General features: G+C 73.0%; 49 protein-coding genes (1 of these 49 running past the window's edge). 22 read left to right on the forward strand and 27 right to left on the reverse strand.

All coding sequences use genetic code 11. From position 1 onward, the window contains the following. Window positions 1–210: 210 nt before the first annotated feature. From typA to ACFUJY_RS07820, 5 genes are all read right to left on the reverse strand, one after another. Window positions 211–2,118 (reverse strand): translational GTPase TypA, encoded by a 1,908-nt coding sequence (typA, locus tag ACFUJY_RS07800; protein ID WP_383296019.1) that lies wholly within the window; start codon window positions 2,116–2,118, stop codon window positions 211–213. A gap of 213 nt (window positions 2,119–2,331) precedes the next feature. Further along, window positions 2,332–4,668, reverse strand: a complete 2,337-nt coding sequence (locus ACFUJY_RS07805) for an ABC transporter family substrate-binding protein (RefSeq protein WP_383296022.1) — start codon at window positions 4,666–4,668, stop codon at window positions 2,332–2,334. A 220-nt stretch (window positions 4,669–4,888) separates the two neighbouring features. Then, window positions 4,889–5,440 (reverse strand): isochorismatase family protein, encoded by a 552-nt coding sequence (locus tag ACFUJY_RS07810; protein ID WP_383296024.1) that lies wholly within the window; start codon window positions 5,438–5,440, stop codon window positions 4,889–4,891. Window positions 5,441–5,472: 32 nt separating this feature from the next. Further along, window positions 5,473–6,894 carry an MFS transporter gene (locus ACFUJY_RS07815; protein WP_383296026.1) on the reverse strand — a complete coding sequence of 474 codons (1,422 nt, stop codon included), beginning with the start codon at window positions 6,892–6,894 and terminating at the stop codon, window positions 5,473–5,475. Then, complete coding sequence (locus ACFUJY_RS07820; RefSeq protein ID WP_383296029.1) at window positions 6,891–7,343, reverse strand: MarR family winged helix-turn-helix transcriptional regulator; 453 nt, start codon at window positions 7,341–7,343, stop codon at window positions 6,891–6,893. Before ACFUJY_RS07820 ends, ACFUJY_RS07815 begins: the two co-directional genes overlap by 4 nt. 140 nt (window positions 7,344–7,483) lie before the next feature. On the opposite strand from ACFUJY_RS07820, the gene ACFUJY_RS07825 reads away from it, so the two are divergent. Both ACFUJY_RS07825 and ACFUJY_RS07830 read left to right on the forward strand, forming a co-directional pair. Next, window positions 7,484–9,592, forward strand: coding sequence for a TPM domain-containing protein (locus tag ACFUJY_RS07825; protein ID WP_383296487.1), 2,109 nt, complete (start codon window positions 7,484–7,486; stop codon window positions 9,590–9,592). A gap of 79 nt (window positions 9,593–9,671) precedes the next feature. Further along, window positions 9,672–10,385 (forward strand): PspA/IM30 family protein, encoded by a 714-nt coding sequence (locus ACFUJY_RS07830; protein ID WP_383296032.1) that lies wholly within the window; start codon window positions 9,672–9,674, stop codon window positions 10,383–10,385. Window positions 10,386–10,404: 19 nt separating this feature from the next. Here the strand turns inward: ACFUJY_RS07830 and ACFUJY_RS07835 are convergent, their stop codons facing one another. The 5 genes from ACFUJY_RS07835 to ACFUJY_RS07855 form a co-directional block, all read right to left on the reverse strand. Next, window positions 10,405–12,969: a SpoIIE family protein phosphatase gene (locus ACFUJY_RS07835; RefSeq protein WP_383296489.1), complete on the reverse strand. Its 2,565-nt coding sequence runs from the start codon at window positions 12,967–12,969 to the stop codon at window positions 10,405–10,407. 194 nt (window positions 12,970–13,163) lie between these two features. Next, complete coding sequence (locus ACFUJY_RS07840; protein WP_383296492.1) at window positions 13,164–13,592, reverse strand: ATP-binding protein; 429 nt, start codon at window positions 13,590–13,592, stop codon at window positions 13,164–13,166. 216 nt (window positions 13,593–13,808) lie between these two features. After that, the gene (locus ACFUJY_RS07845) at window positions 13,809–14,210 is read right to left on the reverse strand and encodes an NUDIX domain-containing protein (protein ID WP_383296035.1); all 402 of its coding nucleotides are present in this window, start codon (window positions 14,208–14,210) and stop codon (window positions 13,809–13,811) included. Between the two features lie 56 nt (window positions 14,211–14,266). Further along, window positions 14,267–14,467, reverse strand: coding sequence for an SPOR domain-containing protein (locus ACFUJY_RS07850; protein WP_164403001.1), 201 nt, complete (start codon window positions 14,465–14,467; stop codon window positions 14,267–14,269). A 234-nt stretch (window positions 14,468–14,701) separates the two neighbouring features. After that, entirely contained in the window at window positions 14,702–15,454 is a 753-nt protein-coding gene (locus tag ACFUJY_RS07855; protein WP_383296039.1) for a GntR family transcriptional regulator, read from the reverse strand. A 202-nt stretch (window positions 15,455–15,656) separates the two neighbouring features. Between ACFUJY_RS07855 and ACFUJY_RS07860 the strand changes: the two genes are divergently transcribed. Beyond that, window positions 15,657–17,054: a glycoside hydrolase family 18 protein gene (locus ACFUJY_RS07860; protein WP_383296042.1), complete on the forward strand. Its 1,398-nt coding sequence runs from the start codon at window positions 15,657–15,659 to the stop codon at window positions 17,052–17,054. A 55-nt stretch (window positions 17,055–17,109) separates the two neighbouring features. Here the strand turns inward: ACFUJY_RS07860 and ACFUJY_RS07865 are convergent, their stop codons facing one another. After that, complete coding sequence (locus ACFUJY_RS07865) at window positions 17,110–17,436, reverse strand: hypothetical protein (protein WP_383296045.1); 327 nt, start codon at window positions 17,434–17,436, stop codon at window positions 17,110–17,112. Between the two features lie 249 nt (window positions 17,437–17,685). Here ACFUJY_RS07865 and ACFUJY_RS07870 point away from each other — a divergent pair, with 249 nt between their 5' ends. The 3 genes from ACFUJY_RS07870 (at window position 17,686) to ACFUJY_RS07880 (ending at window position 23,851) form a co-directional block, all read left to right on the forward strand. After that, the gene (locus tag ACFUJY_RS07870) at window positions 17,686–19,866 is read left to right on the forward strand and encodes a M4 family metallopeptidase (protein WP_383296047.1); all 2,181 of its coding nucleotides are present in this window, start codon (window positions 17,686–17,688) and stop codon (window positions 19,864–19,866) included. A 169-nt stretch (window positions 19,867–20,035) separates the two neighbouring features. After that, on the forward strand, window positions 20,036–22,879 hold the full coding sequence (locus tag ACFUJY_RS07875) for an AAA family ATPase (RefSeq protein WP_383296050.1): 2,844 nt from the start codon (window positions 20,036–20,038) through the stop codon (window positions 22,877–22,879). Between the two features lie 252 nt (window positions 22,880–23,131). Beyond that, window positions 23,132–23,851 (forward strand): lytic polysaccharide monooxygenase, encoded by a 720-nt coding sequence (locus tag ACFUJY_RS07880; protein WP_383296053.1) that lies wholly within the window; start codon window positions 23,132–23,134, stop codon window positions 23,849–23,851. Between the two features lie 55 nt (window positions 23,852–23,906). On the opposite strand, the gene ACFUJY_RS07885 is transcribed toward ACFUJY_RS07880, so the two are convergent. Further along, window positions 23,907–24,722, reverse strand: coding sequence for an SDR family NAD(P)-dependent oxidoreductase (locus ACFUJY_RS07885; protein WP_383296056.1), 816 nt, complete (start codon window positions 24,720–24,722; stop codon window positions 23,907–23,909). A gap of 161 nt (window positions 24,723–24,883) precedes the next feature. Here ACFUJY_RS07885 and ACFUJY_RS07890 point away from each other — a divergent pair, with 161 nt between their 5' ends. The 5 genes from ACFUJY_RS07890 (at window position 24,884) to ACFUJY_RS07910 (ending at window position 28,018) form a co-directional block, all read left to right on the forward strand. Further along, on the forward strand, window positions 24,884–25,468 hold the full coding sequence (locus ACFUJY_RS07890) for a TetR/AcrR family transcriptional regulator (protein WP_383296495.1): 585 nt from the start codon (window positions 24,884–24,886) through the stop codon (window positions 25,466–25,468). Between the two features lie 56 nt (window positions 25,469–25,524). Further along, entirely contained in the window at window positions 25,525–26,706 is a 1,182-nt protein-coding gene (locus ACFUJY_RS07895) for a hypothetical protein (RefSeq protein WP_383296060.1), read from the forward strand. 75 nt (window positions 26,707–26,781) lie between these two features. Further along, window positions 26,782–27,363 (forward strand): Uma2 family endonuclease, encoded by a 582-nt coding sequence (locus ACFUJY_RS07900; RefSeq protein WP_383296063.1) that lies wholly within the window; start codon window positions 26,782–26,784, stop codon window positions 27,361–27,363. Window positions 27,364–27,492: 129 nt separating this feature from the next. Continuing rightward, window positions 27,493–27,762, forward strand: a complete 270-nt coding sequence (locus ACFUJY_RS07905; RefSeq protein WP_383296066.1) for a type II toxin-antitoxin system Phd/YefM family antitoxin — start codon at window positions 27,493–27,495, stop codon at window positions 27,760–27,762. Next, entirely contained in the window at window positions 27,755–28,018 is a 264-nt protein-coding gene (locus ACFUJY_RS07910) for a type II toxin-antitoxin system RelE/ParE family toxin (RefSeq protein ID WP_147970689.1), read from the forward strand. The genes ACFUJY_RS07905 and ACFUJY_RS07910 overlap by 8 nt, the downstream gene beginning before the upstream one ends. Window positions 28,019–28,385: 367 nt before the next feature. On the opposite strand, the gene ACFUJY_RS07915 is transcribed toward ACFUJY_RS07910, so the two are convergent. After that, window positions 28,386–29,096 (reverse strand): TetR/AcrR family transcriptional regulator, encoded by a 711-nt coding sequence (locus tag ACFUJY_RS07915; RefSeq protein ID WP_383296069.1) that lies wholly within the window; start codon window positions 29,094–29,096, stop codon window positions 28,386–28,388. A 134-nt stretch (window positions 29,097–29,230) separates the two neighbouring features. Between ACFUJY_RS07915 and ACFUJY_RS07920 the strand changes: the two genes are divergently transcribed. Further along, window positions 29,231–29,932, forward strand: coding sequence for an NAD(P)-dependent oxidoreductase (locus tag ACFUJY_RS07920; RefSeq protein WP_383296072.1), 702 nt, complete (start codon window positions 29,231–29,233; stop codon window positions 29,930–29,932). Here ACFUJY_RS07920 and ACFUJY_RS07925 read toward each other — a convergent pair. The 8 genes from ACFUJY_RS07925 to ACFUJY_RS07960 form a co-directional block, all read right to left on the reverse strand. Further along, window positions 29,926–30,093 carry a hypothetical protein gene (locus tag ACFUJY_RS07925; RefSeq protein ID WP_383296075.1) on the reverse strand — a complete coding sequence of 56 codons (168 nt, stop codon included), beginning with the start codon at window positions 30,091–30,093 and terminating at the stop codon, window positions 29,926–29,928. The genes ACFUJY_RS07920 and ACFUJY_RS07925 overlap by 7 nt on opposite strands. A gap of 96 nt (window positions 30,094–30,189) precedes the next feature. Continuing rightward, complete coding sequence (gene ychF / locus ACFUJY_RS07930; RefSeq protein WP_383296078.1) at window positions 30,190–31,278, reverse strand: redox-regulated ATPase YchF; 1,089 nt, start codon at window positions 31,276–31,278, stop codon at window positions 30,190–30,192. A gap of 119 nt (window positions 31,279–31,397) precedes the next feature. Next, window positions 31,398–32,609, reverse strand: coding sequence for a GNAT family N-acetyltransferase (locus ACFUJY_RS07935; RefSeq protein WP_383296080.1), 1,212 nt, complete (start codon window positions 32,607–32,609; stop codon window positions 31,398–31,400). Window positions 32,610–32,677: 68 nt separating this feature from the next. Then, on the reverse strand, window positions 32,678–33,754 hold the full coding sequence (locus ACFUJY_RS07940) for a peptidase C39 family protein (RefSeq protein ID WP_383296083.1): 1,077 nt from the start codon (window positions 33,752–33,754) through the stop codon (window positions 32,678–32,680). A gap of 19 nt (window positions 33,755–33,773) precedes the next feature. Beyond that, a complete protein-coding gene (locus ACFUJY_RS07945) occupies window positions 33,774–35,870 on the reverse strand; it encodes an iron ABC transporter permease (protein ID WP_383296086.1) in 2,097 nt (698 codons plus the stop codon). Beyond that, entirely contained in the window at window positions 35,867–36,931 is a 1,065-nt protein-coding gene (locus ACFUJY_RS07950) for an iron-siderophore ABC transporter substrate-binding protein (protein ID WP_383296089.1), read from the reverse strand. Before ACFUJY_RS07950 ends, ACFUJY_RS07945 begins: the two co-directional genes overlap by 4 nt. Window positions 36,932–37,010: 79 nt before the next feature. Continuing rightward, on the reverse strand, window positions 37,011–37,874 hold the full coding sequence (locus ACFUJY_RS07955; protein ID WP_383296092.1) for an ABC transporter ATP-binding protein: 864 nt from the start codon (window positions 37,872–37,874) through the stop codon (window positions 37,011–37,013). Window positions 37,875–38,054: 180 nt separating this feature from the next. Continuing rightward, complete coding sequence (locus ACFUJY_RS07960; RefSeq protein WP_383296095.1) at window positions 38,055–38,954, reverse strand: helix-turn-helix domain-containing protein; 900 nt, start codon at window positions 38,952–38,954, stop codon at window positions 38,055–38,057. A 253-nt stretch (window positions 38,955–39,207) separates the two neighbouring features. On the opposite strand from ACFUJY_RS07960, the gene ACFUJY_RS07965 reads away from it, so the two are divergent. Beyond that, window positions 39,208–39,735 carry a DUF6542 domain-containing protein gene (locus ACFUJY_RS07965; RefSeq protein WP_383296498.1) on the forward strand — a complete coding sequence of 176 codons (528 nt, stop codon included), beginning with the start codon at window positions 39,208–39,210 and terminating at the stop codon, window positions 39,733–39,735. 4 nt (window positions 39,736–39,739) lie between these two features. Here ACFUJY_RS07965 and ppgK read toward each other — a convergent pair whose 3' ends face one another. Together ppgK and ACFUJY_RS07975 are read right to left on the reverse strand one after the other, a co-directional pair. Further along, window positions 39,740–40,486, reverse strand: coding sequence for a polyphosphate--glucose phosphotransferase (gene ppgK / locus ACFUJY_RS07970; RefSeq protein ID WP_383296098.1), 747 nt, complete (start codon window positions 40,484–40,486; stop codon window positions 39,740–39,742). A gap of 61 nt (window positions 40,487–40,547) precedes the next feature. Next, window positions 40,548–41,537 carry a 4-hydroxy-3-methylbut-2-enyl diphosphate reductase gene (locus tag ACFUJY_RS07975; RefSeq protein WP_383296101.1) on the reverse strand — a complete coding sequence of 330 codons (990 nt, stop codon included), beginning with the start codon at window positions 41,535–41,537 and terminating at the stop codon, window positions 40,548–40,550. 74 nt (window positions 41,538–41,611) lie between these two features. On the opposite strand from ACFUJY_RS07975, the gene ACFUJY_RS07980 reads away from it, so the two are divergent. From ACFUJY_RS07980 to ACFUJY_RS07995, 4 genes are all read left to right on the forward strand, one after another. Continuing rightward, entirely contained in the window at window positions 41,612–42,976 is a 1,365-nt protein-coding gene (locus ACFUJY_RS07980) for an APC family permease (RefSeq protein WP_383296104.1), read from the forward strand. A gap of 45 nt (window positions 42,977–43,021) precedes the next feature. Beyond that, window positions 43,022–44,233, forward strand: coding sequence for an exodeoxyribonuclease VII large subunit (xseA, locus tag ACFUJY_RS07985; RefSeq protein WP_383296107.1), 1,212 nt, complete (start codon window positions 43,022–43,024; stop codon window positions 44,231–44,233). 84 nt (window positions 44,234–44,317) lie between these two features. Further along, window positions 44,318–44,554: an exodeoxyribonuclease VII small subunit gene (locus ACFUJY_RS07990; protein WP_383296109.1), complete on the forward strand. Its 237-nt coding sequence runs from the start codon at window positions 44,318–44,320 to the stop codon at window positions 44,552–44,554. A gap of 152 nt (window positions 44,555–44,706) precedes the next feature. After that, window positions 44,707–45,297, forward strand: coding sequence for a malonic semialdehyde reductase (locus ACFUJY_RS07995; protein WP_365678058.1), 591 nt, complete (start codon window positions 44,707–44,709; stop codon window positions 45,295–45,297). Between the two features lie 87 nt (window positions 45,298–45,384). Here ACFUJY_RS07995 and ACFUJY_RS08000 read toward each other — a convergent pair whose 3' ends face one another. Next, window positions 45,385–45,903, reverse strand: a complete 519-nt coding sequence (locus ACFUJY_RS08000) for a DUF4245 domain-containing protein (protein ID WP_383296112.1) — start codon at window positions 45,901–45,903, stop codon at window positions 45,385–45,387. A 143-nt stretch (window positions 45,904–46,046) separates the two neighbouring features. Between ACFUJY_RS08000 and glpX the strand changes: the two genes are divergently transcribed. After that, window positions 46,047–47,078: a class II fructose-bisphosphatase gene (gene glpX / locus ACFUJY_RS08005; RefSeq protein ID WP_073862819.1), complete on the forward strand. Its 1,032-nt coding sequence runs from the start codon at window positions 46,047–46,049 to the stop codon at window positions 47,076–47,078. A gap of 84 nt (window positions 47,079–47,162) precedes the next feature. Here the strand turns inward: glpX and ACFUJY_RS08010 are convergent, their stop codons facing one another. Then, the gene (locus tag ACFUJY_RS08010) at window positions 47,163–47,525 is read right to left on the reverse strand and encodes a WhiB family transcriptional regulator (protein ID WP_383296116.1); all 363 of its coding nucleotides are present in this window, start codon (window positions 47,523–47,525) and stop codon (window positions 47,163–47,165) included. Between the two features lie 166 nt (window positions 47,526–47,691). Next, window positions 47,692–48,360 carry a DUF1707 domain-containing protein gene (locus ACFUJY_RS08015; protein WP_383296119.1) on the reverse strand — a complete coding sequence of 223 codons (669 nt, stop codon included), beginning with the start codon at window positions 48,358–48,360 and terminating at the stop codon, window positions 47,692–47,694. A gap of 136 nt (window positions 48,361–48,496) precedes the next feature. Here ACFUJY_RS08015 and ACFUJY_RS08020 point away from each other — a divergent pair, with 136 nt between their 5' ends. The 3 genes from ACFUJY_RS08020 to ACFUJY_RS08030 all read left to right on the forward strand — a co-directional run bounded on the left by ACFUJY_RS08020 (window position 48,497) and on the right by ACFUJY_RS08030 (window position 53,293). Further along, window positions 48,497–50,173 carry a fumarate hydratase gene (locus tag ACFUJY_RS08020; protein WP_383296122.1) on the forward strand — a complete coding sequence of 559 codons (1,677 nt, stop codon included), beginning with the start codon at window positions 48,497–48,499 and terminating at the stop codon, window positions 50,171–50,173. An 80-nt stretch (window positions 50,174–50,253) separates the two neighbouring features. Further along, window positions 50,254–51,456 carry an MFS transporter gene (locus ACFUJY_RS08025; RefSeq protein ID WP_383296125.1) on the forward strand — a complete coding sequence of 401 codons (1,203 nt, stop codon included), beginning with the start codon at window positions 50,254–50,256 and terminating at the stop codon, window positions 51,454–51,456. A 535-nt stretch (window positions 51,457–51,991) separates the two neighbouring features. Next, the gene (locus ACFUJY_RS08030) at window positions 51,992–53,293 is read left to right on the forward strand and encodes a M18 family aminopeptidase (protein WP_383296128.1); all 1,302 of its coding nucleotides are present in this window, start codon (window positions 51,992–51,994) and stop codon (window positions 53,291–53,293) included. A gap of 61 nt (window positions 53,294–53,354) precedes the next feature. Here ACFUJY_RS08030 and ACFUJY_RS08035 read toward each other — a convergent pair whose 3' ends face one another. Then, a complete protein-coding gene (locus ACFUJY_RS08035) occupies window positions 53,355–54,878 on the reverse strand; it encodes a ricin-type beta-trefoil lectin domain protein (RefSeq protein WP_383296131.1) in 1,524 nt (507 codons plus the stop codon). Window positions 54,879–54,992: 114 nt separating this feature from the next. Between ACFUJY_RS08035 and ACFUJY_RS08040 the strand changes: the two genes are divergently transcribed. Then, a protein-coding gene (locus tag ACFUJY_RS08040) for a class II fumarate hydratase (protein ID WP_383296134.1) crosses the window boundary here: on the forward strand, window positions 54,993–56,087 show its 5' portion. 309 nt of this gene lie beyond the right edge of the window; 1,095 of the gene's 1,404 nt are visible here — the first part of the coding sequence; the start codon lies at window positions 54,993–54,995; its stop codon lies off the right edge, out of view.

Raw genomic sequence — 56,087 nt, forward strand, 5'->3', positions numbered from 1 at the left:
CCCAGACAGACACCCCCGAAACGGACTGTTAACACACGTTTCGGAGAGCAACCTCCGATAATCGGACGTTTTTGTCTCAGATGCTGGACGCGCAAGCCTAAAACCGGTTGACCAAGGCCCAGGGCCCCCACAGTGTCTGTGAGGGCCCTGGGCTTCGGCAATGCCTGGTGCTGACGGATCGTCGGCCGAAAACGGCCTACCGGATGCGGCTCAGCCGTGCTTGGCGCGCGAGGCGGTGCGGCTGCGCTCCCGCTGGTCGAGAACGACCTTGCGGATGCGGACGGCCTCCGGGGTGACCTCGACGCACTCGTCGTCGCGGCAGAACTCCAGGGACTGCTCCAGCGAGAGCTTGCGCGGCGGGACGATCGCCTCGAACGAGTCGGCCGACGAGGACCGCATGTTCGTGAGCTTCTTCTCCTTGGTGATGTTCACGTCCATGTCGTCGGAGCGCGAGTTCTCGCCGACGATCATGCCCTCGTACACCTCGGTGCCGGGGTCGGTGAACAGCACGCCGCGCTCCTGAAGGTTCGTCATCGCGAAGGCGGTGACGGCACCGGCGCGGTCGGCGACCAGCGAGCCGTTGTTACGGGTCGTCAGGGTGCCGAACCACGGCTCGTGGCCCTCGTGGATGGAGTGCGCGATACCCGTACCGCGGGTGTTCGTCAGGAACTCCGTACGGAAGCCGATGAGGCCGCGGGACGGGACGACGAACTCCATGCGGACCCAGCCGGAGCCGTGGTTCGACATGTTGTCCATGCGGCCCTTGCGGACGCCCATGAGCTGCGTGACGGCGCCCATGTGCTCCTCGGGCACGTCGATCGTCATGCGCTCGACGGGCTCGTACGTCTTGCCCTCGACGTCCTTGGTGACCACCTGGGGCTTGCCGATGGTCATCTCGAAGCCCTCGCGGCGCATCTGCTCGACCAGGATGGCCAGCGCCAGCTCACCGCGGCCCTGCACCTCCCAGGCGTCGGGGCGCTCGGTGTCCAGGACGCGGAGCGAGACGTTGCCGATCAGCTCGCGGTCCAGGCGGTCCTTGACCTGGCGGGCGGTGACCTTGCGGTCCTTGACCGCGGCCTTGGCGTCCGCGCCCTTGCCGGTGCCGCCCCGGCCGACCAGCGGCGAGGTGTTGGTGCCGATGGTCATGGAGATCGCGGGCTCGTCGACCGTGATCAGGGGCAGCGCGACCGGGTTCTCCGGGTCGGCCAGCGTCTCGCCGATCATGATCTCCGGGATACCGGCGACGGCGCAGATGTCACCGGGGCCGGCCACCTCGGCGGGCTTGCGGGTGAGCGCCTCGGTCATCATCAGCTCGGTGATGCGCACGTTCTGGATGGAGCCGTCGCGCTTGATCCAGGCGACCGTCTGGCCCTTGCGCAGCTCGCCCTGCTCGACGCGGAGGAGCGCGATGCGGCCGAGGAAGTTGTCGGCGTCGAGGTTGGTGACGTGGGCCTGGAGCGGCGCGCCCTCCTCGTACGTCGGGGCCGGGACGTGCTCCAGGATCGCAGAGAAGAACGGCTCCAGGTTGGTGGAGTCCGCCGGGACCGTGCCGTCCTCCGGCTTGGTCAGCGAGGCGATGCCGTCACGGCCGCACGCGTAGACGATCGGGAACTCGATCTGCTCCTCGTCCGCGTCCAGGTCGAGGAAGAGGTCGTAGGTCTCGTTGACGACCTCGTCGATGCGGGAGTCCGGGCGGTCCGTCTTGTTGATGCACAGGATGACGGGCAGGCGCTGCTGGAGCGCCTTGCGCAGCACGAAGCGGGTCTGCGGAAGCGGGCCCTCGGAGGCGTCGACCAGGAGCACGACCGCGTCCACCATCGACAGGCCGCGCTCGACCTCGCCACCGAAGTCGGCGTGGCCGGGGGTGTCGATGATGTTGATGGTGATGACGTCGCCGCCATCCTTGGGGTGGTACTTCACGGCCGTGTTCTTGGCCAGGATCGTGATGCCCTTCTCACGCTCCAGGTCGTTCGAGTCCATCATGCGGTCGTCGAGCGACTCTGCGGCGTGCGCGGCGAACGAGCCGGCCTGCTTGAGCATGGCGTCGACGATGGTCGTCTTGCCGTGGTCGACGTGGGCGACGATGGCTACGTTACGGATGTCGTGGCGCGTGGGCATGTGTGGCTTGCGCTTCTCTCGGATCGGGGATTCAGGCGCCTGGGTCGGTCTTGAGTCCTCGTACGCCCGCCGGGCGGACGCGCCACGGCTACTCCCCATGGTACGGGGCGGGCGCTGCTGCGGCTTCCCCGGCAAGTTTCCGGGGCCGCCGGCGGACATGCCCGTGCCCGCCGGCGGACCGGCGGGCAACGGTTCCGAGCTGGTCGGCGGGCCCTAGTTGCGCTTCTCAGCCGGAGCACCCGCCGCCCGCGGGGCCTTGTAGCCGATGTCCTGGTAGTGCGGCACCCCGAGGCCGAAGGCGCCGACGTTCACGAGTTGCTTGCCGGTGGCGACGAGCTGGGGGCGCTGGAAGAGGGGGATCGATCCGGCGGCGGCCCAGATCCGGGCGTCGGCCTGCCGTACGAGGTCCCGGGCGGCCTTCTCGTCCAGCTCCGAGGCCGCCTGGTCGAAGAGCTGGTCGATGTGGTCCGTGCCGACGCGGGTGTAGTTCTGCTCGACGAGCAGCGAGCCGTCGGACGCGGGCAGCGGCTTGGCGAAGATCGGGCGGTCGTCGGTGGCCGGGTAGGCGGTGGCGGGCCAGGAGTACAGCGCCATGTCGTAGTCGCCGGAGGCCACGTGGTCGCGGAAGTAGCTCTCGTCGGAGACCTTGCTGATCACGGTGCGGATGCCGATCGTGTCGAGCATCGCGGCGATCTTCTCGCCGACGGTACGCAGTCCGGCCGAGCCGGGCCCGGACGGCAGGACGAAGCGCAGGCTGAGCGGCTTGCCGTTCTTGCCCAGCGGACCGCGCGCGGTGTCGGCCGCCCGCGCCGGAGCCGCGGTACCCGCCGGGGCATAGGCTCCGGCGGCGCCCCCGGGCTGCCGGTCCTGGGCCCGGATCGCGTCCGGGGCGTCCTCCGAGGTGCCGGTGGCGCCGAGGTGCCCGGCCTGGCGCAGCAGGGCGGCGCTCTGCGCGGCGGCGTCGGGGGCCGGGGCGAGGGCCCGGGTGTCGCCGGGCTTTTCGTCGTCGCCCACGATGTAGAGGCCGTCGTCGCCGGGTTCGCCCGGGGCCGCGCGGTCCGCCTTGCCGTCGTCCGCGTCCTTGCCGGCGCTCCCCTCCTTCTTCTCCGCGTCCTTCTTCGCCCCGTCCTTCTCCTGCTTCTCGCCCTCGCTGCCGGCCTTGGTGCCGTCGCTCCGGCTCAGGGCGCCCTCGCGCGTCCAGCCCGCGTCGGCGAGCAGTGCCTGCGCCTTCTCGGTGTCCTGCTTGCCGAGCGCGTCACTGCCGTCCCGGTACGCGGGCTGCCCGGCGACGGCGAGATGGCTGCCGAGCGGTTGCGCGGGCAGTCCGAGCGGCCCCAGCACGGTGTCGGCGAGCTCCTGGCGGTCCAGGGCGCGGGCCACCGCCCGGCGCACCCGGTCGTCGGCGAGCGGCCCGGTCTCGCCGTTCAGCGCGAGCTGGGTGTACGCGGGCTCCAGTGATTTGCGGACCACGTACGCGCGCAGCCCGCTCTGCTCGGTGGCGTACGCCTCGGCGGCCCTGGCCTTGTCGTCCCGCGCCTCCTGCTCCTCCTCGGCCGCCTCCTCGTCGGTGCCGTGCGCCACGGCCCAGGAGCGCAGGGCGTCCGCCGGGCTCCGGGCGGCGCCGGGGCCGTGGGCGGGCGGTGCGCCGGCCGCGCCCTCGCGAGCCGCCTGGGCGATGCGGTGGGCGGTGGTGGGGTCGATGTCGGCGACGTCGACGGCGCCCTCGGCCAGTGCCTCGGTGCGGTCCCCGGGCTCGACGGCCTTGAAGACCAGCGAGTCCAGCTTGGCCCGGCCGCCCCACCAGCGCGGGTCGCGGGTCAGCGTGACGGACCCGGCCTTCTTGTCCACCTCGCGCAGCCGGAACGGGCCGGCGGTCGCCTTGAGGGTGGTGCGCGCGCCGTCGTTGAAGGCGTCCGGGGAGCCCGTCACCTGCTTCGGGTAGAGCGGCGAGAACAGCGAGCGCCAGTCCGCGTACGGCTTGGCGAAGGTGACCTTGACCTCCAGGTCGTCGTGGCCGCGCTCGATCTTCTCGATGCGTTCGTACCCGGCGTTGCGGGCGGTCCAGAACGCGGAGTCCTTGCCGCTCAGGGCCCGCCACTGGGCGACGAAGTCCGGGGCGCCGATCCCCCGGCCGTCGCTCCAGACGGCCTGCTGGTTGAGCCGGTAGACGACGACCTGGCGGGGCTCGGTCTCGGTCACCTCCGCCGATTCGAGGTAGTCCGGGTTGAGCTGCGGCCGGCCCTGCGCGTCGAGCGGGAAGAGGGTCGGCAGCAGGGCGCCGGTGATCCGGGTGGTGGCGCTGTCGGCGTCCGCCTGGAAGGCGTTGAAGGTGGCGGGCAGCGCGTCGATCGCCCAGGTGACCTTGCCCCCGTCGGCGACCTGGGCGCGGGCGGCGCGGGCCACGTCCTGCGGTACGGCGGCGACGGCCGCGGTCTCGTCCCCGTCCGAGCTGCATCCGGCCAGCACGGGGAGGGTGAGGACGCCTGCGGTGAGGAGGGCGGGGATGCGCCTCTTCCGGGCCGTCCCGCGCGGGACGCCGACGTGGGACATGGCTGATACCTCCGGGGACGGCCCGGTCCGCACCGGGAATGGGCCTGATTGAGCGTTTTTGGTGGCATTTGCAGTTGATCACACTGGTTCCGCCCCTCCACTGAAAACGCCCACGCGCGGGAACGCCGCACCGACACGGCGCGTCCGCCCCGAAGCCCACCCGTACGGCGGAGCGCCGCGGCCCGGGTGGGCCGCGACGCTCCTTCCGGTACCGGCCTGGTCAGCCCAGGAGCTTGACGATCTCGTCGGTCGTGCCGGTCTCGCCGAGGCGCGGGAAGATCAGCCGCACGCTGTTGTCGTGGGCCTCGCCGCTCATGTCGGTCATCGCGTCCGTGGCGAGGGTGACGTGGTAGCCGTGCTCGTGCGCGGAGCGGGCGGTGGACTCGACACCGATGCTGGTCGCGATGCCGGCCACCACGACCTGGGTGACGCCCCTGCGGCGGAGCTGGAGGTCGAGGTCGGTGCCGTAGAAGGCGCCCCACTGCTGCTTGGTGACGACGACGTCGCCCTCGCGCGGGCCCAGCTCGGGGACGATCTCGGCCCAGTCGGCGGCCGGCTTCCCGGACCGGGCCGGGCCCTCGGTGCGGCCGGGGGCGCCGCCGGTGACGCGGACGAGGACGACGGGCAGGCCCTTGGCCCGGAAGGCGTCGGCGAGGGTCGCGGCGTTCGCGATGACGTCGGCGGAGGGGTGGGCGGTGGGCAGGGCGGTGATGCCCTTCTGGAGGTCTACGACGATCAGCGCGGTGCGGGGGTCGAGGACGGTGGCGGTCATGGTGGTGCTCCTTGGGGTGGTGCTTGAGGGGGTCAGGTACGCCCGCGCAGGGCGCGGTCGGTGACGGTGAGGACGATGAGCAGGACGCCCAGGACCGCGGCGACGGCGGCCATCAGGTGCAGCCCCCGGTCGCCGGCCGACTGCCCGTAGGCCAGGGCGATGAGGCCGGAGGCGGTGATCGCCCCCGTGTACTGGGCGGTGCGCTGGAGGCCGGCGGCCGAGCCGACGGAGGCGGGCGGCGCGTAGGCCTGCACGGCCGCCTGGTTGCTGGTCCCGATCAGCCCCTGCGGGATGCCGAAGCAGGCGCCGGCGAGCAGCAGGAGGGCGACCGGGGCGTCGCCGGACAGCAGGAACAGCATCCCGGCTCCGGCGGTGAGCAGGACGCCGGCCAGGACGAGCGGGCCCCGGATGCCCTTCGTACGGGCGCCGAGCAGCGAGCACACCAGCGCCGCGACGGACATCGGCAGCATCAGGAGCCCGGTGTGCCCGGACGAGTAGCCCCGGGCCTCCTCCAGCCACTGGGTGTATCCGTACATCACGCAGTAGATGAGCAGATAGCTGACGCCGTGCCGGAGGTACGTACGCGAGAGCGCGCCGTTGCCCGCGAGCATCCGCAGGTCCAGGAAGGGGGCGGGGGCCCGCAGCTGCCACCGCACGAGGGCGGCGCCCAGCGCGGCGAACGGTGCGAGCAGCCACCACACGGGGTGCGCGAGGTCGAGCAGGAAGAAGGCCAGGACGGTGAGCGCGCCCGCGAACAGGCCGATGCCGAGCGGGTCGAGCCCCAGCCGGGGCGCCGGGCCGGCGGTCGCGCGGGCACGGGGCGGGTCGGCGGGAATCCAGAGCAGGGCCGCACCGAGGGCGATCAGCGCCACCGGCACGTTGACGGCGAAGATCCCGCGCCAGCCGGCGGTCATGACCAGCAGCCCGCCGAGCGTCGGCCCGACCGCCGCGCTGCCGAGCGCGGCGAAGGAGAGCCGGGCCAGCACCGGGCGCGGGACCGCCCGCCCGATCCGGGCCGATTCGTCGCGCAGCACCGCCATCGCGGCCGGGTAGGCCGCCGACGTACCGACGCCGAGCAGCAGCCGCGACACGAGCAGCTGGCCGAAACCCTGCGCGAAGGCGCCGACCAGGCCGGAGGCGACGACCACGACGAGTCCGGCGAGGAAGACCCGGCGCGGACCGAGGACGTCGGCCAGCCGGCCCAGGACGGGCTGGGCGACGGCGCTGGCGAGGTAGAGGACGGAGATCAGCCAGGCGGTGTCGGCGGCGCCGACGGAGAAGTGGTGCCCGATCGCCACCAGCGCGGTGGAGATCATGGTGGTGTTCAGCGGGTTGAGCAGCGAGCCGAGCAGCAGCGGTGCGGTGAGCCGGGCACTGAAACCGGGGCCGGCCGCCGTCCGGTCCGGGCGGGCCGCCGCGCGGACCGCCCCGGAAAGCGCCTCGCGAACGGTCACGAACCGACCAGGCGTTCGATCAGGGCCACGGCCTCGGCGACCGTGCGCCGCTCGTGCCCGTCCAGCTCGGCGGCGACGGCCTCGGCCAGCCAGTTCCGCTTGGCGGCCCGGACCCGGGCGAGTGCGGTGCGCCCGGCGTCCGTGACCGACATGACCGACTTCCGCCCGTCGGCCGGGTCCGGCGCCCGCTCGACGAGCCCTTGCGCCTCCAGCGCACCCAGGGTCAGCCGCATGGACTGCGGGCGCACGAATTCGGCGCGGGCCAGGTCCGCGGTGGTCGCGGCGCCCCCGTCGTCCAGCCGGGCCAGCACCGAGCGCTGGGTCGGCGTCAGCAGCGACTCCGACGAGGAGGAACGCAGCCGCCGCAGCAGCCGGCTCACCACGGCGGCCAGCTGGTCCGCCACCTCTTCGGCCGTGGGGTCGGGGGCCGCCCCGGATGCTTGCGTCATACATCAACCGTACGAGAACGACAGGCCACCTTGCAAGGCAGCCTGTCGTTCTCCACCGGCCACCGCGCCCCACCCCGCACGGATGCCTCGTGTCGCGGCCACCGAGGGGTGGACATAGCCTCACAAACGTGACGCCGCCCGTGAGCCGAAGCCGGAACCTCATACCGGGCCGGGCCCTGCTCGCCGTGCTCCTGACGGTGTGCTGGCTGGCCCTGGCCCCCGTACCGGCCGCCCGCGCCGACGACCCGGTCACGCTGTCCCGCGACGGGCAGATCACCGACAAGGCGGGCGCCCTCGGCGACCGCCGCCCCCAGGTGGTCACCGCCCTCGACCGGCTCTACGCCGAGCACCGCCTCCAGCTCTTCGTGGTGTACGTACGCGACTTCTCCGGGCGCTCCCCGCAGGACTGGGCCGACCGGACCGCCGACCGCAACGGCCTCGGCCGCGACGACGTCCTGCTGGCCGTCGCCACCCACGCCCGGCAGTACGCCTACTCCGTCGACCAGGACGCCCCGCTCACCGACGCGCAGCTCCGGGACGTCGCGAACACCGCGATCGAGCCGGCGCTCAAGGAGAACGACTGGGCGGGCGCCGCGATCGGCGCCGCCGACGGCTATGCCGCGGTCCTGTCCGGCGAGCCCGTGCCCGTCCCGGCGATCACCCCCGGCGCCGCCGACCCGGGCTCCGGCTCGGGCGGCACCAGCACCGGCGACCTGCTGCTTCCGATCGTCCTGCTCTGCGCGGTGGCGGCCGTCGCCGCGTACGCCTTCCTGCGGCGAAAGAGGCGCGCCACCACCCGTACGACGCCCGGCACGACCGGCTGGGGCGGCGGTGTGCCCCCGCCCACCCCGCTGCCGGAGCTCGACGCGCAGGCCGAGCAGACGCTCGTCGCCACCGACGACGCGGTCCGCACGAGCGAGGAGGAGCTGGGCTTCGCCACCGCCCAGTTCGGGGAGGAGGCCGCCGCGCCGTTCGCCGAGGCGGTGGCGTACGCCAAGGGCGAGCTGACCACCGCGTTCCGGCTGCGCCAGCAGCTGGACGACGCGTTCCCGGAGGACGAGGCGACCCGCCGGCGGATGCTGGACGAGATCATCAGCCGCTGCGCGGACGCCGACGGCCGCCTCGACGCGGTCGCCGAGGACTTCGACCGGCTGCGCGAGCTGGAGCGCGAGGCACCGCAGGCCCTGGCCGCCGCGGAGACCGCGCTCCGCGAGCTGACCGGCCGCGTCCCGGCCGCCCGGTCCGCGCTCGCCTCGATGCGCGAGCGGTACGCGGACCAGGCGTCGGCCTCCGTCGCCGAGGACGCCGACGAGGCCGGGGACCGGCTCGACTTCGCCACCTCCTCCCTCGGCCGGGCCCGGCAGGCGGTGGACGGCGCCGACCACGCGGCGGCGGCCGTGTACGTCCGGGCCGCCGAGGGCGCGCTCGACCAGGCGGGCACCCTCGTGGACGGCGTGGAGCGGCGCGCCCGGGAGCTGGACGAGGCGGCGGACCGGCTGACCGCCGCGCTGACGGAGCTGGACACCGACCTCGCCGACGCGGGCGGGCTGCTCGACGGTACGGCGCAGGGCACGTCCACCGCCGACCTGCGCGGCCGGATCGCCCGCGCCCGGGCGGTGGCCGCCGATGTGGCCGGGGAGCGGGGCGGCCGCTACGACCCGATCGACGCGCTGCGCCGGGTGGAGGAGGCGGACCGGGCGCTGGACGAGGCACTGGCCGGGGCCCGCGAGCGGGAGCAGGGCGACACCCGGGCGCGCTCGCTGCTCGACGGGGCGCTGCTCACCGCGCGCTCGTCGGTGGCGGCCGCCGCGGACTTCGTCACGACGCACCGGGGCGCGGTCGGCAGCACCGCCCGGACCCGGCTCGCCGAGGCCCAGCGCCGGCTGGAGCGGGCCGCCGCGCTGGCCGGGACCGGCGACCCGCAGGCCGCCCTGGCCGAGGCGAACCGCGCGGACGCGCTGGCCGGCGAGGCGCGCGGCCTGGCCGAACAGGACGTACGCGGGTACGGCTACGGCGGGCGCGGCGGCCCCGGTGGCATGGCGGGCGGGGGAGGCGGGGGCATGGGCGGTGCGGTGCTGGGCGGCATCCTCCTCGGCGGCCTGATGGGCGGCGGCGGCCGGGGCGGCTTCGGCGGCGGCGGCTTCGGCGGCGGCGGCTTCGGCGGAGGCGGCGGGGGCTTCGGCGGCGGGCCCGGCAGCTTCGGCGGCGGCGGGACGCGGGGCCGCCGCGGCGGCGGAGGGCGCTTCTGACGCGGGGAGCGCCCCGTGCGTCCCGTACCCCCGCACACGTAACCCCACGAGCAGCACCACCCGACGAGAGAGGCCCCCCATGAGCAAGCAGACCATTCTCGGCCGTGTCACCCAGCTGGCGAAGGCCAACATCAACGCGCTGCTCGACCAGGCGGAGGACCCGCAGAAGATGCTGGACCAGCTGATCCGCGACTACACCGCCAACATCGCGGAGGCCGAGCAGGCGGTGGCCGCCACCATCGGCAACCTCCGCCTGATGGAGCAGGACCACGTGGAGGACGTCGAGGCGGCGCGGGAGTGGGGCGGCAAGGCGCTCGCCGCGAGCCGCAAGGCCGACGAGCTGCGGGCGGGCGGCTCGGGCCCCGAGGCGGACAAATTCGACAACCTGGCGAAGGTCGCGCTGGGCCGGCAGCTCCAGTCGGAGAAGGAGGCCAGGACCGCCGAGCCGACCATCGCGGCGCAGACCGAGGTGGTCGGCAAGCTCAAGGCGGGGCTGGACCAGATGAAGGCGAAGCTCTCCGAGCTGAAGGCCAAACGGGACGAACTGGTGGCGCGCGCCAAGTCGGCGCAGGCGCAGAACCGGATGATGGACGCGGTGAAGAGCATCGACGTCCTGGACCCGACGAGCGAGCTGAGCCGGTTCGAGGACAAGGTGCGGCGCGAGGAGGCACGGGCCCTGGGCAAGCAGGAGCTGGCGGCCTCCTCGCTGGACGCGCAGTTCGAGGAGCTGGACGCGCTGGGCGACAGCGCCGAGGTGGAGGCCCGCCTCGCGGCGCTGAAGACGACGAAGTGAGCCGGGTCCCGACCACTGCTCAGAACATGCTGAGCAGCTCCTCCACCGAGCGTTCGGCGGCCGGCCGCCCGTCGGGCAGCGGCAGTTCGAACCAGACGGTCTTGCCGCGCGGCGTCCGCCTCGCCCCCCAGGCCGCGCTGAGGAGCCCCACCAGCTGGAGGCCCCGGCCGCCCTCGTCCGTGTCCCGGGCGCGCCGGCGCCTCGGCTGGACGAGACCGGCGTCCCACACCTCGCAGACCAGGGTGCGGTCGCGCAGCAGGCGGAGCCGGATCTCGCCCTCGCCGTAGCGCAGGGCGTTGGTGACCAGCTCGCTGACCAGGAGTTCCGTGGTGTCGACCAGGTCATCGAGGCCCCAGCTGGTCAGCTGGCCCCGGGCGAGTTCGCGGGCGCGGCCGACCGAGCGGGGCTCGCGGGGCAGCCGCCAGTCGCCGACGGCCTCGGTGGGCAGGCCCTGGATACGGGCCATCAGGAGCGCGATGTCGTCCTCGCCGTGCCGGGTGTGCAGCGAGCCGAGGACCCGGTCGCAGACGTCCTCCAGCGGCTGGGCCGGTTCGACCAGCGCCTTGCGGAGGGCGGCCAGGCCCTCGTCCAGCGGGTGGTCGCGGGACTCGACCAGGCCGTCGGTGTAGAGGGCGAGGAGCGCGCCCTCCTTCAGCTCCACCTCGACCTCCTCGAACGGTTCGCCGCCGACGCCCAGCGGCATCCCGGGCGGTACGTCGAGGAGCTGCGCGGCCTCGCCCGGCTCGACCACGACGGGCGGGAGATGGCCCGCGTTGGCGAAGGTGCAGCGCCGGGTGACCGGGTCGTAGACCGCGTAGACGCAGGTCGCCAGGTACACCTCGGAGAGGTCGGCCTCGCGGGACTTGTGCGCGGCCCGGGCGGGCCACTGGGCGCCCCCGCCGCCGGACGCGGACGCGGCACCGGGGGTGCCGAGGCCCCGGGCGACCTCGTCCAGCGCGGACAGCACCTCGGCGGGTTCCAGGTCGAGCAGGGCCAGCGTGCGCACGGCGGTGCGCAGTTCACCCATGGCCACGGCGGCGCGCAGGCCGCGCCCCATCACGTCGCCGACGACGAGGGCGGTGCGGTGTCCGGGCAGCTCGATCACGTCGAACCAGTCGCCGCCGACCTCGTTGGCGGTGTTGCCCGGCAGGTAGCGGCAGGCGATGTCGAGCCCGGCGGCCTCCGGGTCGCCGGGGGGCAGCAGGCTGCGCTGGAGGATCAGGGCGCGTTCGTGCTCGCGGCGGTAGAGGCGGGCGTTGTCGATGCAGACGGCGGCGCGGGCGGCCAGCTCGGTCGCGAGGGCCCGGTCCCGGGCGTCGAACGGCTCGCTGCCCTTCGTACGGGAGAAGCGGACGAGCCCCACGACGGTGTCGTGGGCGACCATCGGCACGGCCAGCGTGGACTGCACGAAGCCCCGGTCGTCGCCCGGCACCTCCTCCACGCGGCCGGTGCGCAGGGCCACGGCGCACGGGGAGCCGAAGGGGTAGCGGTGGACGGAGCCGAGGGCGGGGGGCGCGGCTCCACCGCCCGGCGGTCCGGAGTCGGAGGCGCCGGGGGCGGGGTGGGGCAGGGCGTCGGACACGGCGCTGGCGAAGGCGACGCGGCGCAGGTTGGCCGAGCCGCCGACCGCCTCCCGGCCGAGCGGGCTCCAGCCGCCGGGCGCCGTCTCGTCCCCGGTGAGCAGGGCCTGGTAGAGGTCGACGGAGGCCAGGTCGCAGAAGACCGGGACGGCGACGTCGAGGAGTTCGCGGGCGGTGGTCTCCAGATCCAGGGAGTTGCCGATGCGGGCGCCGGCCTCGTTGAGCAGGGCGAGGTTGCGGCGGGCATTGGCGGCCTCGCGGGCGGCGGTGTGACGCCGGGTCACGTCGGTGGCGAGTCCGGCGATGCCGATGGGGCGGCCCGATCCGCTGTGCACTCGGTAGAGGTTCATCGACCAGTGGCGGCGCTCGGTGTCACCGGGGGCCATGCCGACCAGCTGGAGGTCGGTGACGGAGTTGCCCGTGTCCAGGACCCGTTCGAGCGTGGCGGTCAGCCGGTCGGCCTCGGCGCCGGAGAGGTAGTCGCCGACGGTGCGGCCCCGGTGGTCGTCGGCCCGGCCGCCGAAGACGGTGGCGAAGCGCTCGTTGGCCCGGACGACGGTGAGATCGGTGCCGAACAGGACGAAACCGAAGGGAGATTGGCCGAAAATCGCCTGCGAGGCGGCGAGGTCCGTCTCGATGCGGCGCAGCGCGCGGACGTCCACGACGATGCAGACCGCCGCCCGTTCGCCGGTGGCCGTCTCGCTGGGCATCACATAGATCTCGGCCAGTCCGTGCGCCCCGCCCTCGCCGGGCATCCGGAACGGGACGAGACCCGTCCACTCCTTGCCGTCGAGCACCTCGCCGACCCGGCGGTGGCCCTCGCGGCGGACCTCGCCGGGCAGGAACGCCTCGACCGGGTCCTTGCCCACGGCCTCGTGGGCGGCCACGCCGAAGAGACCGGCGGCCCGGCGGCTCCACTGCTCGATCAGCCCGTCGGGCCCGATCGAGAAGGAGGCGACTCTGATGTAGTCGTAGATCGAGCCGGGCGGACTGCTCTGCCACACGACGTCGCCCGCTGTCCCAGGTATTTCGCTCACGCGACCGTCCCCTCCAGCTCACACACCGGACCGGTCATGCCCGCAGTATTCAGCACTACGGCCCCGTCCGGCACGGCGTTCACGATCACAGCACGGTCTCAGTCCCTTTCAGCCAGGTTCGGCCCCGACCTCCGGTGATCGCTGTGCGTCCCACCTCACTCCTAACCAGGCAGAGCCAGCTCGAACCACACCGTCTTGCCGCTCTTTCCCCGCCGGGTGCCCCAGCGCCGGGCCGCACAGGCCACGAGCTGCAGTCCCCGCCCGGACTCGTCGTCGGGTCCCGCCGTACGTTCGGTGGGTGGATCGGGGAGGGGATCGGAGACTTCCACGAGGAGACCGGGCCGGGCGGCGGAGCGGTCCCCGCCCGGCCCCGGGCGCCGCAGCCGCACCCCGATGGGACCGGGGGTGTAGCGCATGGAGTTGGTGACCAGCTCGCTGACCAGCAGCATCGCTTCGTCACCGACGGCGGCGTCGAGCCCCCAGCCGCGCAGGGTGTCCTGGACGGCATGCCGGGCGGTGCGCACGGCACCGGGAACAGCCGGAAAGCTCCACTCGGCGTGATCGCCTTCGGTATCGGTCACGCCGATCACTCCCAGAGCCGGCAACGGTGACGTCCTGTACGCGGGGGCCAAACACCACATACCCGATAACACGGAGCAAATACCGCTGGGCTCGACACGCGGGGCGTACGGGTGTACGGCGGCGCGCACGTACGGGTGCCCGGGAAGCGGGGGCGCACACCCCCGGTGCCGCGCGCCGCACCATGATCCGCGCGCCACGCCGGGACACCTCAGGACGTCGGCGCCTCAGGCCAGGTCGCCCGACGCCCTGAGGTCGTCGAAGAGCAGCTGATCGACGGGCGGCACCCGGTCGCGGTCGGCGTACGAGAACCACGCCACGTCCTCGATCTCGCTGCTGGCCCTCAGCTCACCGCTGAACCCGGCGGTGTAACAGGCCATCCGGACCACCGCGCCGTCCGGGAGGCCGGGCCCGCCGGCCTCGTACGTCCCCACGTGCGCGACGGACTCCGCGTCGATGCGGACCGTCAGCTCCTCCTCGATCTCGCGCACGAGCGTGTCGAGGTCGCTCTCGGCGCCCTCCCGCTTGCCGCCCGGGATGTAGAAGACGTCCTTCCCGCGCGGGCGCGCGCACAGGATGCGGCCTCCCTCGATCCGCACCCACGCCACCGTGTCGATCAGCACCCGCACCACTCCGCCTCACGCCTCACCGGGTCGCGGGTCGCGTGGGCGCGGTGCGCCCCCCGTTACGACTGGGCCGCCTGCCCGACCCGCTCCACCCAGTACAGCTGCTTGTGTCCCCGGTCCTGCAACTTGTCGGCCGCACGCTGGGCCTCGCCCTGCGTGGCGTACCTGCCCACGCGGTAGCGGTTGCCGTTGTCGTCCTGCCGTATCACCAGCCAGGGAAGCACGGCACCGCTGTCACTCATCGTGTTTCTCCCGAGCATCGCGCCCCTCCCCTGAACGATGTGCACGCTTCTAAGGAACTCCAGGAAACCCCGGTACGCATATGCCTGAGCCTACGCCTGACCTTCACTCAACGGATACGTCTTTACACAAAGAGGTACCGATCCGGCCAGGAACGGACCAACGCCCCGGGGGCGCATTCTCGCGAATGCGCCCCCGGGGCGTTGCGGTGAGAGCGGGACATGACAATCGGGAGGAACCCGGTCCGCCGCAGGTCACCTCACGGGGAGCCGGTAGCCCACCCGGTAGCGGTCGGCCGGCACCACCACGTCGGCGGTCTCGACGGGCCGCCCCGAGGCGTAGAAGGTCCGCTCGACCACCATCACCACATGGCCGGGAACCCCGCCCAGCGCCAGGAGCTCCTCCGCAAGCCCCGGGCGCGCGCCCACCTGCTCGGCCACGTTGTCCACGACCACGTCGATCGCGGCCATCCGCTCGACCACCCCGCAGCCGCCCAGCGGGCCCTCCTCCGGCAGCATGACCGGCGTGCGCCCGGTGATCGCCAGGGGCTCCCAGGAGGTGGAGAGCATCACCGGCTCACCCGCCTCCCGGAACACGTAGTGCGTGCGCATCACGCGGTCGCCCGGTTCGATCCCGAGCCGGGCGGCGATCTCGGCGCTCGCGTCCTCCTGCTCGCTGCGCGACTCCCAGGTCCCGCGCACCCCGTCCGCCGCCTGCTCCTGGCGGAACGGGCCCGCGCCCGCCTCGGGCCGGAAGCCGGAGCGCTCGACCATGCGGGGCACCGGCCGCTCGCGCACGTACGTGCCGGAGCCGGAGCGGCCCTCGACCAGGCCCTCCGCCATGAGGACCTTGCGCGCCTCCAGCGCGACGGTGTCCGAGACCCCGTACTCCTCGCGGATGCGCGCCTGAGACGGCAGGCGCGTATGCGGCGGCAGCAAACCGTTGACGATCTTCTCTCTCAGATCGCTCGCCACGCGCAGATAGGCGGGCTGCTCACCGAAAGCCACAGGCCACTCCCCAAGAGGTTGACGGACTGCGACAGCGTCGCAACCGTGGGTTCCGAATCGCAAGCGCAGGCCACAGTTTCACTCGAAGTGATGACATTGAGCGGGCCTGCGCATAGTCCGCGACGCGCGGTCCGGAACCCCTTGGAACCGCCTTTGCCAAACCCTTGACCGCGTTTGGTCCAGACCAATAACTTCTGGCCTCATGCGTCGAAGAACCTCGTCTTCACTCGCCATCGCCGCCTGCGCCATCACGCTCGCGGCCTCCTTCTCCCCCGCCGCCAACGCCTCGTCCGGGCACGGCGGGAGCCACGGACACCACGGCGGCGGCAGCGGCCACCACGGCTCCGCCCCCGACTACAAGCGCGTCGGCTACTTCACCCAATGGGGCGTCTACGGGCGCGACTTCCAGGTCAAGGACCTGGAGACCAGCGGCACGGCGGCCAAACTCACCCACATCAACTACTCGTTCGGCAACGTGAGCGCGGACGGCACGTGCTTCACGGGCAATGTGCCCGGCGAGGCCGACGCCTGGGCGGACTACGTGCGTCCGCTCGACGCGGCCGGCTCCGTGGACGGAGTCGCCGACACGGACGACCAGAAGCTGGCGGGCAACTTCAACCAGCTGCGGGAGCTCAAGGCGAAGCATCCCGGCCTCAAGGTGATGATCTCGCTCGGCGGCTGGAGCTGGTCCACGCACTTCTCCGACGCGGCCCGCACCGCCGCGTCGCGCAAGGCGCTCGTCGCCTCCTGCATCGACCTGTACATCAAGGGCAACCTGCCGGTGGACGGGACGCGTGGCGGCGAGGGCGCGGCGGCCGGGCTCTTCGACGGCGTCGACATCGACTGGGAATGGCCGGGATCAGCCGGTGACACCGACACGGTGTACCGCCCGGAGGACAAGCGGAACTTCACCGCCCTGGTCCACGAGTTCCGCACCCAGCTCGACGCGTACGCGAAGAAGGCCGCCAAGGACCGGAAGGGCCGGCACCACGGCGCGAAGCCCAAGCACTACGAGCTCTCGGCGTTCGTCCCGGCGGCCCCCGAGAAGATCGATGCGGGCTTCGACGTACCGCGCATCATGCGGGACTTCGACTTCGTGAACCTCCAGGGGTACGACTTCCACGTCTCCGGCGAGGCGACGACCGCCCAGCAGTCCGCGCTGTACGCGAAGGGCGACTACAGCGTCGACCGGACCGTGCGGGACTGGCTGAAGCGGGGCGCACCGGCGCGCAAGCTGGTGATGGGCATGCCCTTCTACGGCCAGGGCTGGACGGGCGTGACCGGCGGCGGCGACGGCCTGGGTCAGCCCGCGGCGGGCCCCGCTCCGGCGACCTGGGCGGCCGGTTACGAGGACTACAAGGCCCTGAAGAAGCTGGCCGAATCCGGTACGTACCAGGTGCACCGCAACGTCCGCGACGGCAGCGCGTGGCTGTTCGACGGCACCACGCTGTGGACGTACGACGACCCCCAGGTGCTGCGCACCAAGACCGCGTACATCCGCGACCACCGGCTCGGCGGCGCGATGTTCTGGTCGCTGGACGGTGACACGGAGGACGGCGAGCTGATCACGGCCGTCGACCGCGGCCTCTCCCGCCGCTAGGAACACCCCGGGGGGCGGCCGCCGGTGTGCGGCCGCCCCCCGGTCGTGCGTACGGTCACCAGTCGACGGTCTCCGTCCAGACGGACTGGATGTAGCCCGCGCCCCACGGATTGGTGGCGACGGACGCCTGACCGACCGGGGCCCAGTCGCCGAGGACGATCCGCTGCGGAAGGCGCGGGTCCAGGGCGTTGAGCACCGCGTGGACGCGGTGGTGGCCGGTGCCGCCCGTGCACAGGCTGGACATCGTGCTGCCGGCACCGCCCCCGTAGGAGACCGTGCAGTTGGTGGGCGCCGCCTGGGCGGAGGGGGCCGTCGTCAGCATCGCGCCGGCCACGGCCATGGCGACGGCCGCGCCACCTATCACACTGCGCTTCCCGAACATGAGACTCCTTGGGTCCAGTGGAGGGGTCCAGTGATGAGGGTTTCGCCGAACGCTGCCCATATTTGGTCCAGTCCAATCGCGGCGACAGGGCTCCGGAACCCCCGCATAGGGAAACCCCTCGGCATTCGCCCGGTGCCTGGCAGACCCGCCGGGCGGCTCCCCACACTCGTGCGTCGGCACCGCCCCCACCACCCCACGGGACGGTGGCCGGATTCCGCCTGTACGAGGTGAAAGGACACCCCCGTTCCTATGTACATACGAAGAGCCACGAGGCTTCTGACGGCCACTCTGGCCTGTGCGTGCGCCTCCGCCATCGCCCTCCCCGCCGCGTCGGCCGCCCCGGCGCCGCCCGCCCCCGCCCCCGCCGCCGGGCCCCACGCCTTCGCCCCCGCCCCGTACACGACGAACCCGACGGCCGCCGTCCGGCGCGATGTCGAGGCCGACGCGAGGAAGGCCCTGTCGGCCCACGGGCGGGCCGCGCACCGCGGCGCCTCCGACGCCTTCACGGTCCGGAACCTGGTCGTCGACCGCGACGGCTCCGCGTCCGTGCGCTTCGACCGGACGTACAAGGGCCTGCCGGCCTACGGCGGCGATGTCGTCGTCCACCTGAAGAGCGACGGCGGCTACGAGTCGCTGACCAGCGCCGCCGAGGCCGCGCCCGCCCTGTCCACCGATCCCGGGCTGACCGCGTCGCGCGCCGCGAAGCTCTCGGAGAAGGCGTTCCGGGGCTCGGCCGACGCGGTCTCGACGCCGCACCTCGCGGTGCAGCTGGACGGCGACGGCTCCACCCTGGTCTGGGAGACCGTGGTGAGCGGCGTCCGCCCGGACCAGACGCCGAGCCGGCTGCACGTCCTGCTGGACGCCCACTCCGGCGAGGTCGTGCGCACCCGGGACGAGGTGAGCACCTTCGCCCCGGCGGGGCCGTCCGCCCGGGCCCGTACCGCCGCCGCGGCTCGCACGGCCGCGCCCGCGCCGTCCGCCGCCGCCACCGCGGTCACCGGCCGTTCGATCTACAGCGGCCAGGTGTCGCTGGACGCCACCCGGTCCGGCAGCGGCTACAGCCTCCAGGACCCCTCGCACGGCAACGGCTACACGACCAACCTCAACCACGCCACCAGCGGCACGGGGTCCCTCTTCACGAGCTCCACCGGCACCTTCGGCAACGGCTCCCCCGGCGACCCGGCGTCGGCCGGCGTCGACGCGCACTACGGGGCGGCGAAGACGTACGACTACTTCAAGACGGCCCACGGCCGCAACGGCATCTTCGGGGACGGCCGGGGCGTGCCCTCGCGGACCCACTACGGCAACGCGTACGTGAACGCCTTCTGGGACGGCAGCCAGATGACGTACGGCGACGGCCAGGGCAATCAGCGCCCGCTGGTCGAACTCGACGTCGCCGGGCACGAGATGGCCCACGGCGTGAGCGGCGCGCTCACCGGCTGGGACGAGACCGGCGAGACCGGCGGCATGAACGAGGGCACCAGCGACATCTTCGGCACGCTGGTGGAGTTCTACGCGAACAACCCCGTGGACCAGCCCGACTACACCATGGGCGAGCTGATCAACATCAGCGGCGACAACCGGCCGCTGCGCTGGATGAACCAGCCCTCGCTGGACGGCTCCTCGCCCGACTGCTGGAACAGCAACAACGGCAGCCTGGACCCGCACTACTCGATGGGCCCGCTCAACCACTGGTTCTTCCTGGCCGCCGTCGGCAGCGGCAACCACGGCTACGGGAACAGCCCGACCTGCGACAACTCCACGGTCACCGGCATCGGCAACGACAAGGCCGGCAAGATCTGGTTCAAGGCGCTGGCCACGTACGCCAACAGCCGGGAGAACTACCACCAGGCGCGCATCGACTCGCTGAAGGCGGCGGCCGACCTCTACGGCGCCCACTGCACCGAGTACAACACCGTGGACGCCGCCTGGGCGGCAGTCAGCGTCACCGGCGCCGACCCGGTCCCCGGCACCTGCGACAGCCAGCCCGGCTCGCCCTCGGTGACCAACCCCGGCGACCAGACCACCGCCGTGGGCACCGCCGTCTCGCTCCAGATCCGGGCGAGCGACCCGGACGGCTCGACGCTCACCTACAGCGCGACCGGCCTGCCCGCCGGACTGGCGGTCGACGCCTCGACCGGCCGCATCACCGGAACCCCGACCACCGAGGGCACCTCATCGGTGACCGTCACCGCGAAGAACACCGCCGGGGCCACCGGCACCGCCGCCTTCACCTGGACCGTCAACGGCGACGGCAACCCGCCCGAGGGCTGCGGCGACCTGCCGGCCTGGAGCGCCACCACCCCGTACGCCCCGGGCGACCGGGTCGCGTACAACGGCCACACCTACACCTCGCAGTGGTACTCCACCGGTGCGGAGCCGGGCGCTCCGGGCTCCTGGGCGGTCTGGACGGACGGAGGCGCGTGCTGAGCCGCTGACGGAGGCCACCGGCCACGGCGCGCGCGCCGTGGCCGGTCAACACCTCGGCCCCTGACGCCCCGTTGACCTCTCCCTCGCCCGGTCCTACATTCGGGGCCGGTCATGGGCGGGCCCCGCCGCACGGGCGGCGAGGGTACAAGGCTGCGCGCGAAGGGGCCCGATGACCCGCACCGGACACGACCGTTCCGCCGCCCCCGGCGGCACCCGCGGCGCGCTGCGCGAGGCGGCCCGCGCCCAGCTGGAGGGCGGCGGTTCCGTCCTCCTCACCGGTCCGGAGGGCATCGGCAGGAGCACGGCGGCGGCACGGATCGCGGACGGCCTGGCGGCGCGCGGCCACCGGGTGCTGCGCTGCTCCCCGTCCCCGGCCGACCGGGACAGCCCGTTCCTCGGGCTGATCGACCTGCTGGGCCCGGCCGGTGACGAGGCCCTGGCCCCGCTGGGCGCCCATGAGCGGTCCGTCCTCGACGGCGCCCTCCTGCGCGGGGCGCCGCCCGCCGGCACCGACCCCACGGCCGGCCGGGACGCGCTGGTTCTGCGGGCCGCTGTACGCAAGGTGCTCGCCGCGCTCGCCACCGGGGGGCCGCTGCTCCTCGTCGTGGACGACGTGCAGTGGCTGGACGAGCCGACGGCCCGGGTCCTGCTGTTCCTGGCCCGGCGCACGGGTCCGCACCACGCCGTGCTCGCCACCCTGCGCACCGCGCCGCAGACCGGCCCGGACGCCTCGGCCGCGCGCGGGCTCTGCCCGCAGCCGGTACGGACGCTGCCGCTGCCGCCGCTGTCGGTGCGCGAGACCGCGGACGTGCTCGACGCGCACGGCCTGCACGGCGGGCCGGCCTGGCCCCGGCAGCTCGTCGCCCGCCTGCACGAGGCCGCGTCCGGCAACCCCCGCACCGCTCTGGAGCTGGCCGCCGGGCTGCACGAGTCGACCGCCGCCGGAGTCCCGCTCCCCGACGCCTGGGAGCCGCTGCCGGTCCCCGCAACGCTGAGCCGGCCCGTCCTGGACCGGGTGGAGGCCCTGCCGGCGCGGGCCCGGCAGCTGCTGCTCACCGCGGGCGCCGCGGTCCGTCCGACGGTGGAGCTGCTGCGCCGGGCGGGCTGCCGGCAGGCCGCGGCGGACGTCGACACCTGCGTACGGCACGGGCTGCTGGCCCCGCCGGACCGGGGCGCGCTGCGCTTCGCCGACCCGCTCACGCCGATGGTGCTGGAGGCGCGGGCCCCGTACGCGCTGCGGATGGAGGCGCACCGCGCCCTGGCCGGGGCGGCCGACGACCCGGTGGAGCGGGCCCACCACCTCGCCCGGCTGACGGCGGGCCCCGACCCGGCGGTCGCGGACCGGCTGGTGGAGGCGGCGTCGGCGGCCAGGCGGCGGGGCGCGCCCGGCACCGCGGCCCGGCTGGGACGCCTCGCGGCCCGCCACACGCCGGACGACGCCGCGCAGACCGGCACGGTCCGCCGGCTGGCCGCCGCCGAGGACGCGCTGGACGCCGGTGACCTCGACTTCGCCCGGGAGCTGGCGTACGAGGTGCTGGGCGACGCGGTCCGGCCCGCCGACCGGGTGCGCGCCTGGACGGTGGTCGTGGACGCCTCGGGCCAGGCGATGTCGGAGATCGCGGACGTCTTCCCGGCGGCGGTGCGGGACGCGGGCGACGACCCCGGGCTGCTGGCGCCGCTGCACTACCGGATGAGCTGGCACGCCTGGATGGTGGGCGGTTCGGCGGAGCGGGCCCGCGATCACGCCGCGCGCGCCGCCGGGCTCGCCGCGCGGGCGGGCGACCGGCGCACCGAGGTACTGGCGCTGGCCCAGCAGGCGTCCCTGGAGCTGTTCCTCGGGCGGCCGGACGCGGAGTCGACGCTCGCCGCCGCCCTGGCCGCGCCGCACGACGCGTACGCGATGAGCCACCACAACGGGCCGATCTACCTGAAGCACCGCTTCCACCTGGCGCACGACCAGCTGGACGAGGCGCGGGCGGAGCTGCGGACGCTCGTGTACACGCTGCGCCGGCGGGGTTCGGCGGACTGCCTGAGCCAGTGCCTGATCGGTCTCGCCCAGCTGGAGATCCAGCGCGGACGCTGCCGCCAGGCGCTGTCGATGGCCCGGCAGAGCCTGCGGATCGCCGAGGGGGCGGGGCTGAGCCAGGGGCCCGCCTGGTACGCGGTGGCGCTGGCCGAGACCGCGGGCGGCAGTCTGAGCCAGGCACTGGCGGCGGCGGAGGAGGCGAGGCGCCACAGCGAGGACGACGACGACCGGCTCTTCCTGCCCAGGGCGCTGCACGCGGAGGGCCGGATCAGGCTGTTCGGCGGCGAGTTCGGGCGGGCGGCGGCCCTGCTGCGCCGTACGGCGGAGCTGGAGAGCGCGCAGGGCCAGGGCGACCCGGCGGCCCGCCGCTGGCACGCCGACCTCGCGGAGGCGCTGGCGCGCTCCGGGGCGGTGGACGAGGCGGAGGCGGTGGTCGAGCGGGCCCGCGCCCAGGCGGTCCGGCTCGGCCGCACCGGTGTTCTCGCGGCCCTGGACCGGGCGGCTGCGGCGGTGTGCGAGGAGCGCGGGGGCCTGGGGGCGGCGGCGGTGGGGTACGAGGAGGCGGCGGCACGGCTGCGGGGCGCGGGGTACGCCCTGGAGGAGGCCCGTACCCGGGTGGCGCTGGGCCGGGTGCGCCGGCGCCTCGGCGACGAGGGAGCCGCCCGGGCCGCGTTCACGCTGGCGCTGCGCGTGTTCACGGCAGCGGGGGCGCGGGCCTGGGTGGCAGGGGTGCGGGCGGAACGGGACCGGGCGGCGGAGGCGCCGCTGCCGCACCTGGACGGCCCGTCGTGGCCGGAGCGGCTGAGCTCGACGGAACGGAGTGTGGTGACGCGGGTGGCGCAGGGAGCGACGAACCGGGAGATCGCGGCGGGCCTGACGCTGAGCGTGAAGACCGTGGAGGCGGCGCTCACCCGCTCCTACCGGAAGCTGGGGGCGAAGTCCCGGGTGGAGATCGCGCGGATCGTCCTGACCCGGCCGACGATCTGACGCCCGCTCAAGAGCTGCATTCGCAAGCCCTATTGACGAGTACACGCCCATGAGTATGGTCTAGACCTAAGGTGAGCCGTGGTCGCCCTGGGCGGCCGGCGGCGCGCGTGGGGACTGCGGGCGGCGCCCCCTCGCCACCGGCCGTACCCCTGCCCCCACCGCGCCGGCACCCCCCGAACAAGGCCGCTGCCCGGTGCGGGCATGTCCGACCGCTGCCGTCACCCCACGGCAGTCCCCAGCGAAGGAGTTGGCATGAACGCGAAGCGAAAACTGGCCCTCGTGCTCGGTGCGGGAGTCGCCCCCCTGCTCGCGGTGGTCCTGCCGGCCACCACGGCCAGTGCGCACGGTTACGTCTCCTCGCCGCCGAGCCGCCAGGCGCAGTGCGCGTCGGGCGTGGTCGACTGCGGCCAGATCAAGTACGAGCCGCAGAGCGTCGAGGGCCCCAAGGGCCTGAGGAGCTGCAGCGGAGGCAACGCGCAGTTCGCGGAGCTGGACAACGACAGCAAGGGCTGGAAGGCCACCCCGGTCGGCAGATCCGCGGACTTCTCCTGGACGCTGACGGCCCGCCACGCCACGAGCACCTGGCAGTACTACATCGGCGGCTCGAAGATCGCGGAGTTCAACGACAACGGCGCCCAGCCCGGCGCCACCAAGACCCACCACGTGAACCTCAGCGGCTACAGCGGCCGCCAGAAGGTGCTGGCCGTCTGGAACATCGCGGACACCGCCAACGCGTTCTACGCCTGCATCGACCTCCAGATCGGCGGGGGCGGCACCCCCGGCGACGGTGACGGTGACGGCGGGGACCCGGGCGACTGCACCGCCTCGGCGTGGGACGCCGGCCGCGTGTACAACGGCGGTGACACGGTCTCCTACAACGGGCACACCTGGCGCGCCAAGTGGTGGGTGCAGGGCGACCAGCCCGGCACGACCGGCGAGTGGGGGGTCTGGGAGGACCTGGGCACCTGCTGACGCACGCCTCTCCGCGGGGCCCCGGCCCCGCGGAGAGGTACGTGTGAGACAGGGCTCATGCCGCGTACGACTCGGTCCGCGCGCCGCCCGCGGAGGCGAGGACCTTGCGCGTGACGCGCTCGGCGATCGCCGCGACCAAGGCGCGCGGCCGGCGCGGCAGCAGGTGCGCCGACAGGGAGTTGCCGAACCCCGGGGTGACGTAGGCGCGATCCCGGTCGAGGGCGGCCAGCGCGGCACGCACGACCGGCTCCGGCGTGCTCATCGACCCGTTGACGGCCGCCTCGCGGGTCCCGATGGCCTCGAAGAACGGGGTGTCAACGGGCCCGGGGCACAGGGTCAGCACACGCACCCCGCGCCCTCGGCACTCCTGCCGCAGGGAGAGCCCGAAGTTCAGCACGAACGCCTTGGCGGAGCCGTAGACAGCGAAGTACGGGGCGGGCTGGAAGGCCGCGGTGGAGGCGACGTTGACGACGGCGCCGGTGCCGCGCTCCAGCATGCCGGGGAGCAGGGCGTGCGTGAGGCCGACGAGCGCGACGACATTGACCATCAGCTGGTCGTGGTCGCGCTCGGCGTCGATGTCCTCGAACCGGCCGCAGGTCCCGAACCCCGCGTTGTTGACCAGCAGCCCGATCCGCAGGCCGAGCGCGTCGAGCCGGTCCGCCACGGCACGGGCGGCGCCGGGGCCGGCGAGGTCCTGGACGAGGACGTGGGCGCGTATGCCGTGCTCGCCCTCCAGCCGCGCGGCGAGGGCGGTGAGCCGGTCCTCCGAGCGTGCGACCAGGACGAGGTCGTGCCCACGGGCGGCGAGCTGAGCGGCGAACTCCGCGCCGAGCCCGGAGGAAGCACCGGTGACGAGAGCGGTTGCAGGCATGGCAGGTCTCCTTGACGGGGCTTCGACGGACTGATCATCCGCAACAAGAGAGTACCCGTTCCCGAACGATCTGCAACACCGGCGTGCCACTTACCCCAGAGATGGCGCACGGGTGTTACATTTCATGCGGCTGAAGCAGCAGGGTGAACGAGGGGAACGCCATGGGCGGCGAGACGGCGGCACGACCGCTGCGGGCGGACGCGGAGCGCAGCGTGCGCCTGATCCTGGAAGCGGCGGAACGCCTGCTCTCCAAGGACCCCGGCGCCTCGATGGAGCAGATCGCGGCCGAGGCGGGCGTGTCCCGCACGACGATCCACCGCCGCTTCGCGCACCGCCAGGCCCTGACCGACGCCCTGGCCCTCTCGGCGGCCCGCCAGCTCGCCCGGGCCGTGGAGGACGGCCGCCCCACCACCGCCCCGCCCCTGGTGGCCCTGCACCGCATCACCGCCAACGTCCTGGAGGTCAAGGGCGCCTGGACGTTCGCCCTGAGCCTGCCGGCCACCCCCGGCACGGAGGCGGCGGCGCTCCACGAAACGATGACCGAACACTGCCTCACGGTCCTGTCCCGAGCCCGCGAAGCCCACCTCATCGCCCCCACGTCCGATCTCCCCTGGCTCCAACGCGTCTACTACGCCCTGCTGGGCGAGACCCTGCACGGCAACCCGAACGACCCGGTCACGGACCCGGACGCACTGGCGGCACGGGTGGTGGAGACGTTCCTGCGGGGGGCGGGAGGACGGGGCTGAGGGGGCCCGCCCGCAACGGTCGGCGGATTGTCAGTGCCCACTGCTTCCATACCTCCATGAGCACCGCGCGCGACACCGCAGCCCTCCTCCCCGACCCCGAGGAACTCCGCGCCCACATGAGGGCATTGGCGGTCCTGGACGCCACGATCGGCGACGACCCACTGTTCGTCTGCTACACCTTCGATACGGCGTGGGGCCCCGGGGAGGAGGTGGCCCTGATGGACAACGGCTCGGGCGACGACTTCTCCGTCAGCTTCACCCCGGCCGGCGTACTCATACGCGGCTTCGACCACGAATCGGCGATGAGCCCGTACGTGAACGAGGACGTCTGGCCCGGTGTCATCGACGACGTGCCCGCGTCACTGAGCCCGATCCTGCACGAACCGGCCTTCCGCGACGAGGGCTTCGACTTCCCCCGCGTCACCGCGTGCCTGTGGCGGGAGACCGGCGCCCCCCTCTGGCACACCGGCACATCCATCGACTTCCCGGCGGACAACGAGGACCCGGACGGCTCCGGCTTCCTCTTCGGCCTCCTCACCGACCGCTCCCCCGAGGCCGTCCAGGCGTACTTCGCGGACTATTACGAACGCCCGGTGCCCCTGGAAGCCATTCAGCACGTCCTGGCGGGACGCCCCCTCACCCCGGCGGTCGCGGCAGCCCTCAACCCGGACGCCTTCTCGGACGAGGCCCTGCTCCACAGGATCGCCGAGCACCCCGAGACCGCCGCGTATCTGGCCTGCGACGGCGAGTTCGACCTCGCCCGGACGGACCCGATCGAACGGATCGCGCTGCCCAACGGCCTCCCGGTGGAGCCGGTCGCCGGCTGCAACGCGGGCGGCACCCACTACCTCTGCGGCCCGGCCGCCCCGGGCGGCCAGCGCCCTGTCCTCTACACCGACTCCGAGGGCCGCGCCTCCCTGATCGCGGAGTCCCTCGCCGAGGCCCTGACCCTGGCCATCACCCTCCCCACCTGGCACGACGCCCTGGACGGCCTCCGCCCGCCGGCCCTCAGCTCCGACTACCTGGCCGACCACCCGGACCACCCCGCCGTCCGCGACCGCCTCCTCGCGGCCCTCCGCCTGGCCCCGGTCACGGAGGGGGAGGCTCTGGACCGCCTGCTCACCACGGCCTCGCGCACGGTCCGGGACGGCTTCCTTCCTTACGTCCCCGGCGAGGAGGACGCCCCGTTCGCACCGATGCCGGAAGCCCACCGACCTGGCCCCGATGGGATGGAGTGACCGTTGCCCCCGGCACCGTGCGGTGGCGCGGGCGTCCGTCGCCCCCCTGACGGCCTCGATCGCTAGGGTTGACCCATGACCTCACTGCCCGACTGGATGCGCCCGCCACGCGCGGAAGGCTGGTTCGCGGAGGATCTCGACCGCCTCCCCGAGGCGCCCCGCCACACCGAGTTGATCGACGGAGCCCTCGTCTTCATGATGTCGCCCCAGCGATCCTGGCACGGCCGCCTCGTCACCGCCCTGACCACCGCACTCATGGCGCAGGCCCCGGCCGGCTTCGAGGTCGAACGGGAGATGACGATCCGCCTCGACGCCCGCAACCGCCCGGAGCCGGACCTCCTGCTGACGGACCTGGCCTATGACCCGGACCGCACCTGGTACGCCCCCGAGGACGTGAAACTCGTCGTGGAGGCCGTATCCCCCGAGTCCGCCCATCGCGACCGCACAGTGAAACTCCGCAAGTACGCGGAGGCCGGCATCCCGCACTACTGGTGCGTCGAGGACGAGGACGGCGCGCCTGTCGTCCACGCCTACGAACTCGACGAACCGACCGGCGCCTACGCACCCGCCGGCATCTTCCGGGGCACCCTCCAGCGCCCGGTGCCGTTCGCGATCAACCTGGACCTCGACAAGCTCACACCGCCACGGGGCAACTGAACTCAGCACCACCCCGGCACGAGAACACGGAACGGGTCGGACTCGCCGAAGCCCGACCCCCTTATGACTGCACCACCCGCTGCCCGGAGCAGATGGTGTACACCTGGCACACTCGGTACGCTTGGGCGCATGACGCAGCCACTGCCCATAGAGTCCATCCGCGACGTACGTGCGCACCTGGCCGAGGTCGTGGAGCGCGCCGATCGAGATGACGTGCCCACCGTGATCACTCGACGGGGCAAGCAGGTCGCTGCTGTCGTCTCCATCGAGGTGCTGCGCAAGTACCAGGAGTGGGAAGAGCGCGAGATCAACCGGATCATCGACGAGCGTATGGCCAACCCCGCACCAGGCATCCCGATCGAGGACCTCATGAGGGAGACGCTGGAACGCGGTGAGTAAGTACCGAACCGTCTTCCGCCCCGAGGCGCAGGCCGAGCTCCGAAAAATCCCTCGCGGCACAGCCCTGCGCATCCTGGCGAAGCTGACCGAACTGGAGAGCGACCCCCTGGGCTTCAACACCACCGCGCTCGTCTCACAGCCGGACCGCCGCCGCCTACGCGTGGGCGACTACCGGGTCGTGTACACCATCGACAACGGAGAGGTCGTGGTGTGGGTCGTCCACATCGGACACCGCTCCACCGTTTACGACACCTGAGCCCTGCTGAATCCCACGCCCGCACTCCCGGCGCAGCCCCGGCACCGACGAAGGGGCCGCCCCCTACGGAGTCGACCCCTTCTGAACCGCACGCTCGGCACATCGGCGACACGGCGACGTGTCATCCGCTCAGACGTTGACATCACATTACTGGAGGGCGTCGAGGGCGCATTGACCAGAGGCGGGAGCACGGCCCCGGGGATCGACCGCCAGCCGGATCGTTCAGCTCGCAGTTCGAACGCCTCGCCCAGATCTCGAAGGCGTACGGGCAGCGCCTCTCCGGGTGCCCGCCCTCACGATGCCGCGCTCGGAGCATCGCCATGACCCTCGACTGCTGCTACAGCGACCCCGTCCTTCCAGGGACCAACTAGCGGCCCGTCGTGAGGCCCAACGACCGCGTAAGAAAGGCCAGTTCCTCGCGGAACAGCTTGTCCGGGCTGACGGTCTGGGTGCGCAGATGGCCGTAGACCTCCAGCGACACCAGGCCGTGCAGATGCCCCCAGATACGCAGGGCGAGGGCCACGGCGGCGGGCGGGAGGTCCGGGAAGGCCGGGCGGACCTTGCCGAGCAGGCCGGCGTCGAAGTCGGACCAGTCGAACTCACTGCCTGCGTAGAGGTGTTGGGCGTGCGGCCAGGCGGCGTCCGCCAGTCCGGCGAGCCCGGCGCAGACCCGGCGCGCGGCCTCCGGCGCGGCGCCGCCGTCCGGTGCCCGGTAGCCGGGGACGGGGTCGCCGTAAATCAGGCGGAAACCCTCGGGGTTGGCCAGGGCCCAGTCGCGGAAGGCGTGCGCCCATGCCTGGATCCGATCGGCCGGGTCCTTGGCGGGGGTCGATCCCCAGGCGGTGTCCACGGCGGCGGCCAGTGAGGTGTAGACGTCGTCGATGAGCACGGTGACCAGGTCGTCGCGCGTGGCAAAGTAGCCGTAGATGGCGTTCGCGGTCATGCCCATGTCGCGGGCGATGGCCCGCAGGGTGATGGCGTCGGGCCCGCCGGAGGTCATCAGTTCGAGGGCGACTTTCTTGATTTCCGCCGCCGTCTCGGCGCGCAGGCGCTCGCGGCGCCCCTTCGTACGTCCCATCGTCACGCGCTCCACAGCCGCTACCGTACCGCGTCTCGGCACTGAGCAGCGTATTAGAACTTCACGCCGTATAGTTTCCACACGGCGTCACGATTTCGCGTGGCGTCGCCGCTGTCACGACGAAGGGGAGAGTCATGCACATCGGAGTCATCGGAGCGAGCGGGACCATCGGCAACCGGGTCGTCACCGAGGCGATCGAACGGGGGCACCAAGTCACGGCGTTCACCCGTGATGCCTCGCGGATCCGCGAGGAGCGGGCGGGCGTCACATGGCAGAGCCTCGACGTGTTCGACGCCGAGGGCATCGCCGCGGTCCTGCCCGGAATGGACGTACTGATCAGCGGATACCAGCCCGGCAACGCCGCCGCCGATTTCGACGACACCGTGGAGCGTTCGGTCGCCGACCCGTCGGTCTTCGCTACCGCCGCGCGGGCGTTGCTGAAGGCTCTGGAGAGCCACCCCCGCACCCGGTTGATCGTGATCGGCGGGGCCGGCAGCCTTGAGGTCGAGCCCGGCCTCGTCCACGCCGACTCCGACGAGCACCTGCACGAGAGCCTCGACCGACTCGGGCTGCCCAGGTCCTACGCGGCGGCGGTGCGCGGCCACCGGGACGCGCTGAACGTGCTGCGCACGTCCAACCGGTTGTGGACGTACTTCAGTCCTGCGGAGGACATCGCCCCTGGGCGGCGCACGGGCAGGTTCCGCCTCGGCGGCGACCAGCCGGTGCTCGACGCGGACGGGCGCAGCCGCATCTCAGTGGAGGACGCCGCCGTCGCGCTGGTGGACGAGGCCGAGCTGCCGCGGTTCGTCCAGCGCCGGTTCACGATCGGCTACTGAGGAGGGCGGGCCGGCAGGCTCGGCGGCGTCATCGCGAGGGCCGTGACCACGGTCACCACAACCGTGCCGATCAGCGGGGCGAGGCGGCGGCAGCCGTAGCTGGAGACGTCCTTGCGGAATAGGTCGAGCGCGTTGAGCGTGACCTTGCATCTCAGCACCATCCCAGCACGGGAAAAGCAAGGGTTCCGACTCCGAAGAGTCGGAACCCTTCCGACCTGCATGTCTGCCAGATCGGCGACGTGGTGGTAAGTCCCCCACTACACGTTGAAGCGGAACTCCACCACGTCCCCGTCCTGCATCACGTAGTCCTTGCCCTCCATGCGGGCCTTGCCCGCTGCGCGGGCTTCGGTGACCGAGCCGGTTTCCATCAGGTCGTCGAAGGAGATGATCTCCGCCTTGATGAAGCCCTTCTGGAAGTCGGTGTGGATGACACCGGCCGCCTCGGGGGCCGTGGCGCCCTTCTTGATGGTCCAGGCGCGGGTTTCCTTCGGGCCGGCCGTCAGGTACGTCTGGAGGCCCAGGGTGTCGAAGCCGACGCGGCCGAGGGTGGCGAGGCCGGGCTCTTCCTGGCCCATGGACTGGAGGAGTTCCAGGGCCTCGTCGTCGTCCAGCTCGATCAGCTCGGACTCGATCTTGGCGTTCAGGAAGATCGCCTCGGCGGGGGCGACCAGGGCGCGCTGTTCGTTCTTGAAGTCCTCGTCCACCAGCTCGTCCTCGTCCACGTTGAACACGTAGATGAAGGGCTTGGTGGTGAGGAGGTGGAGCTCGTGGAGGAGGCGGCCCTTCTCGGTGGAGGCCGTGATGCCCGCGTGGAAGAGGGTGTCGCCGGCTTCGAGGATCTTCTGCGCCTCCTCGACCGCCGCCAGCACCGCGACCTTCTCCTTCTGGAGGCGGGACTCCTTCTGGAGGCGCGGGATCGCCTTCTCGACCGACTGGAGGTCCGCGAGGATCAGCTCGGTGTTGATCGTCTCGATGTCGTCCTTGGGCGAGACCTTGCCGTCGACGTGGACGACGTTCTCGTCCTTGAACGCGCGGATGACCTGGCAGATCGCGTCCGACTCGCGGATGTTCGCGAGGAACTTGTTGCCCAGGCCCTCGCCCTCGCTCGCGCCCCGCACGATCCCCGCGATGTCCACGAAGTCCACCGTCGCCGGCAGGATCTTCTGCGAACCGAAGATCTTCGCCAGGCCGTCCAGACGGTGGTCCGGGACGCCGACCACGCCGACGTTCGGCTCGATCGTGGCGAACGGGTAGTTGGCCGCCAGCACGTCGTTCTTGGTCAGGGCGTTGAACAGGGTCGACTTGCCGACATTCGGCAGTCCGACGATTCCGATACTAGTACTCATGCCACAAACGTCCGCTCAGGATCAAGAAGGGTGGGGTCGGCCGCGACGGCAGCTCGGGCGCGCCGTCGTCCACGTGCGCGTATCACGGTACAGGGACCGCGGCGCGTAGCTCTCCTTGGTCAGAACCAGTGCAGGCAGTGCGGGGCGAGGTCGCTGCCGAACAGCGCGTCCGCGCGGGCGGCGGCGGCCGGGTCGTGCGCGCGGATGTGGCCGGCCCGTACGAGCGTGCTCGGGCGGGTGCCGCCGAGGTAGACCGCAGCCAGGTCCCGGATGTCCAGCGACAGGTCGGGCCGGCGGTCCGTGGGCACGCACTCCGCCCTGCCGTCCCGGACGGTCAGCAGGTGGCGGCCGTGCTCGCCCAGGAACGGGTCGTCCACGTCCAGCACCAGCTCCCCGTCCGTGGACCAGCCGCGCGCCGTCAGCGCACGCGGTACGTCGAGGAGGCGCACCCAGAGCCAGTCGGTGAGGCCGGCGACCTCGCCGGCCCGGAGGTCCGCGAGCTGCCAGCGCAGCGGGTGCTCGGGCGGGAGGTGGCGGAAGACGACCTGGGTGACCAGGTCGTGGCCGAGGGCGTACCGGGCGAGGGCGGTGAAGGCCGCGTCGTTGAGGGCGACGGTCTCGTCCACCGTCAGGGTGCCGGACTCGGTCGAGTAGCTGGCGTACCCGTCGGCGACGCCGTCCGCGTCCCGGTGCACCGCCACGTAGCGGGGTGCCCGGGAGACCGGCGGCTGGCCCGCGCCCAGGTCCCACCAGCGGTGCGGCCGGGACAGCGCGCCGGGCTGCGCGCGGCGGTAGCGGTCGTAGACCGCTTCGAGGATCTCCCCGCAGTCGGCCCGCCGCAGGACCTCGACGGAACCGGGGCCGTCCGCGGCCGCTTCACCGCGCGGCTCCGCCCATTCCGCCCGGTGCCGCGGCACCGTCAGCCGTGCCGTGGACGTCGCGGGGCCGTACCCGAACCGGCCGTAGATCCCGGCCTCCGAGGCCAGCAGCACCGACAGGAACTCGCCCCGTCCCCGCACCTCGGCGAGTTGGTGGCGCATCATCGCGCCGAGCACGCCGCGCCGCCGGTGCGAGGGCACGACGCCGACGGCGGTCACTCCGGCGGCCGGGACGGGCCTCCCGCCGGGCAGGGTGAGCTCGAAGGAGTACGCGGCGGCGGTGCCCACCGGCTTCCCGTCCGGGGCCACGGCGAGCAGGCCGCGGTCCATCTCCAGCGCCGACCACCAGCGTCCGCCGTCCGCGACCGGGGTCTCCGGGAACTGCCCGAAGGCCGTGTGGACGGTCGCGACGAAGACCTCGAAGTCCTCGTCGGTCGTGGGGCGGATCTCCATCACTGCCGCTTCTCCTCGGGTTCGAAAGGGGCCCAGCGTACGGGTGGCCCCGTGCCGGGCGCACCGGATTACTCGTGGGCGGTGCGCAGGGTCACGGCACCGCGGTAGCCCCCCGGCGCCATGGTCGACATCGCGTCCAGCGACGCGTCCGGCACCGGCAGCAGGTGGGCGTCGACCCAGGTGTCCCCGGTCGCGCCGTTGGCCCAGGGGTCGTCGATCACCACGGCACCGGGCACGACGCCGTGGCAGAGGACCCAGTGCGGCACCTCGAACCCCTGCATCGCGGCGAGCGAGAGCAGCAGGAGTACGTGCTCCCGCCGCCCGATCGCCTCCCGGACCGCGCTCAGGGCGAGGTGGCCGGGGTCGACCGGGACGCCGATGCGCTCGGCCTCCGTACGGGACACCCGCTGGAGCAGCGCGCGCCACTCCTGGTCGGCCGGGGCGAGGTGGTCGAGCATGACCGGCCGGTCCGTGTCCAGGTGGACCGTCAGCGCGGACGACGGCCGTGCCCGGCGCAGGGCCACGCCCAGGCCGACGGGCTCGCAGGCCATGAAGTTGGTCGCGTCCCGCCACAGCGTCAGCTCCGCCCGGCGGTCCAGCGCCTCGCGGGGCAGCACGCCCGCGTGCACCTGCGCGACGAGGGCGGTGACGGCGCCGCAGCTGAAGTGGGTGGTCTGCCCGTAGTACGGGGGCGCGGTCACCGCGTCGTCGTTCAGCCAGCGGACGTACCCGGTGGCCGGCCCGTTCGCGCCCTCCGACTGCGACAGCGGCGGGTCCAGGGGCGCGAAGCCCGCGGCGGCGGCCTCCTCCGGCGTGACCGTCCACCCCTCCCACTTCAGCTGGATGAGGCCCCGGTCGCGCGCGTGGGCGGCGACGGCCTCGATGACGGCGGGTACGTCGCCCACGGCATCGACGATCTTCAGATACGCCGTGCCCGGGCGGGCGGTCACGAGCGCGGCGCCCGCCCGGTCCTCGCCGTCGCCGCGGACGGCCACGAGGTGCGGGGCGTGGGCGGAGCGGTCGACCGCGCCCCAGCGCTCCGCCACCTCCGGGGACACCGGCGGGGCCGGTGCGGTGCCGGGCTCGTACGGCACGACGGTGCTGTTCACGGACGGCACGGGGCCTTCTTGCCGGGAGGACGTCATTCGATTGCTCCAGAGAAAGTCACGCGCGGGACTGCCTCAGCACCCACACGAAGTACGGCGCGCCCACCAGTGCGATCATCAGCCCCGCCGGCACCTGGGAAGGCGCCGCGACGGTGCGGCCGAGCGCGTCCGCCACGCACACCAGCGCCCCGCCGAGCAGCATCGCGACCGGGATTGCCCGGGCCTGCCGGGCGCCCACCAGGGACCGGGCGAGGTGCGGGGCGACGAGGCCCACGAAGCCGACGACACCGACGGCGAGCACGCTGAGCGCGGCGAGCACGGCGGCGACCGCCAGCGCGGCGAACCGGGTGCGCTCCACCCTGACGCCGACGATGCGCGGGGTGTCCTCGTCGACGGCGAGCAGGTCGAGCCGCTCGCGCATGGACAGCAGTACGGGAAGCGCGAGCGCCAGGGCCACGGCGACCGGGACGGTGTCGGAGAACGTACGGCCGTAGGTCGTGCCGGAGAGCCAGGTGAAGATGCGGGGCGTGTTGTACGGGTCGGCGCGCAGCAGGAGGAAGGTGGTCACGGCGCTGAGGCCGTACCCCACACCGATGCCGATCAGGACGAACCGGTCGGGCAGGAAGCCCCCGCGCCAGGCCAGCAGGGCGATGACCGCGAAGGTGGCGAGCCCGGCCGCGACGGCGACCGCGACGAGCACCGTCCGTCCGCCGCCGAGCCCGGAGGTGACGACGCCCGCGGCGCCCAGCCCGGCGCCCGCCGTGATGCCCAGGATGCCCGGCTCCGCGAGCGGGTTGCGTACGGTGCCCTGCACCACGCATCCGGCGAGTCCGAGCGCCATGCCGGCGAGGACGGCGGCGGTGACCCGGGGCACCCGGTCGTCGAGGGCCGCTCCGATGAGGTCGGGGGCGGTGCCCTGGACCCAGAGGGCGAGGTCCCCGGTCTTCAGCCAGAGGCTTCCCGCCAGGGTCCCGACGAGGGCGGCCACGGCGAGCAGGACCGCCGCGCCGGTCACGACGAGGAGGTGGGCGCGCCGGGACCGTGCGGCGACCCGGGCCCGTGGCGGCTGCTGGACGCGGCCCGTGTCCCGCAGCCGCAGCGCGAGGACCACGATCACGACGGAGCCGAGCAGCGCGGTCGGCACTCCGGTGGGGATGGAGGCCGCCCCGTCCGCCCCCTGCACGGCGCGCAGGACCGCGTCCGCGAGCAGGATGAGCAGCGCGCCGAGCAGGCCGGCCGCGGGGATCAGGAACAGGTGCCGGCGCAGCGCGTGGACCCGCCCGGCGATCAGGCGGGCCAGGACGGGGGCGCCGAGGCCGACGAACGCCATCGGACCCGCGAGGGTCACCGAGATGGCGGTCAGGAGGACCGCGCAGACCACGGCGAGGACCCGGGTGCTGCGGATTGGCACGCCGAGGGTGGCCGCGGTGTCGTCGCCCAGGTTCATCACGTCCAGCCGCCGGGACAGGGCGAGGGCGGCGCAGAGCACCAGGACGACGAGGGGGACGGCGCGCAGCGACGCGTCGATGTTGAGCTGCGAGAGCGAGCCACTGCCCCAGGCGTAGAGGCCGGTGGTGTTCTGCTTGAACAGGATGAGGAACATCCCGGTCGCGGAGTCCAGGGCCATCGCCATCGCCGATCCGGCGAGGATGAGTCGGGTGCCCGTGGTGCCCGCCGCGCGGCCCGCGAGGAGCAGGACGAGCGCCGCCGCGGCCAGGCCGCCGGCGAAGGCGACGACGCCCGAGGCCCACAGCGGTACGGCGAGGCCGAAGGCGGCGACGAGTGAGACGGCGAAGTAGGACCCGGCCGAGACGGCGAGGGTGTCGGGCGAGGCCAGCGCGTTGTGGGTGACGGACTGGAGCAGTGTGCCGGCGCAGCCGAGGGCGAAGCCCACCGCCACGCCCGCGAACAGGCGCGGCAGGCGGGAGCCGGTGAGGATCTCGCCGACCGGCGCGCCGTCGGCGCTGTCCTTCTGCCCGGCGAGGTGGCGCACCAGGTCGCCGACGCCGACGCCCGACGTGCCCTGGGTCAGGTGCCAGAGGCCCACCAGGACGGTCGCGGCGAGGAGGACCGCCAGGACGGCCGCCCCGGCGGGGGCCCCGCCGCGTTCCCGGGGTGGACGCGGCGGGGCCCCCGCTGTGCGTACGGCGCTCACTTCTTGTCGAGTACGTCGACGTAGGCGTCGATCGCCTGCTCGTTGGAGCGGGGACCGCCGGCGCCCCAGACGCGGGCCGGGAACGCGTGAGCGCGGCCCTCCTCGACGGCCGGGAGCTTCTTCCAGATCGGGTTCTTCTGCAGCGCGGCGACGTAACCGCCGGCGCCCTCGTCGTTGGCGTAGAAGAGGTTGGCGTCGCCCACCGCGACGAGTCCCTCGACGTCCGTCTGCGCGAGGCCGTAGGCGGGGTCGACGCCTCCGTCGCCGTGCTCCTTGTTGACGCTGCTGGTCCAGGCGGGCTTCAGGCCGAGTTCCTTGCCCAGCTCGGTGAAGAGGGCGCCGTCGCTGTAGGGGCGGACGGTGAGGTTGTTGCCCTCCAGCCAGCCGTCGAAGAAGACGAAGTCCTTCGTGGGCAGGTCGGCGTCGGTGACCTGCTGCTTCGCCTTCGCGAGGTGGGCGTCGAACTCCTTGAGGACCTGGTCGGCGCGCTCGGTGCGGCCCGTGGCCTCGCCGATCATGCTGAAGACCTGGCGCATGTTCCCGATCGGGTCCTTCGGGTTCGCGCCGCGCGTGGCCAGCACGGGGACGCCCCGCTTCTCCAGCTTCTTGATCATCTCGTCCTTGGCGTCGAACGCCTCCACGACGATGAGGTCCGGCTTGGCCGCGTACAGGGTGTCGAGGTCGGGCTCCTCACGGGTGCCGATGTCGGTCACCCCGCCGGGCAGCTTCTCCGCGCTGACCCAGGTGCGGTAGCCCTTCGCGTCGGAGACGGCGGCGGGGGTGACGCACAGGGTCAGCGCGTCCTCGACCTGCTGCCACTCCAGGACCGCGATGCGTTCGGCGGGCTTGTCGAGCTTGACCTGCCGGCCGACGCCGTCGGTGAGGGAGACCGGCCCGGTCGATGTGGTGGTGGTGTCGTCGGCGCAGCTCTTGGACGCGGGGGCGGCCTTGGCGCTGCTCTTGGCCGTGACGTCGTCGGCGTCGGTCGTGCCGCACGACGTGAGGGCGAACAGGGCGAGCCCGGTCGTGGCTGCGGCCGTGAGGCGGCTGGCGCGGTTCATGGAGGGGTCCTCTTTCTCGAATGCTCGAAGGGTGCGCCGGAGCGCGGCAGGGCGGCTCCGGGAAGGGGCGGCGGTGTCGTCAGGAGAGGTGGCGCCCGAGAGGGTCGATGCGCAGCCGGCCCGTACGCGGGTCGAGGGCGACGTCGACGCGGATGTCGTAGACCAGGCCGATGTTCTCGGCGGTGAGCACGTCGGCGGGGGCGCCCGCCGCGTGGATACGGCCGGCGTGCATGAGGACCAGCGTGTCCGCGATCCGGGCCGCCTGGTCGAGGTCGTGGAGCACGATGCCGACGGCCAGGCCGTGCTGCTCGACCAGGTCCCGCACCAGGTCGAGCGTCTCGAACTGGTAGCGCAGGTCCAGGTGGTTGGTCGGTTCGTCCAGCAGCACGACGCCGGTGTCCTGGGCGAGGCAGGCCGCGAGCCAGACGCGCTGCATCTCCCCGCCGGACAGCTCGCCGACCTGCCGGTCCGCCATGTCCCGTACGCCGGTGACGCCCATGGCGCGGTCGACGGCGGCCCCGTCCTCGGGGGCCGGTCCGGCGAAGCCGCGCCGGTGGGGGTGGCGCCCGAACGCCACGACCTCCGCGACTGTCAGCCCCTGGGGCGCGGGCCGCGACTGGGAGAACAGGGTGACCTCGCGGGCGAAGCCGCGGGGGCTGAGCAGGGCCGCGTCCCGCTCGGCCGTCCCGTCGGGGGCGCCGAGGGTGACCCGGCCGCCGTCCACCCGGTGCAGCCGGGAGAGCGCGCGCAGCAGCGTGGACTTGCCGCTGCCGTTCGGCCCCACCAGGGCGGTCGCGCGGCCGGGCTCCAGGGTGACCGAGACGCCGCGGACGACCGGCTCGCCGCCGTAGCGCAGGACCAGGTCACGCCCGTGGAGCGCGGCGGCGGGTCCGGCGGGGCGGTCCGGGAGTCGCCCGGCACGGCGGAAGGGGCTGGTGAACATGAGGAGGTCCGGGTGATCGGAGGGGCGCGGAGTGGGGCACCCCCCGCCCGGCCTTCACGGGCCGGGCCGCACGCTCTCCCGTACGCGGGCAGCACCGCGTACGGGCGTACGCGGGCAGCACCGAGCACGCCGAGCGACAACTAAGGGTTACCTAACTCGAAGAAGACTATATTCCGCTTGTCATGCAGACAATCCGGTGTTCTCGCCACCCGATACGGAATTCCGGACATCGCCGGAGACCGCGTCCGCCGTCCCGGAGAACGCCCCGGAGAATGCGCCGGGCGTGGTGCCCATGACGCGCCGGAAGGCGGCGATGAAGGAGCTGGGCTGCGCGTAGCCGAGCCGCTCGGAGACGGACATCACGTCGAAGCCGTCGGACAGGAGCGTCAGCGCCCGGTGCACCCGCAGCATCTGCCGCCACTGCGCGAAGGAGAGCCCGGTCGTCCGGCGGAACGCACGGGTGACCGTGCGCTCGCTGGTCCCCAGCCACCGCGCCCACTCCTCCAGTGAGCGGCCGTCGGCGGGATCGTCCAGCAGGGCTTCGGCGATCGCGTCGATCCGCGGGTCACCGGGCAGCCGCAGCGCCAGCTGGTGCTCCGAGGGCTCGATGACGTCGAACACGACGGCCTCCGCCCGCAGCCGGGCCGCCTCGGCGAGGTCCGTGCGCGACAGGTGGGTCAGCAGCGACACGAGCAGCGGGGTCATCGCGATCGCCTTCGGCTCCCCGAAGGCGATCGGCGTGCGGTCGGGGGCGAAGAAGGCGCTGTGGAAGCGGGCTCCCTCCGTCGCCCGGCCCGCGTGCACCACCCCGGCGGGCATCCAGAGCCCGTGGCCCTCGAAGACGGTGAACACCCGGTCGCCCACCCGGGACGTCAGCGTCCCGCCGCGCACCCAGACGAGCTCGTGGAGCCGGTGCGCGTGCCGGGTCCACTCCGTGGGGGCGGGGACGATCCGGAACTCCGCGACGACGGCGCCACCGGTCGGCGCCCGCTCCGGGAGCGCCCCGGCCCGGCGCACGACCGTGCCCGCCTCGCGCCGCCACAGCCCCGGGCTCACCTCGGGGGACGACGGCCGGACCATACGAGCGAGTCTAAGCGGCCGCCCCGAACCGGTTCCCGTTGCGCCGTGTGGCATCGAACTCATCGCCAAGGTCGGCCAAAGCGCGTGTCCCGCACCTGCTTCCGGCCTCCCGGCGACCTACGTTGTCCCGGTGGAGCAGCACAGGACACGTCCCCCGCAGCGCAGGCAGACCCGGCAGACCCCGTTGTCCCCGCTGGGGGCGGCCGAGGAAGCCGGGAAGGCCGGTGGCACGGGGACCCTCGGTCACCGGGTGATGAGCGCGCCCGCCGGGCGGCCCGTCTCCCCCGCCGTGGGCGCCCTGCGCCGACTGCCCAATCCCCGGCTCACCGGGATCGGCGCCGGGCTCTTCGCCGCCGCCGCGATGTTTCTGACCGGGTGCCTGGACCTGCTGCTGTTCGACGAGTCCCCCGTCGTATTCGGCCTGCTGTTCCTGCCGGTCAGCGCACTGACCGCGCTCTGGGTGCGGCCGGCCGACCTGGTGACCGCGCCGATCAGCGTGCCGATCGCCTTCGCGCTCGGCATCGTCCCCATCTCCGGCGGCACCGGCGGACTCGGCGGGCAGACGATGGCCGTCGTCACCGCCCTCGCCGTGCACGCGGGCTGGCTGTACGGCGGCACCCTCGTCGCGGGCGTCATCGCCTCCGTGCGCAAGGTGCGGCTGATGCGGGCCCGGCAGCGGCGGATGATGCTGGCCGCGCGGACCGCGCGCCCGGCCGCCGGGCCGTCACCGGCTCCGCGCGCCGCGGCGGCCCGCGCCCCGCGCAGGCCGTCGCAGCGCTGAGCGGTCAGTCCCGGGCCGCGGCCTTGGCGGCCATCGCCGCCCCCACGATCCCCGCGTTGTTCTGGAGCTCCGCCGGGACCATTTCCGCCCGCACGTGTTCGATCAGCGGCAGGAACTTGTCGGCTTTGCGGCTGATTCCGCCGCCGATGATGAACAGTTCGGGCGAGAACAGCATCTCCACGTGGGCCAGGTACTTCTGGACCCGGCGGGCCCAGTGGTGCCAGCCCAGGTCCTCGTCCTCCTTGGCCCTGGTGGACGCGTGCTTCTCCGCGTCGTGGCCGTTGAGCTCCAGGTGGCCCAGCTCGGTGTTGGGGACGAGCCCGCCGTCGATGAAGAGCGCGCTGCCGATCCCCGTACCGAAGGTCAGCATGATCACCGTGCCCTTGCGGCCCCGGCCCGCGCCGAACGTCATCTCGGCGACGCCCGCCGCGTCCGCGTCGTTGAGCACGGTGACCGGGAGGCCCAGCCTGTCGCCGAGCAGCGTGCGGGCGTCCTGGTCGATCCAGCCCTTGTCGACGTTGGCCGCGGTGCGGGTGACGCCGCCCGTGACGACGCCCGGGAAGGTGATCCCGACCGGGCCCTTCCAGTCGAAGTGGCCGACGACCTCGGCCACGCACCCGGCGACGTCCTCGGGCGTCGCCGGGTGCGGTGTCAGTACTTTGTGGCGCGCCCGCGCCAGGTCTCCGCGGTCCAGGTCCACGGGAGCGCCCTTGATCCCGGATCCGCCGATGTCCACGCCGAAGATCTCCATGTGATCCACGGTACGGGCACCGGCGCGCGCTCACTCCCGGAACGGTGCCCGAAGGCGCCGGCTACTCGCCCCGCAGGGCCGCCGCCTCCGCGCGCAGGTCGCGGCGCAGCTCCTTCGGCAGCGAGAAGACGATCGACTCCTCGGCGGCCTTCACGATCTCGACGTCCTCGAAACCCCGCTCGGCCAGCCACGCCAGCACACCGTCCACCAGCACCTCGGGCACGGAGGCACCGGAGGTGACGCCGACCGTGGCGACGCCGTCCAGCCACGCCTCGTCGATCTCGTCCGCGCCGTCGACCAGGTGGGAGGCGCCCGCGCCCGCGCCGAGGGCGACCTCGACCAGGCGGACCGAGTTGGAGGAGTTCTTCGAGCCGACGACGATCACCAGGTCCGCGTCGGCGCCCATCTGCTTCACCGCGGTCTGGCGGTTCTGCGTGGCGTAGCAGATGTCGTCGCTCGGCGGCGAGATCAGCAGCGGGAACTTCTCCTTGAGCGCGCCGACCGTCTCCATGGTCTCGTCCACGGAGAGGGTGGTCTGGGAGAGCCAGACGACCTTCGACGGGTCGCGCACCTCGACGTTTCCGACGTCCTCGGGGCCGTCGACCAGGGTGATGTGCTCGGGGGCCTCGCCGGAGGTGCCGATGACCTCCTCGTGGCCCTCGTGGCCGATCAGGAGGATGTCGAAGTCCTCCTGCGCGAAGCGCACGGCCTCCTTGTGGACCTTGGTGACCAGCGGGCAGGTCGCGTCGATCGTGGCGAGCTTCCGCTCGGCCGCCTCCTGGTGCACGGTCGGGGCGACGCCGTGCGCGGAGAACATCACGATCGAGCCCTCGGGGACCTCCGCCGTCTCCTCGACGAAGATCGCGCCCTTCTTCTCCAGGGTCTGCACGACGTACTTGTTGTGGACGATCTCGTGGCGCACGTAGACCGGGGAGCCGTACTGCTCCAGGGCCTTCTCCACGGCGATCACGGCACGGTCCACGCCCGCGCAGTAGCCACGGGGAGCGGCGAGGAGGACGCGTCGGGGGGTCGTAGCAGTCATGCGTCCCATCGTAAGGCCGTACTGGACGGGCGCGGTGTGCGGCGGGTCGGGAGACTGATCTCGACGCGACCAACGGAGGGCTCATGGCCGACAGCGGTACGGAATCCGGCTCCACGGAGAGGGCCCGGCTGCGGCGGACCCTCGGGTTCCGCGACCTGGTGGTCTACGGGCTGCTGTTCATCGCCCCGATGGCCCCCGTCGGGGTGTTCGGGACGCTGGACGCGAAGTCGGACGGGGCGGTCGCGCTGGTGTACGTCGCCGCGACCGTCGTGATGGCCTTCACCGCGTTCAGTTACGCCCAGATGGTGCGGGTCGCCCCGATGGCCGGGTCGGTGTTCGCGTACGCCCGCAAGGGGCTCGGCGAGGGGCCGGGGTTCATCGCCGGGTGGATGGCGATGCTGGACTACCTGCTGATCCCGGCCGTGGCGTACCTCTTCTCGGGGATCGCCATGAATTCGCTGGTCCCCGGCGTCTCGCGGTGGGTGTGGACGGCGCTCGCGGTGGCCGTGACGACGCTGCTCAACCTGTGGGGGGTGCGGGCCGCCGCCCGGGTGGGGTTCGCGGTGCTGGCGATGGAGATCGTGGTGCTGCTGGTGTTCGTGGTGTCCGCCGTGGTGGTGCTCGCACGGGACGGGGCGCAGCGCGGCTGGCTGACGCCGCTCACCGGGGACTCGGGGTTCTCGACGACGGCGGTGCTGGGCGCGGTGTCCGTGGCGGTGCTCTCGTATCTCGGGTTCGACGCCATCGCCTCGTTCGCCGAGGAGGTGACGGGCGGCTCGGCGCAGGTGGCGCGGGCGGTGCTGTTCTGCCTGGTACTCGCGGGGACGCTGTTCGTGGCGCAGGCGTATCTGGCGGCCCTGCTGGAGCCGATGACCTCGGCGGAGCTGACCGCCGACCCGGGGGCGCAGGGATCGGCGTTCTACGACACGGTGGACGCCGCGGTGGGGACCTGGCTGCACGATCTGGTGGCGGTGAGCAAGGCGATCGGGGCGGCGTTCGCGGCGCTGGCGGGGCAGGCGGCGGCGGGGCGGCTGCTGTTCGCGATGGCCCGTGAGCGGCGGCTGCCGGGGCTGCTGGCACGGGTCGATCCGCGCTCCGGGGTGCCCCGGGTGGCGATCCTGCTCGCGGCCGTGGTGACGCTGGTGGCGGCGGTGTGGGCGGCGCGGCGCGACGACGGGCTCGACCATCTGGTCTCGGTCGTGGACATCGGCGCGCTGACGGCGTTCGTGCTGCTGCACGCGTCGGTGGTCGGCTGGTTCGTGGTGCGGCGGATGGCGGGCGCACCGAGCTGGTGGCGCCATCTGGTGGTGCCGGTGGTCGGTGCGGGGGTGCTGGTCGCGGTGATCGTGGAGGCGACGGGGAGCGCGCAGGTGGTGGGCGCCTGCTGGCTGGCCGTGGGTCTCGCGGTGGTGCTGGTGCAGCGGGGGCGGCGGGGCGTGGCCCGGTAGCCGTGCCGGGTCCCGTTGTCGGTCCCGGCCGTTACGCTCGCTCGCATGGCTCTGAACACTTCCCCGGAAGCCCCGCTGCCCGTCGGCGACGTGTCGCGGCTGATCGGCGGCTGGATCGACCGGCTAGGTGCGGTCTGGGTCGAGGGCCAGATCACGCAGCTGTCCCGGCGGCCCGGTGCCGGGGTGGTGTTCCTGACGCTGCGCGACCCGTCGCACGACATCTCGGTGAGTGTGACGTGCTTCCGGCAGGTCTTCGACCGGATCGCGGACGTCGTCTCGGAGGGCGCGCGGGTCGTCGTCCTCGCCAAGCCGGAGTGGTACGCGCCCCGGGGGCAGTTGTCGCTGCGGGCGACGGAGATACGGCCGGTCGGCATCGGCGAGCTGCTGGTGCGCCTTGAGCAGCTGAAGAAGTCGCTGGCCGCCGAGGGGCTGTTCGCCCTGGACCGCAAGAAGCCGCTGCCTTTCCTGCCGCAGCTGATCGGCCTGGTCTGCGGCCGGGCCTCGGCGGCCGAGCGCGATGTCCTGGAGAACGCCCGCCGCCGGTGGCCGGCCGTCCGCTTCGAGGTCCGCAACACCGCCGTGCAGGGGGTGCACGCGGTGAACCAGGTCGTGCGGGCGGTCAAGGAGCTGGACGGCATCCCGGACGTGGACGTGATCGTCGTGGCGCGCGGCGGCGGCAGCGTCGAGGACCTGCTGCCGTTCTCGGACGAGGAGCTGATCCGTACGGTCGCGGCCTGCCGTACGCCGGTGGTCTCGGCGATCGGGCACGAGCCGGACTCCCCGCTGCTCGACCTCGTCGCGGACGTACGGGCGTCGACGCCCACCGACGCGGCGAAGAAGGTCGTGCCGGACGTGGGCGAGGAGCTGGACCGGGTGCGGCAGCTGCGGGACCGGTCGCTGCGGACGGTACGGGGGCTGCTCGACCGGGAGGAGCGGGGCCTGGCCCATGCGCTGGGGCGGCCCTGCATGGAGCACCCGCAGCGGATGGTGGACGAGCGCGAGGCGGACGTCGAGGCGCTGGCCGGCCGGGCCCGCCGGGTGCTGGGCCATCTGCTGGACCGGGCCGATTCGGAGCTGGCGCACACCAGGGCCCGGGTGCTCGCCCTCTCGCCCGCCGCGACCCTGGAGCGTGGTTACGCGGTGCTCCAGCGCGCCGACGGGCACGTGGTCCGGGAGCCCGCGGACGCGGGCGCGGCCGGGGAGCCGCTGCGGGCCCGCGTGTCGGGGGGCGAGTTCGCGGTGCGGGTCGCGGAGTAGGGGCGGCCCCGGACCGGGGCGGTCGAACGGGCCCGCGCACAGCGGTGTGCGGGCCGGCACATACCGATATCTAGGGTGGAAGACATGACGGACGACGGAACGGCGGCCCCTGCCGCGACGAGCCCGCTGGGCTATGAGCAGGCGCGCGACGAGCTGATCGAGGTGGTGCGCCGGCTGGAGGCGGGCGGGACCTCGCTGGAGGACTCCCTCGCGCTCTGGGAGCGCGGCGAGGAGCTGGCGAAGGTGTGCCGGCACTGGCTGGAGGGTGCCCGCGCCCGGCTCGACGCCGCGCTCGCGGGACCGGCGGAGGACGAGGGGTAGCGGGCTTATTCCGCCTCTCCGGGGTGAGTCTCCCCACTTCCGGTTTAGTTGAAAGTTAATGCACTTTCGCCGTACGGTGATCGTCGTGGCCGGATGAACCTCCGTGTCCGTGACCCGATCCCCCCGTGTACGTCCGGAAGGTAATACGCACGATGTCCCTCGTTCTTGACCCCGCCGCCCAGGACCTCCTCTTCCGCGAGGCCCGCACCGCCAACACGTTCACCGACGAGCCGGTGACGGACGAGCAGGTCCAGGCCATCTACGACCTGGTCAAGTACGGCCCGACCGCCTTCAACCAGTCGCCGCTGCGCGTCGTGCTCGTGCGCTCCGACGAGGCCCGCGCGCGTCTCGTCCAGCACATGGCCGAGGGCAACCAGCCCAAGACCTCGACCGCGCCGCTGGTCGCGATCCTGGCCGCGGACAACGAGTTCCACGAGGAGCTGCCGGCCCTGCTGCCGCACTTCCCGCAGGCCAAGGACATGTTCTTCTCGGAGCGCCCGGTCCGCGAGTCCGCCGCCTCGCTGAACGCCGCCCTGCAGGCCGCGTACTTCATCATCGGCGTCCGCGCCGCCGGCCTGGCCGCCGGCCCGATGACCGGCTACGACGCCGCGGGCATCGAGAAGGAGTTCCTGGACGGCGACCACAACGTCCTGATGGTCGTCAACATCGGCAAGCCGGGCGAGGACGCCTGGTTCCCGCGCCTGCCGCGCCTGGCGTTCGACGAGGTCGTCAAGACCGTCTGAGCCACGGCCGTTCCCGAACGGTCGAACACGGGGAAGGCCCCGGAGCACTCGCTCCGGGGCCTTCCCCGTATCCGTACGCCCGGGCGGTCAGGACGTCTTCAGCGCCGCCGCCATCTCCGCCAGCCGCTCCGCCGGGGCCGAGCCGGTCACCACGGTCGTGGCGCCCTTCTCCTGGCGCACCAGCGCGTCGTACTTCGGCCCCTCCCAGCGCTGCCAGGTCTGCCCGGCGACCTCCTGGGTGCGCCCGGTGTCCTCGGCCTCCTGGCTCACCTGGGTGATGTAGGACTTCGCCGGGGCCGTGGACTGCTCCACCGCGACGTACTTGCCGTCGGGGTCGAGGAAGCCCAGGTGCCAGCTGTTGCCCTTGTCCCGGTCGTACGTGACCGAGGTGGGCTTCCAGCCCGCGGGCAGGCCGCTGGGGGCCGCCACCGGGTACGGGGCGGCGCGCCGCGCGGTCAGGAGCTCGACGCGGTAGTCGACCGCCTTGATCGGATCGGCCTTGTCGTCGTGCGGGATGAAGATGTAGACGACACCCGCCACGGCGGCGATCGCCAACAACGACAGGATCATGTCCCGGACGGTCTGCTTGCCTTGCTTGCTTGCCACGCCCCCATCGTCGCATCAGCCCCCGTGCGCCCGAACCGGGGGCCGCCCCGCTCAAACGTGACCCGGTCTGCTCATTTTATCGGTCTGCCGATAGAGTCAGATCACCCTCATCCGGTCGTCGCCGTACAGAAAGGTGCGCTCCGATGTCCGAGCATCATCTGCCGTCCCAGCTGGAGGTCTCCCCGGAGGCCCCCGACCGCAACCTCGCCCTCGAGCTGGTCCGGGTCACCGAGGCCGCCGCCATGGCCGCCGGGCGCTGGGTCGGCCGCGGGGACAAGATCGGGGCCGACGGCGCCGCCGTGAACGCCATGCGGACCCTGGTCTCCACCGTGTCCATGAACGGCGTCGTCGTCATCGGTGAGGGCGAGAAGGACGAGGCGCCCATGCTGTTCAACGGCGAGCACGTCGGGGACGGCACCGGGCCCGAGGTGGACATCGCCGTCGACCCGATCGACGGCACGACCCTCAACGCCAAGGGCATGCCGAACGCCATCGCCGTCCTGGCCGCCGCGGACCGGGGCGCGATGTTCGACCCGTCCGCCGTCTTCTACATGGACAAGCTGGTCACCGGCCCGGAGGCGGCCGACTTCGTGGACATCAACGCCCCCGTCTCGGCGAACATCCGCCGCGTGGCCCGGGCGAAGAACTCCACGCCCGAGGACGTCACCGTCGTCGTCCTGGACCGCCCGCGCCACGACGGCATCGTCAAGGAGATCCGGGAGACCGGCGCCCGCATCAAGTTCATCTCCGACGGCGACGTGGCCGGTTCGATCATGGCCGCCCGCGAGGGCACCGGCGTGGACCTGCTCATGGGCATCGGCGGCACGCCCGAGGGCATCATCTCGGCCTGCGCCATAAAGTGCCTCGGCGGTGTCATCCAGGGCAAGCTCTGGCCGAAGGACGAGGCCGAGCGGCGGCGCGCCCTGGACGCCGGCCACGACCTGGACCGCGTGCTGTCCACGGACGACCTGGTCAGCGGGGACAACGTGTTCTTCGTGGCGACCGGGATCACCGACGGCGAGCTGATGCGCGGGGTGCGCTACCGCTCGGAGACGGCGACCACGGAGTCCATCGTCATGCGGTCCAAGTCCGGCACCATCCGGACGATCAACTCCACCCACCGGCTGTCGAAGCTGCGGGCGTACAGCGCCATCGACTTCGACCGCGCGAAGTAGCACCGCGCACCCGACGGAAGAGGCGCCCCCCATGTGCGGTGGGGGCGCCTCTTCGCACGTACGGATACGGGACCGGCCGTCCGGTCAGCCCGCCGCGGCGACCCGGCCGGACGCGCCGGCGGCTTTCAGCTCCGCGTCCCGCCGCCGGCGCCGGGCCAGCGCCACGCGGCGCTCGGCGGCCGTGAGACCGCCCCACACCCCGTAGGGCTCGGGCTGCATCAGGGCGTGCTCGCGGCACTCCACCATCACGGGACAGCGCGCGCAGACCTGCTTCGCGGACTCCTCGCGCGAGAGGCGGGCGGCGGTCGGCTCCTTCGACGGAGCGAAGAACAGCCCGGCCTCGTCCCGGCGGCACACCGCCTCCGAATGCCAGGGTCCGGCCTGGTCCTCCCGAGCTGGGACACGCTGCGGGGGGACGGCGGCGACCTGCAGGGGCTGATGCGGCACGGTCCACTCCTGACGACGGCTTCGCGAGCGAGAGACGATGCAGCAGTCCCTACCCGCTGTGCGTGCGCCTAAGCACTGAGTGGCACTCAGTTCCGTTCCACGCAATTGCGGTCGAGTCCCTTTTCGGCCGGATGAAAACGCCTTCGCGCGCCCGGCCGGAAGAGCGTCAATGGCCGAGATGCTTGCGCAGCCGGTCCTGGAGATCCGCGATGAACTTGCCGCGCTTCGGCTTCGCCTCGACGCTGCCGAACACCGAATATCCGTTGACGACGACCACCGGCGCCTCGGGGTCGGCGGATTCCAGCGTGCGGACTTCGAAACTGCCGAAAATGCCCGACCCGCTGCCGCGCAGCGAGATGTTCTCGGGAACCCTGATCTCGACGCTGCCGAAGACGGATGTCGCGTTGATGACGGTGAGACGCTGTCCGAAAAGCGCCTCGGTCAGATCGATTTCCACACTCCCGAACAGCGAGAAGGCATTCGTGCGGGCACCCACCCGCCAGCGCCCCCTGCGGGCCGAGCTGCTGAAGATCGCCACCAGGTTGTCGGCGGGGCCCGCCGTCGGCTCGGGGCCGTACGCGTAGGGCGCGCCGGCGGCGGACCTGGGCGTTCCGGCCGGCGCGGGCAGGTCCCGTACGAGCGGTTCGAGCTCGCCGACGGTCTTGGCGCGGTAGACGGAGTCGACCCGCTCCGCGTGCTCGTCGGCGGTCAGCCGGCCCTCCGCCAGCGCCTCCCGCAGGATGTCCGCGATCCGGTCGCGGTCCGCGTCGGAGGCACGGATGGCGTCGGTGTCCGCCGGTGCGGTGGGCTGCTGGGGCTGCTTGTCGAGGTCCACCGCCCCAGCGTACCGAAACGCGATAGATCGCGACAGGGGCGGTGAGCCCTACCTCACAAGCCCGCCGCTCCCGGCGCGTCCTACCCTGGTGGGTGCGCTGTCCAAGGGTGGCCAGCCACTGTCTGCCGAGTGAGGAATGGCCGTAATGCCAGAGTTTGCGTACTCCGATCTGCTCCCTCTGGGAGAGGACACCACGCCCTACCGTCTGGTCACCGCCGAGGGTGTGTCCACCTTCGAGGCCGACGGGCGTACGTTCCTCAAGGTCGAGCCGGAGGCGCTGCGCACCCTGGCCGCCGAGGCCATGCACGACATCTCGCACTACCTGCGCCCCGCGCACCTGGCACAGCTGCGGCGGATCGTGGACGACCCGGAAGCCTCGTCCAACGACAAGTTCGTCGCGCTCGACCTGCTGAAGAACGCGAACATCGCCGCCGCGGGCGTCCTGCCGATGTGCCAGGACACCGGCACCGCGATCGTCATGGGCAAGCGCGGGCAGAACGTGCTGACCGAGGGCGGTGACGAGGAAGCGCTGTCGCGCGGCATCTTCGACGCGTACACCAAGCTCAACCTGCGCTACTCGCAGATGGCCCCGCTGAACATGTGGGAGGAGAAGAACACCGGCTCCAACCTTCCCGCGCAGATCGAGCTGTACGCCACCGACGGCGGCGCGTACAAGTTCCTCTTCATGGCCAAGGGCGGCGGCTCGGCCAACAAGTCGTTCCTCTTCCAGGAGACCAAGGCCGTCCTCAACGAGGCGTCCATGATGAAGTTCCTGGAGGAGAAGATCCGTTCGCTGGGCACCGCGGCCTGCCCGCCGTACCACCTGGCGATCGTCGTCGGCGGTACGTCCGCCGAGTTCGCGCTGAAGACCGCGAAGTACGCCTCCGCGCACTACCTGGACGAGCTGCCCGCCGAGGGCTCCCCCACCGGGCACGGCTTCCGCGACAAGGAGCTGGAGGAGAAGGTCTTCGAGCTGACGCAGAAGATCGGCATCGGGGCGCAGTTCGGCGGCAAGTACTTCTGCCACGACGTCCGCGTGGTGCGCCTCCCCCGGCACGGCGCCTCGCTGCCCGTCGCCATCGCCGTGTCCTGCTCGGCGGACCGCCAGGCCACCGCGAAGATCACCGCCGAGGGCGTCTTCCTGGAGCAGCTGGAGAAGGACCCGGCCCGCTTCCTGCCGGACACCACCGACGAGCACCTCGACACCGAGGGCGACGCCGTCCGGATCGACCTGAACCGGCCGATGGACGAGATCCTCGCGGAGCTGACCAAGTACCCGGTCAAGACCCGGCTCTCGCTGACCGGTCCGCTGGTGGTGGCGCGCGACATCGCGCACGCCAAGATCAAGGAACGCCTGGACGCCGGCGAGGAGATGCCGCAGTACCTGAAGGACCACCCGGTGTACTACGCGGGTCCGGCGAAGACCCCCGAGGGGTACGCCTCCGGTTCCTTCGGCCCGACGACGGCCGGCCGCATGGACAGCTACGTGGCGCAGTTCCAGGCGGCGGGCGGCTCCAAGGTGATGCTGGCGAAGGGCAACCGCTCCCGGCAGGTCACCGACGCGTGCGGCGAGCACGGCGGCTTCTACCTCGGCTCGATCGGCGGCCCGGCGGCCCGGCTCGCGCAGGACTGCATCAAGAAGGTCGAGGTCGTCGAGTACGAGGAGCTGGGCATGGAGGCGGTCTGGCGGATCGAGGTGGAGGACTTCCCCGCGTTCGTCGTCGTGGACGACAAGGGCAACGACTTCTTCACCGAGCCCGCCCCGGCGCCCACGTTCACCAGCATCCCGGTGCGGGGTCCGGGCCTGGGCTGAGCGCGGTGCGCCGTGCGCGGTGGCGGGGAGGGGCGCGAGCGGCCGGTCCGCCGCGCGGTGAGCGCTCCTTCCGTTTCCTGGTGGCCGGATACGCGGTCTCCTCGTACGGCACCTTCCTGAACATGGTGGCGCTCAACCTCTTCGTCTACGAGACGACGGGGCGGGCGCTCGCCATGGGGCTGTTCATGGCCCTGCGGCTCGGTGCCGGATTCCTCGCCGGGCTGGTCGCCGGCGGCCTGCTCGCGCGGTTCACGGCGAAGAGCGTGATGCTCTGGACGAATGTCGCGCAGGGAGCCGTGATGGTGCCGCTGATCCTCGCGCCGGACGGCTGGCGCACGGCGTCGCTGTTCGCGGTGTCCGTGGTCGTCGGGGCGTGCGGAACGCTGTTCATGGTGTCCCTGCGCAGCTCCGTGCCGGAGATGGTGGGCGAGGAGCGGCGGTCCTGGGCGAACTCGTTGTCGGTCACCGGGCGTTCGCTGGCGATGGTGGCGGGCTTCGCCTCGGCGGGTGTGGTCGTGTCGCTGGTGGGGTACACCGCCGCGTTCGTCGTGGACCTGGCCACGTTCGCCGTCTGCGCGCTGACGGTGGCGCTGCTGCCGGTCGCGGGCGGCGGAAAGGGGCGGTCCGATGCGGCGCCCGCGAAGGAGGAGGACGGGCCCCGGCGGCGGAGCCCCGTGGCCTTCGCCGCGCTGGCCGCGGTGCCCGGCCTCGGGCTGATGGTGGGGCTGCGCGGGGTGGACGCGCTCGGCTCCTCGTCGCACAACGCGGCGCTGCCCGTGCACTCCGCCGCACTGGACGACGCGCACCCCGCCCTGTTCGTCAGCGCGTTCTGGTGCCTGTGGGCGGTCGGCAACATCGTGGCGCAGCAGGTGATCCAGCGGTACGGGCGCCGCACCGGCCGGTCCGTGGGCGCGGCCGGCTTCGGCTACGGCACCTGCGTGATGTCGGCGGCGTTCATCCTGGCGTTCGCCGGGTTCCCGGCGGCGGCCACGGTCGTGATCGCGCTGGTGGCGGGCGCGGCGGACGGCCTGACCGAGGTCTCGTACACCTCGCACCTCCAGACCCTCCCGGCCGGGCCGCGGGCACACGCCTTCGGGCTGTCCGCGACGGTGGAGAACCTGGGCTTCGGGGCCGGGATGATCGCCGTGGCGGCGGCCCTGGAGCACGTCAGCCCGTTCGCGGTCGTCGGCTGGTCGCACGGCGCGGCCCTCACCGTCGCGGTGGTGTTCCTGGTGCGCACGACGGGACGGCGGCGGGCGCGGGCGGCGGCGCCGGCCCCGTGACGGGGCGCCGGGCGCGCGGCCGGGAGATCCGGGCCCGGCGCCCGACCGGTACGGCGGCGGCGCGAGGTCCGGGGGCCCTGCGGCGCCCGGCGCAAGGTCCGGGGCCACTGCGGCGCCCGGTGCAAGGTCCGGGGGCCCTACACCTACATCGGTAATCAGCCAATCTCGCGCCACCGCCACGAGGCCCGCGCGACGGCGCCGGCCGGACCCGCGAGGACCCGGCAGGGACCGGGGCCGGGCCCCGGGCGCCCGTCCGGCCTCCGCGACGCCCCGCAGCGCACCGCCGCTTTCGCGCACCGGGCCGTCCGCCGGGCTTGCGGGGCACCACGCGCATGCGGTGGGTTGTCCGGCGTTGCCGGAGAACTCCGCACCGCCGGGCGGCCGGCCCGGTGCCACCGCCGGTCGCGGGCCCGCCCCCATGGGCCCGCCGCCGTCCTCGCCTCTGCCGACCCCTGCCGCCCCTCGCCGCACGGCCGCCCGGACCCCGGGCCGCCGCGCCACCCTCACCGTCCCACTCCGGAAAGGCGGACACCGCATGACGCCGGGCCTCCACCGCAGCCATGCCGACGACCTGCTCACCTTCATCGCCGCCAGCCCCTCCCCGTACCACGCCGTGGCGAGCGCGGCCCAGCGGCTGGAGAAGGCGGGCTTCCGTGAACTGCGCGGAACCGACGACTGGACGGGCACCACGGGCGGCGCCTTCGTCGTCAACGGGGGCGCGCTGATCGCCTGGTACGTGCCCGAGTCGCTGCCCGCCCACACCCCGTTCCGGATCGTCGGCACGCACACCGACTCGCCGAACCTGCGGATCAAGCCGACGCCCGACACGAGTTCGGCGGGCTGGCGGCAGGTCGCGGTGGAGATCTACGGCGGGGTGCCGCTCAACACCTGGCTCGACCGCGACCTGGGCATCTCGGGCCGGCTGGCGCTGCGCGCACCGGGCGGCGGGACCGAGACCCGGCTGGTGCAGATCGACGAGCCGCTGCTGCGGGTCCCGCAGCTGGCGATCCACCTGGACCGCACCGTCAACGACGGGCTCGCCCTGGACCGGCAGCGCCACATCGCGCCCGTCTGGTCGCTCGGCGCGGCCGACGAGGGCGCGCTGCTGCGCCGGGTCGCGGCGGCGGCCGAGGCCGATCCGGGCGACGTGCTGGGCTGGGACCTGATGCTGCACGACGTGCAGCCGCCCGGCTATCTGGGCGCGGAGCAGGAGTTCCTGGTGTCCTCGCGGCTGGACAACCTGGTCTCGGTGCACGCCGGGGTCACCGCGCTGACGGCCGCGGCGACGGCCGCCGAGCCGCCGGCGTACATCCCGGTGCTCGCGGCCTTCGACCACGAGGAGGTCGGCAGCGGCTCGGACACGGGGGCGCAGAGCCCGATGCTGGAGCGGGTGCTGAGCCGTTCCGTGTCGGCCCGGGGCGGCAGCGGGGAGGACTGGTCGCGGGCGCTGGCCGGCGCGTACTGCGTGTCCGCCGACATGGCGCACGCGGTGCACCCCAACTACGCGGAGCGCCACGACCCGGGCCACCAGCCGCTGCCCAACGGCGGCCCGACGGTCAAGGTCAACGTCAACCAGCGGTACGCCACCGACTCGACCGGGATCGCCCTGTTCGCCTCCGCCTGCGAGCGGGCGGGCGCGCCGTGGCAGCCGTTCGTCTCCAACAACGCGATGCCGTGCGGCACGTCGATCGGCCCCCTCACGGCGGCCCGGCTGGGTGTGCCGACGGTCGACGTGGGGGTGCCGGGGCTCTCGATGCACTCGGCCCGGGAGCTGTGCGGGGCGCGGGACCCGGGTCATCTGGCGGCGATCCTGACGGCGTTCGTGACCTCCGGGTAAGGGGCGGCGGGTACGGGGAAGGGCTGCGCCGGTCCGTCCCCGTACCCGGGTCCGCGGCGGGTCAGGCGAAGCGCTGCTTCGCGGTGCCGTCGCAGGGTTGCAGTCTCAGCGGGTCGTGGGCGCCCGCCAGGGTCGCGCACAGGTCCGTGGACGCGGCCGGGCGCAGGGTGCCCGACTGGCGCACGAAGCGCTGGTTGGCGGCGCCGGAGCAGTTGTAGAGGATGAGCGGGGCACCGGCCTCGTAGTCGGCGCCGGGGACGTCCAGGCAGCGGTCGTGGCTCAGTTCGGTGCGCAGGGTCCGCGTGCCGGAGTCGTACCACCAGCCCTGGTTGCGCCCGCCGTGGCACTCCCAGCCGGTGACCCCGGTGCCGTTGCGGGTGACGGAGGCGGGGGCGTCCAGGCAGGTGGCCGTCGCCTCGCCGCGCAGCGGCTCGAAGACGTCGTCCCAGGCGACCGGCTGGAGGACGGGCCGCCCGGTGCTCGCCGGGTCGGCGCAGCTCGCCTCGCGCAGGCCGGAGTTGTAGATCTGGGTGAGGCAGGAGGCGAAGGCGCCGTGCCCGGCCGCGTTCGGGTGGAAGGACTGGCGCACCGAGTTGGAGTCCGGCGGGAAGTGCGACAGGTCGATGTAGAGGCCGCGCGCCCAGGTGGACTCGCTGCACACCTCGTGGCCGTGGAAGAGCCGGGAGTTGTCGAGGTAGACCGCGCCGGTGTCGGCCGCCGCCTCGCGCATGCCGCGCTCGAATGCGGGAACGGCGGTGTTCCGGCCCCAGGCGGCGTCGGAGTCGTACCCGGCGCAGCCGCCGGGAAGCTTGCCGGGGAAGTTCGGGTTGTCGTAGAAGTCCGGGCCGATGGGGCTCGGATAGCCCATGACGACGAGCTTGTAGTCGCTGTCCGCGTAACCGGCGCCGGTCATCACGGTGCGCAGGTCGCGCACGGTCTTCTCGACCTTGGGGACCAGTCCGTCCACGCGGGCCTGCCAGCCGCCCTCGTACTTCGGCCGGCACGGACCCTGGATGAGGACCCAGCGCTCCACGCAGTCCGTCATGACCGGCCCGAACTGGAGGTCGTCGTTGGCGCCCGCGACGAGCACGATCATCTTGATGCGGGTGTTGCGCGCCTTGACGGCCAGGCTGTCGCTCTGCACCAGCTCGTCGGCGTACTGCTGGGAGCCGCCGATCACGATGTTTCCGGTGTACGCGCCGGAGCACGAGACGTTGTACGTGACGTCGGCCGGGATGCCCGTGCGGTGGATGGCGGCGTCGGGTGAGCGGTGGCACCAGTTGTCGGGGCCGTTGGTGCCCGCCTCGTACGTGCCGATGCCCTCGCCCGAGATCTCGCTGTCGCCGAGTGAGATGAGTCCCGTCTTCCGCTCGGCGAACGGGCGCTCGGCCGGGTCGCCGTACAGCCGGGTGGCCTCCGCGGCGCGGATGGCCTCCAGTTCGGGCGGCAGGGGGGTGGATGCGGTACTGGTGGTACGGGGCTGGGCGGTTGCCGGTCCGGCGGCCGCGGTCATCCCGCCGAACGCCGCCGCGATGGCCGCGGCGGCGGCGACGGTACAGCGGAGTCTGTGCCTGGTGCGCCTCATTGCGCCTCCCCGGGTTGTGGTTACCCCCGGTATTTACTGGCCGGTAGGCGACTTGGGAACAGCTGGAACAAGACAAGTGCTCATCTTTTTGGGCGGCTTCAAGGAGGTTGGACGATGACGGATCAGGGAACGGCCGAGGGCTACCGCGTCGAGCACGACTCGATGGGCGAGGTCAGGGTGCCCGCCGAGGCGAAGTGGCGGGCCCAGACGCAGCGGGCCGTGGAGAACTTCCCGGTCTCCGGCCAGCGCCTGGAGCGGGCCCACATCGAGGCCCTGGCCCGGATCAAGGCCGCCGCCGCCAAGGTCAACGCCGAGCTGGGGGTCCTGGACCCGGAGATCGCGGCGGCGGTCCAGGAGGCGGCCGGCGAGGTCGCCGAGGGGCGCTGGGACGCGGAGTTCCCGGTCGACGTCTTCCAGACCGGCTCGGGCACCTCGTCGAACATGAACACCAACGAGGTCCTGGCCACCCTCGCCAGCGAGCGCCTGGGCCGCCCGGTCCACCCCAACGACCACGTCAACGCCTCGCAGTCGTCCAACGACGTGTTCCCCTCCTCGATCCACATCGCCGCGACCGCCGCGGTCACCGCCGACCTGATCCCCGCCCTGGACCACCTCGCCGCCGCCCTGGAGCGCAAGGCGGAGGAGTTCGCCACGGTGGTGAAGTCCGGGCGGACCCACCTGATGGACGCCACGCCCGTCACCCTCGGCCAGGAGTTCGGGGGATACGCCGCCCAGATCCGCCACGGCGTCGAGCGGCTGCGCGCCTCGCTCCCCCGGCTCGCCGAACTCCCCCTCGGCGGCACGGCCGTGGGCACCGGCATCAACACCCCGCCCGGCTTCTCCGCCGCCGTCATCGCGGAGGTCGCCCGGGTCACCGGGCTGCCGCTCACCGAGGCCCGCGACCACTTCGAGGCGCAGGGCGCCCGGGACGGCCTGGTGGAGACCTCGGGCCAGCTGCGCACCATCGGCGTCTCGCTCACCAAGATCTGCAACGACCTGCGCTGGATGGCGTCGGGACCGCGCACCGGCCTGGCCGAGATCTCCCTGCCCGACCTCCAGCCCGGCTCCTCGATCATGCCGGGCAAGGTCAACCCGGTCATCCCCGAGGCCGTCCTGATGGTCGCCGCGCAGGTGACCGGGAACGACGCCACGGTCGCCGCCGCGGGCGCCGCCGGGAACTTCGAGCTGAACGTCATGCTCCCGGTCATC

This window comes from Streptomyces sp. NPDC057249, from assembly GCF_042669245.1.
GTDB lineage: Bacteria > Actinomycetota > Actinomycetes > Streptomycetales > Streptomycetaceae > Streptomyces.

Excerpts from the sequence above, each read along its gene's own strand:
- typA (WP_383296019.1), bottom strand. The coding sequence starts at position 2,118 with ATGCCCACGCGCCACGACATCCGTAACGTAGCCATCGTCGCCCACGTC.
- ACFUJY_RS07805 (WP_383296022.1), bottom strand. The coding sequence starts at position 4,668 with ATGTCCCACGTCGGCGTCCCGCGCGGGACGGCCCGGAAGAGGCGCATC.
- ACFUJY_RS07810 (WP_383296024.1), bottom strand. The coding sequence starts at position 5,440 with ATGACCGCCACCGTCCTCGACCCCCGCACCGCGCTGATCGTCGTAGAC.
- ACFUJY_RS07820 (WP_383296029.1), bottom strand. The coding sequence starts at position 7,343 with ATGACGCAAGCATCCGGGGCGGCCCCCGACCCCACGGCCGAAGAGGTG.
- ACFUJY_RS07830 (WP_383296032.1), top strand. The coding sequence starts at position 9,672 with ATGAGCAAGCAGACCATTCTCGGCCGTGTCACCCAGCTGGCGAAGGCC.
- ACFUJY_RS07850 (WP_164403001.1), bottom strand. The coding sequence starts at position 14,467 with ATGCTCGGGAGAAACACGATGAGTGACAGCGGTGCCGTGCTTCCCTGG.
- ACFUJY_RS07860 (WP_383296042.1), top strand. The coding sequence starts at position 15,657 with ATGCGTCGAAGAACCTCGTCTTCACTCGCCATCGCCGCCTGCGCCATC.
- ACFUJY_RS07865 (WP_383296045.1), bottom strand. The coding sequence starts at position 17,436 with ATGTTCGGGAAGCGCAGTGTGATAGGTGGCGCGGCCGTCGCCATGGCC.
- ACFUJY_RS07870 (WP_383296047.1), top strand. The coding sequence starts at position 17,686 with ATGTACATACGAAGAGCCACGAGGCTTCTGACGGCCACTCTGGCCTGT.
- ACFUJY_RS07875 (WP_383296050.1), top strand. The coding sequence starts at position 20,036 with ATGACCCGCACCGGACACGACCGTTCCGCCGCCCCCGGCGGCACCCGC.
- ACFUJY_RS07880 (WP_383296053.1), top strand. The coding sequence starts at position 23,132 with ATGAACGCGAAGCGAAAACTGGCCCTCGTGCTCGGTGCGGGAGTCGCC.
- ACFUJY_RS07885 (WP_383296056.1), bottom strand. The coding sequence starts at position 24,722 with ATGCCTGCAACCGCTCTCGTCACCGGTGCTTCCTCCGGGCTCGGCGCG.
- ACFUJY_RS07890 (WP_383296495.1), top strand. The coding sequence starts at position 24,884 with ATGGGCGGCGAGACGGCGGCACGACCGCTGCGGGCGGACGCGGAGCGC.
- ACFUJY_RS07895 (WP_383296060.1), top strand. The coding sequence starts at position 25,525 with ATGAGCACCGCGCGCGACACCGCAGCCCTCCTCCCCGACCCCGAGGAA.
- ACFUJY_RS07900 (WP_383296063.1), top strand. The coding sequence starts at position 26,782 with ATGACCTCACTGCCCGACTGGATGCGCCCGCCACGCGCGGAAGGCTGG.
- ACFUJY_RS07905 (WP_383296066.1), top strand. The coding sequence starts at position 27,493 with ATGACGCAGCCACTGCCCATAGAGTCCATCCGCGACGTACGTGCGCAC.
- ACFUJY_RS07915 (WP_383296069.1), bottom strand. The coding sequence starts at position 29,096 with ATGGGACGTACGAAGGGGCGCCGCGAGCGCCTGCGCGCCGAGACGGCG.
- ACFUJY_RS07920 (WP_383296072.1), top strand. The coding sequence starts at position 29,231 with ATGCACATCGGAGTCATCGGAGCGAGCGGGACCATCGGCAACCGGGTC.
- ACFUJY_RS07925 (WP_383296075.1), bottom strand. The coding sequence starts at position 30,093 with ATGGTGCTGAGATGCAAGGTCACGCTCAACGCGCTCGACCTATTCCGC.
- ychF (WP_383296078.1), bottom strand. The coding sequence starts at position 31,278 with ATGAGTACTAGTATCGGAATCGTCGGACTGCCGAATGTCGGCAAGTCG.
- ACFUJY_RS07935 (WP_383296080.1), bottom strand. The coding sequence starts at position 32,609 with ATGGAGATCCGCCCCACGACCGACGAGGACTTCGAGGTCTTCGTCGCG.
- ACFUJY_RS07940 (WP_383296083.1), bottom strand. The coding sequence starts at position 33,754 with ATGACGTCCTCCCGGCAAGAAGGCCCCGTGCCGTCCGTGAACAGCACC.
- ACFUJY_RS07950 (WP_383296089.1), bottom strand. The coding sequence starts at position 36,931 with ATGAACCGCGCCAGCCGCCTCACGGCCGCAGCCACGACCGGGCTCGCC.
- ACFUJY_RS07955 (WP_383296092.1), bottom strand. The coding sequence starts at position 37,874 with ATGTTCACCAGCCCCTTCCGCCGTGCCGGGCGACTCCCGGACCGCCCC.
- ACFUJY_RS07960 (WP_383296095.1), bottom strand. The coding sequence starts at position 38,954 with ATGGTCCGGCCGTCGTCCCCCGAGGTGAGCCCGGGGCTGTGGCGGCGC.
- ACFUJY_RS07965 (WP_383296498.1), top strand. The coding sequence starts at position 39,208 with ATGAGCGCGCCCGCCGGGCGGCCCGTCTCCCCCGCCGTGGGCGCCCTG.
- ppgK (WP_383296098.1), bottom strand. The coding sequence starts at position 40,486 with ATGGAGATCTTCGGCGTGGACATCGGCGGATCCGGGATCAAGGGCGCT.
- ACFUJY_RS07975 (WP_383296101.1), bottom strand. The coding sequence starts at position 41,537 with ATGGGACGCATGACTGCTACGACCCCCCGACGCGTCCTCCTCGCCGCT.
- ACFUJY_RS07980 (WP_383296104.1), top strand. The coding sequence starts at position 41,612 with ATGGCCGACAGCGGTACGGAATCCGGCTCCACGGAGAGGGCCCGGCTG.
- xseA (WP_383296107.1), top strand. The coding sequence starts at position 43,022 with ATGGCTCTGAACACTTCCCCGGAAGCCCCGCTGCCCGTCGGCGACGTG.
- ACFUJY_RS07990 (WP_383296109.1), top strand. The coding sequence starts at position 44,318 with ATGACGGACGACGGAACGGCGGCCCCTGCCGCGACGAGCCCGCTGGGC.
- ACFUJY_RS07995 (WP_365678058.1), top strand. The coding sequence starts at position 44,707 with ATGTCCCTCGTTCTTGACCCCGCCGCCCAGGACCTCCTCTTCCGCGAG.
- glpX (WP_073862819.1), top strand. The coding sequence starts at position 46,047 with ATGTCCGAGCATCATCTGCCGTCCCAGCTGGAGGTCTCCCCGGAGGCC.
- ACFUJY_RS08020 (WP_383296122.1), top strand. The coding sequence starts at position 48,497 with ATGGCCGTAATGCCAGAGTTTGCGTACTCCGATCTGCTCCCTCTGGGA.
- ACFUJY_RS08030 (WP_383296128.1), top strand. The coding sequence starts at position 51,992 with ATGACGCCGGGCCTCCACCGCAGCCATGCCGACGACCTGCTCACCTTC.
- ACFUJY_RS08035 (WP_383296131.1), bottom strand. The coding sequence starts at position 54,878 with ATGAGGCGCACCAGGCACAGACTCCGCTGTACCGTCGCCGCCGCCGCG.